General features: G+C 71.2%; 49 protein-coding genes (1 of these 49 only partly in view). 27 read left to right on the top strand and 22 right to left on the bottom strand.

The genetic code is table 11. The annotated features are described in order from the left end of the window. Window positions 1-43 precede the first annotated feature (43 nt). The 3 genes from ASF40_RS10450 to ASF40_RS10460 all read right to left on the bottom strand — a co-directional run bounded on the left by ASF40_RS10450 (window position 44) and on the right by ASF40_RS10460 (window position 1,901). Window positions 44-775 (bottom strand): alpha/beta fold hydrolase, encoded by a 732-nt coding sequence (locus ASF40_RS10450; protein WP_056368779.1) that lies wholly within the window; start codon window positions 773-775, stop codon window positions 44-46. Window positions 776-778: 3 nt separating this feature from the next. Continuing rightward, window positions 779-1,339 carry a hypothetical protein gene (locus ASF40_RS10455; RefSeq protein ID WP_056368780.1) on the bottom strand — a complete coding sequence of 187 codons (561 nt, stop codon included), beginning with the start codon at window positions 1,337-1,339 and terminating at the stop codon, window positions 779-781. 88 nt (window positions 1,340-1,427) lie between these two features. Then, window positions 1,428-1,901, bottom strand: coding sequence for an 8-oxo-dGTP diphosphatase (locus ASF40_RS10460; protein WP_082496996.1), 474 nt, complete (start codon window positions 1,899-1,901; stop codon window positions 1,428-1,430). 111 nt (window positions 1,902-2,012) lie between these two features. Between ASF40_RS10460 and ASF40_RS10465 the strand changes: the two genes are divergently transcribed. The 3 genes from ASF40_RS10465 to ASF40_RS10475 all read left to right on the top strand — a co-directional run bounded on the left by ASF40_RS10465 (window position 2,013) and on the right by ASF40_RS10475 (window position 7,207). Then, entirely contained in the window at window positions 2,013-3,161 is a 1,149-nt protein-coding gene (locus ASF40_RS10465; protein ID WP_056368783.1) for a metallophosphoesterase family protein, read from the top strand. Next, window positions 3,158-6,166: an AAA family ATPase gene (locus ASF40_RS10470; RefSeq protein ID WP_056368784.1), complete on the top strand. Its 3,009-nt coding sequence runs from the start codon at window positions 3,158-3,160 to the stop codon at window positions 6,164-6,166. Before ASF40_RS10465 ends, ASF40_RS10470 begins: the two co-directional genes overlap by 4 nt. Before the next feature lie 189 nt (window positions 6,167-6,355). Beyond that, window positions 6,356-7,207, top strand: a complete 852-nt coding sequence (locus tag ASF40_RS10475) for an SGNH/GDSL hydrolase family protein (protein ID WP_082496997.1) — start codon at window positions 6,356-6,358, stop codon at window positions 7,205-7,207. Window positions 7,208-7,214: 7 nt separating this feature from the next. Here the strand turns inward: ASF40_RS10475 and ASF40_RS10480 are convergent, their stop codons facing one another. Next, window positions 7,215-7,772 carry a phosphorylase family protein gene (locus ASF40_RS10480; RefSeq protein ID WP_056368785.1) on the bottom strand — a complete coding sequence of 186 codons (558 nt, stop codon included), beginning with the start codon at window positions 7,770-7,772 and terminating at the stop codon, window positions 7,215-7,217. 69 nt (window positions 7,773-7,841) lie between these two features. On the opposite strand from ASF40_RS10480, the gene ASF40_RS10485 reads away from it, so the two are divergent. Beyond that, on the top strand, window positions 7,842-9,389 hold the full coding sequence (locus tag ASF40_RS10485; protein WP_082496998.1) for an MFS transporter: 1,548 nt from the start codon (window positions 7,842-7,844) through the stop codon (window positions 9,387-9,389). Here the strand turns inward: ASF40_RS10485 and ASF40_RS10490 are convergent. Both ASF40_RS10490 and ASF40_RS10495 read right to left on the bottom strand, forming a co-directional pair. After that, on the bottom strand, window positions 9,361-10,845 hold the full coding sequence (locus ASF40_RS10490; RefSeq protein ID WP_056368802.1) for a lipase maturation factor family protein: 1,485 nt from the start codon (window positions 10,843-10,845) through the stop codon (window positions 9,361-9,363). The two genes, ASF40_RS10485 and ASF40_RS10490, sit on opposite strands and share 29 nt — an antisense overlap. Window positions 10,846-10,849: 4 nt before the next feature. Continuing rightward, complete coding sequence (locus ASF40_RS10495) at window positions 10,850-12,310, bottom strand: phytoene desaturase family protein (protein WP_157549614.1); 1,461 nt, start codon at window positions 12,308-12,310, stop codon at window positions 10,850-10,852. 261 nt (window positions 12,311-12,571) lie between these two features. Here ASF40_RS10495 and ASF40_RS10500 point away from each other — a divergent pair, with 261 nt between their 5' ends. After that, window positions 12,572-13,150 carry a hypothetical protein gene (locus ASF40_RS10500; RefSeq protein ID WP_056369862.1) on the top strand — a complete coding sequence of 193 codons (579 nt, stop codon included), beginning with the start codon at window positions 12,572-12,574 and terminating at the stop codon, window positions 13,148-13,150. Between the two features lie 49 nt (window positions 13,151-13,199). Here the strand turns inward: ASF40_RS10500 and ASF40_RS10505 are convergent, their stop codons facing one another. Continuing rightward, window positions 13,200-15,260 carry an NAD(+) synthase gene (locus tag ASF40_RS10505; RefSeq protein ID WP_056368811.1) on the bottom strand — a complete coding sequence of 687 codons (2,061 nt, stop codon included), beginning with the start codon at window positions 15,258-15,260 and terminating at the stop codon, window positions 13,200-13,202. A gap of 96 nt (window positions 15,261-15,356) precedes the next feature. Here ASF40_RS10505 and ASF40_RS10510 point away from each other — a divergent pair, with 96 nt between their 5' ends. The 4 genes from ASF40_RS10510 (at window position 15,357) to ASF40_RS10525 (ending at window position 21,440) form a co-directional block, all read left to right on the top strand. Continuing rightward, window positions 15,357-18,986, top strand: coding sequence for a TM0106 family RecB-like putative nuclease (locus ASF40_RS10510; protein ID WP_056368813.1), 3,630 nt, complete (start codon window positions 15,357-15,359; stop codon window positions 18,984-18,986). A 92-nt stretch (window positions 18,987-19,078) separates the two neighbouring features. Then, complete coding sequence (locus ASF40_RS10515; protein ID WP_045296530.1) at window positions 19,079-19,399, top strand: DUF3467 domain-containing protein; 321 nt, start codon at window positions 19,079-19,081, stop codon at window positions 19,397-19,399. Window positions 19,400-19,617: 218 nt separating this feature from the next. Next, window positions 19,618-20,178, top strand: a complete 561-nt coding sequence (locus ASF40_RS10520; protein ID WP_056368814.1) for a hypothetical protein — start codon at window positions 19,618-19,620, stop codon at window positions 20,176-20,178. Beyond that, complete coding sequence (locus ASF40_RS10525) at window positions 20,175-21,440, top strand: type III PLP-dependent enzyme (protein WP_056368816.1); 1,266 nt, start codon at window positions 20,175-20,177, stop codon at window positions 21,438-21,440. Before ASF40_RS10520 ends, ASF40_RS10525 begins: the two co-directional genes overlap by 4 nt. A gap of 18 nt (window positions 21,441-21,458) precedes the next feature. On the opposite strand, the gene upp is transcribed toward ASF40_RS10525, so the two are convergent. Further along, on the bottom strand, window positions 21,459-22,091 hold the full coding sequence (gene upp / locus ASF40_RS10530) for a uracil phosphoribosyltransferase (RefSeq protein ID WP_056368818.1): 633 nt from the start codon (window positions 22,089-22,091) through the stop codon (window positions 21,459-21,461). Window positions 22,092-22,190: 99 nt separating this feature from the next. Here upp and ASF40_RS10535 point away from each other — a divergent pair, with 99 nt between their 5' ends. Further along, entirely contained in the window at window positions 22,191-22,622 is a 432-nt protein-coding gene (locus ASF40_RS10535) for a nucleoside deaminase (RefSeq protein ID WP_056369864.1), read from the top strand. A 101-nt stretch (window positions 22,623-22,723) separates the two neighbouring features. Here the strand turns inward: ASF40_RS10535 and ASF40_RS10540 are convergent, their stop codons facing one another. Further along, window positions 22,724-24,058 carry an HNH endonuclease signature motif containing protein gene (locus tag ASF40_RS10540; protein WP_235560208.1) on the bottom strand — a complete coding sequence of 445 codons (1,335 nt, stop codon included), beginning with the start codon at window positions 24,056-24,058 and terminating at the stop codon, window positions 22,724-22,726. A gap of 206 nt (window positions 24,059-24,264) precedes the next feature. Between ASF40_RS10540 and ASF40_RS10545 the strand changes: the two genes are divergently transcribed. Continuing rightward, window positions 24,265-24,990 carry a DUF2306 domain-containing protein gene (locus ASF40_RS10545; protein ID WP_056368819.1) on the top strand — a complete coding sequence of 242 codons (726 nt, stop codon included), beginning with the start codon at window positions 24,265-24,267 and terminating at the stop codon, window positions 24,988-24,990. Window positions 24,991-25,079: 89 nt separating this feature from the next. Here ASF40_RS10545 and ASF40_RS10550 read toward each other — a convergent pair whose 3' ends face one another. Next, window positions 25,080-26,327, bottom strand: a complete 1,248-nt coding sequence (locus tag ASF40_RS10550) for a hypothetical protein (protein ID WP_056368821.1) — start codon at window positions 26,325-26,327, stop codon at window positions 25,080-25,082. Window positions 26,328-26,469: 142 nt separating this feature from the next. Here ASF40_RS10550 and ASF40_RS10555 point away from each other — a divergent pair, with 142 nt between their 5' ends. Further along, window positions 26,470-26,820 (top strand): hypothetical protein, encoded by a 351-nt coding sequence (locus ASF40_RS10555; protein WP_056368823.1) that lies wholly within the window; start codon window positions 26,470-26,472, stop codon window positions 26,818-26,820. A gap of 66 nt (window positions 26,821-26,886) precedes the next feature. Here the strand turns inward: ASF40_RS10555 and ASF40_RS10560 are convergent, their stop codons facing one another. The 5 genes from ASF40_RS10560 to ASF40_RS10580 form a co-directional block, all read right to left on the bottom strand. Beyond that, a complete protein-coding gene (locus ASF40_RS10560; protein ID WP_056368825.1) occupies window positions 26,887-27,813 on the bottom strand; it encodes an LLM class F420-dependent oxidoreductase in 927 nt (308 codons plus the stop codon). Window positions 27,814-27,838: 25 nt separating this feature from the next. Beyond that, the gene (locus ASF40_RS10565; RefSeq protein ID WP_056368827.1) at window positions 27,839-28,804 is read right to left on the bottom strand and encodes a cation diffusion facilitator family transporter; all 966 of its coding nucleotides are present in this window, start codon (window positions 28,802-28,804) and stop codon (window positions 27,839-27,841) included. Between the two features lie 66 nt (window positions 28,805-28,870). Beyond that, complete coding sequence (locus tag ASF40_RS10570) at window positions 28,871-29,983, bottom strand: alpha/beta hydrolase (RefSeq protein ID WP_056368829.1); 1,113 nt, start codon at window positions 29,981-29,983, stop codon at window positions 28,871-28,873. Window positions 29,984-30,105: 122 nt separating this feature from the next. Beyond that, window positions 30,106-30,777: an SRPBCC domain-containing protein gene (locus tag ASF40_RS10575; protein WP_056368830.1), complete on the bottom strand. Its 672-nt coding sequence runs from the start codon at window positions 30,775-30,777 to the stop codon at window positions 30,106-30,108. A gap of 1 nt (window position 30,778) precedes the next feature. Next, window positions 30,779-31,183, bottom strand: a complete 405-nt coding sequence (locus tag ASF40_RS10580; RefSeq protein ID WP_056368833.1) for an ArsR/SmtB family transcription factor — start codon at window positions 31,181-31,183, stop codon at window positions 30,779-30,781. Between the two features lie 178 nt (window positions 31,184-31,361). On the opposite strand from ASF40_RS10580, the gene proC reads away from it, so the two are divergent. Next, a complete protein-coding gene (proC, locus tag ASF40_RS10585) occupies window positions 31,362-32,207 on the top strand; it encodes a pyrroline-5-carboxylate reductase (protein ID WP_056368834.1) in 846 nt (281 codons plus the stop codon). A 22-nt stretch (window positions 32,208-32,229) separates the two neighbouring features. Here the strand turns inward: proC and ASF40_RS10590 are convergent, their stop codons facing one another. Beyond that, window positions 32,230-32,889, bottom strand: coding sequence for a potassium channel family protein (locus tag ASF40_RS10590; RefSeq protein WP_374226639.1), 660 nt, complete (start codon window positions 32,887-32,889; stop codon window positions 32,230-32,232). Between the two features lie 4 nt (window positions 32,890-32,893). Next, on the bottom strand, window positions 32,894-34,306 hold the full coding sequence (locus ASF40_RS10595; protein ID WP_056368838.1) for a TrkH family potassium uptake protein: 1,413 nt from the start codon (window positions 34,304-34,306) through the stop codon (window positions 32,894-32,896). Window positions 34,307-34,434: 128 nt separating this feature from the next. On the opposite strand from ASF40_RS10595, the gene ASF40_RS10600 reads away from it, so the two are divergent. Then, on the top strand, window positions 34,435-34,845 hold the full coding sequence (locus tag ASF40_RS10600) for an ArsR/SmtB family transcription factor (RefSeq protein ID WP_056368840.1): 411 nt from the start codon (window positions 34,435-34,437) through the stop codon (window positions 34,843-34,845). Window positions 34,846-34,967: 122 nt separating this feature from the next. On the opposite strand, the gene ASF40_RS10605 is transcribed toward ASF40_RS10600, so the two are convergent. Together ASF40_RS10605 and ASF40_RS10610 are read right to left on the bottom strand one after the other, a co-directional pair. Next, a complete protein-coding gene (locus ASF40_RS10605) occupies window positions 34,968-35,759 on the bottom strand; it encodes an ABC transporter permease (protein ID WP_056368842.1) in 792 nt (263 codons plus the stop codon). Further along, the gene (locus ASF40_RS10610) at window positions 35,756-36,676 is read right to left on the bottom strand and encodes an ATP-binding cassette domain-containing protein (RefSeq protein ID WP_056368844.1); all 921 of its coding nucleotides are present in this window, start codon (window positions 36,674-36,676) and stop codon (window positions 35,756-35,758) included. Before ASF40_RS10610 ends, ASF40_RS10605 begins: the two co-directional genes overlap by 4 nt. Before the next feature lie 105 nt (window positions 36,677-36,781). Between ASF40_RS10610 and ASF40_RS10615 the strand changes: the two genes are divergently transcribed. The 5 genes from ASF40_RS10615 to ASF40_RS10630 all read left to right on the top strand — a co-directional run bounded on the left by ASF40_RS10615 (window position 36,782) and on the right by ASF40_RS10630 (window position 38,828). Further along, the gene (locus ASF40_RS10615) at window positions 36,782-37,699 is read left to right on the top strand and encodes a TetR/AcrR family transcriptional regulator (protein WP_056368846.1); all 918 of its coding nucleotides are present in this window, start codon (window positions 36,782-36,784) and stop codon (window positions 37,697-37,699) included. A 120-nt stretch (window positions 37,700-37,819) separates the two neighbouring features. Then, window positions 37,820-38,011, top strand: coding sequence for a helix-turn-helix domain-containing protein (locus ASF40_RS10620; protein ID WP_019182077.1), 192 nt, complete (start codon window positions 37,820-37,822; stop codon window positions 38,009-38,011). 82 nt (window positions 38,012-38,093) lie between these two features. Then, the gene (locus tag ASF40_RS20860) at window positions 38,094-38,192 is read left to right on the top strand and encodes a 30S ribosomal protein bS22 (protein WP_003792170.1); all 99 of its coding nucleotides are present in this window, start codon (window positions 38,094-38,096) and stop codon (window positions 38,190-38,192) included. Window positions 38,193-38,274: 82 nt separating this feature from the next. Then, window positions 38,275-38,568 carry a rhodanese-like domain-containing protein gene (locus tag ASF40_RS10625; RefSeq protein ID WP_056368848.1) on the top strand — a complete coding sequence of 98 codons (294 nt, stop codon included), beginning with the start codon at window positions 38,275-38,277 and terminating at the stop codon, window positions 38,566-38,568. Window positions 38,569-38,576: 8 nt separating this feature from the next. Beyond that, window positions 38,577-38,828, top strand: a complete 252-nt coding sequence (locus tag ASF40_RS10630) for a glutaredoxin family protein (protein WP_056368850.1) — start codon at window positions 38,577-38,579, stop codon at window positions 38,826-38,828. 10 nt (window positions 38,829-38,838) lie between these two features. On the opposite strand, the gene ASF40_RS10635 is transcribed toward ASF40_RS10630, so the two are convergent. The 3 genes from ASF40_RS10635 to aspS all read right to left on the bottom strand — a co-directional run bounded on the left by ASF40_RS10635 (window position 38,839) and on the right by aspS (window position 41,314). Continuing rightward, complete coding sequence (locus ASF40_RS10635) at window positions 38,839-39,021, bottom strand: YegP family protein (RefSeq protein ID WP_056369868.1); 183 nt, start codon at window positions 39,019-39,021, stop codon at window positions 38,839-38,841. 138 nt (window positions 39,022-39,159) lie between these two features. Then, window positions 39,160-39,933, bottom strand: coding sequence for a tyrosine-protein phosphatase (locus ASF40_RS10640; RefSeq protein ID WP_056368852.1), 774 nt, complete (start codon window positions 39,931-39,933; stop codon window positions 39,160-39,162). Window positions 39,934-39,973: 40 nt separating this feature from the next. After that, a complete protein-coding gene (gene aspS / locus ASF40_RS10645) occupies window positions 39,974-41,314 on the bottom strand; it encodes an aspartate--tRNA(Asn) ligase (RefSeq protein ID WP_056369870.1) in 1,341 nt (446 codons plus the stop codon). 72 nt (window positions 41,315-41,386) lie between these two features. Between aspS and ASF40_RS10650 the strand changes: the two genes are divergently transcribed. The 8 genes from ASF40_RS10650 to ASF40_RS10685 all read left to right on the top strand — a co-directional run. After that, window positions 41,387-41,839, top strand: coding sequence for a DUF6264 family protein (locus tag ASF40_RS10650; RefSeq protein ID WP_157549616.1), 453 nt, complete (start codon window positions 41,387-41,389; stop codon window positions 41,837-41,839). Between the two features lie 145 nt (window positions 41,840-41,984). Further along, window positions 41,985-42,662 (top strand): DedA family protein, encoded by a 678-nt coding sequence (locus ASF40_RS10655; protein ID WP_056368855.1) that lies wholly within the window; start codon window positions 41,985-41,987, stop codon window positions 42,660-42,662. A 67-nt stretch (window positions 42,663-42,729) separates the two neighbouring features. Further along, window positions 42,730-43,359, top strand: a complete 630-nt coding sequence (locus ASF40_RS10660) for a histidine phosphatase family protein (RefSeq protein WP_056368858.1) — start codon at window positions 42,730-42,732, stop codon at window positions 43,357-43,359. Further along, window positions 43,356-43,967, top strand: a complete 612-nt coding sequence (locus tag ASF40_RS10665; protein WP_056368860.1) for a TlpA family protein disulfide reductase — start codon at window positions 43,356-43,358, stop codon at window positions 43,965-43,967. The genes ASF40_RS10660 and ASF40_RS10665 overlap by 4 nt, the downstream gene beginning before the upstream one ends. Continuing rightward, complete coding sequence (locus tag ASF40_RS10670; protein ID WP_056368861.1) at window positions 43,964-44,806, top strand: cytochrome c biogenesis CcdA family protein; 843 nt, start codon at window positions 43,964-43,966, stop codon at window positions 44,804-44,806. Before ASF40_RS10665 ends, ASF40_RS10670 begins: the two co-directional genes overlap by 4 nt. A 16-nt stretch (window positions 44,807-44,822) precedes the next feature. After that, complete coding sequence (resB, locus tag ASF40_RS10675) at window positions 44,823-46,535, top strand: cytochrome c biogenesis protein ResB (RefSeq protein WP_157549618.1); 1,713 nt, start codon at window positions 44,823-44,825, stop codon at window positions 46,533-46,535. Window positions 46,536-46,540: 5 nt separating this feature from the next. Further along, window positions 46,541-47,617, top strand: coding sequence for a c-type cytochrome biogenesis protein CcsB (ccsB, locus tag ASF40_RS10680; RefSeq protein ID WP_056368865.1), 1,077 nt, complete (start codon window positions 46,541-46,543; stop codon window positions 47,615-47,617). A 260-nt stretch (window positions 47,618-47,877) separates the two neighbouring features. Next, window positions 47,878-57,454, top strand: the 5' portion of a protein-coding gene (locus ASF40_RS10685) for a hypothetical protein (RefSeq protein WP_157549620.1). 19,343 nt of this gene lie beyond the right edge of the window; 9,577 of the gene's 28,920 nt are visible here — the first part of the coding sequence; it begins with the start codon at window positions 47,878-47,880; the stop codon falls past the right edge of the window.

Below are 57,454 nucleotides of genomic sequence, written 5' to 3' on the forward strand. Positions count from 1 at the left end.
GGATGGCAGGATTCCGGCGAGACCAGGCAGTCGTGCGCCGTCGTCACACCGATCCGGCGAACTCGCGGATGACCCGCGCGGCGGGTGCGGCATCCCGGATCATCGTCTCGTGGCCATGCCCCGCCACCTCGGCCAGCCGGCCGTCCGGCAGGGTGTCGGCGATCCGTCGGCACCACTGCTGCGGCGCCACGATGTCGTCCTCGCCGCGGAGCACCAGCGCGGGCATCCGCACGCGCGGCAGCACGTCCTCGGGACGGTGCCGGAGCACCGCGCGGAACTTGGCGCGCAGCCGCGGTCCGGCGCGCAGGTACTCCCGGGCGCCCCGCGCGATCACCACCGGGCTCTCGACGGCGATGTCGCGCAGGAGACGCCACAGCTGCCGCGGCGCCGTCCGCGCCGTGGGGTCGACGGTCGGTCCGATGAGCACGATGCGCTCGGCGAGTGCGGGGTGGCGCACGGCGACCTCCAGCGCGACCTGCGCTCCCATCGAGTGCCCGATGACGACGGCGGGTGTGCGCACCCGGGCCCGGAGGTAGGCGGCGACGAGGTCGGCGGTGCGCTCGATCGTGAGCACCCGGCGCGGTTCGGGAGCCTCGCCGTAGCCGGGGAGGTCGAACGCGACCACCTCGCCGTCGCCCAGATGGCGCTCGAGATCGGCGAAGACGCTGCGGCCCATGCCGATGCCGTGGATGAGCACGTACACGCGCTCGCCGCGGCCGCGCCGCTCGGCGACGAGCGTCGCGCCGGCGTGCGCGAACCTCTCGACCTCCGTCATGGATCAGGCGGCGCCCGGCTGATCGCGCAGGCCGACGCGATCGGGGATGTCGAACTGCACGCGCGGCAGCCACGCCTCGGGCTCGGGCCACGGCCGCGAGGCGGGCAGCGTGCGCAGCCTCGCCCGCAGAGCGGTGCCGGATGCCTCGACCGGGAGCACGCGCGACGGCGCGTGATGGGCGAGCGCCCCGAGCCACCAGTGCCGCCAGGCGCCCTCGATCGCCTCCGGTCCCGCGACGACGTAGTAGTCGGGCATGACGGCCTCACCCGACGCGAACAGCGACAGCAGCGCCCCGACCTCCGCCTCGAGGGAGCCGAGCGTGGCGCGCTCCTCGTACAGCTCGACCCAGGCCGACGCGACGTGCTCCAGCGGGTCGGCGTCGTGGACGACGTACGGCATGGAGACCGAGGCGACGAGGTGCGCGGCGACTGCGGGGTCGGCCTCGCGCAGCGACAGCGCGACGAGCGCGGGAACATCGGCGAGACCGGTCAGCAGTTCGTCGCTGTCGGACCCGACGAGCGCGACCACGGTCGATCGCGGAGCGGTGTCTGCGTTGTGCGCCATGTTCCACGATACGTCCGGCGGAGGACCGAGGGGAGGGTGCACCGCCGGAAGACGCGCGAACCCGGCCGGCGGCGACGCCGCCGCGCGGTCACTCCGCGGTGAGCACCACCGTCGCGAGATCCGCCCCGAACGTGAAGCGCGCGTCGACCGTGCCGCCGCGGAGCACGCCCGGCAGCCACCGCGAGGCGTCGTCCCACATGCGTGCGTAGGGCACGGCGTCGAGGCCGTACCACTGCGGCGTCATCCCGTCGCGCTCGACGGGATCGCCCTGCCACCGTCGGCACACGAACACCGTCGCCTGCTGGGACCACGCGCGCCGGGTGGGGAAGTGGTACTCGACCGTTCCGGCGACCTGCAGATCGGATGCCGCGACCCGCACGCCGACCGACTCCCGGGCCTCGCGGACGGCGGCTTCGTCGGCGCCCTCGCCGGGATCGACCCAGCCGCAGATGCCGACGACCTTCCCCTGGCCGAGCCCGGTGCGCTTGCGGCCCAGCAGCACCTCGGCGCCCTGCGGTCCGCGGCGCAGCAGGAACACCACGCAGACCCCGGGCAAGGACATGGCTCGAGGGTACGCGCCGGAGGCGCCGCACCGACGCGGAAACCCCGGTGGTTCGCGGGTCCGCGGCCTGCCTGGCGGGCGATGTCAGGGGCCGAACGTACCGTGTTGAGCATGCGGATCCTGCACACCTCGGACTGGCACATCGGGCGGTCGTTCCACGGCCACTCGACGCTCGATGCGCTGCGTGGTGTGCTGCAGGCGCTGGTCGCGCAGGTGGCGGAGCGCGACGTCGACCTCGTGATCGTCGCGGGCGACGTGTTCGACTCCGCGACCCCCGCGGCGGGCGCCTACACGCTCCTGACCGACGCGCTGCGGGGCCTCGCCGACGCGGGTGCGACCGTCGTCGTCACGAGCGGCAACCACGACTCGGCGGCCCGGCTCGGCTTCCAGTCGCGCCTCCTCCGCGACGGCGTCCACGTCGTCACCGATCCCGCCACCATCGGGACCCCCGTCACCGTCCACGACGAGCACGGCCCGGTGCATGTGTACGGCATCCCGTACCTCGAGCCCGTGCTCCTGCGCGGTGCCTGGCCCGGCGTGCGCACACAGGCCGACGTGCTCGCGCAGGCGATGGACCTGGTGCGGACGGATGCTGCGGCCCGGGGTGCGCGCTCGATCGCGGTCGCGCACTGCTTCGCGGCGGGGGTCGAGCCGACGCCGCACCTCGAGCGCGACATCCAGCAGGGCGGGCTCGACATCGTTCCGCTGTCCACCTTCGACGGTGTGGATTACATGGCCCTCGGCCACATCCACGGGCGTCAGCAGCTCTCGCCGCGCGTGCGATACGCCGGGGCTCCCCTGCACTACAGCTTCGACGAGGGGCACAAGCCGCGCGGGTCGTGGCTCGTCGAGCTCGGCGCCGACGGACTCGGCGACGTGGAGTGGTTGCCGCTGCCGGTGCCGCGCACCCTCACCACGCTGACCGCGACGCTGGACGAGCTGCTCGCCGACGAGCGCTTCGCGACCCACGCCGACGACTGGGTGCGCGCCGAATACACCGATCCGCTGCCGCAGCGCGACCCGATGCGGCGACTGCTCGCCCGATTCCCCTTCTGCGCCGAGGTGCGTCACGCTCCGGTCGCGACGCGCACCGACGACGCCCGCACCTACGCCGAGCGGGTGCGCTCCGCGCGCAACGACGCCGAGCTCGTCGACGCCTTCCTCTCCCATGTGCGCGAGGGCGAGGGCGCGTCGATCCGCGAGGCGGAGCTCGTCGGCGAGCTGCTGGAGCAGCGCGCGCGGGTGGAGGCGACGGCGTGAGGCTGCACCGCCTCGAGCTCACCGGCTTCGGGCCGTTCCGCGAGAAGCAGAGCGTCGACTTCGAGTCGTTCGAGCACGACGGCATCTTCCTCATCGCCGGTCGCACCGGCGCGGGTAAATCGAGCATCCTCGACGGCGTCTGCTTCGCGCTGTACGGCAGCGTGCCCCGTTACGAGACGGGCGACAAGCGCCTGCGCAGCGACCACTGCGCACCCGAGGATCCCACCGAGGTCCGCCTCGAGTTCACCGTCGGCGACCGTCGCTGGCGCGTCACCCGTGCCCCGGAGTACCAGCGGCCGGCACGCCGCGGCGGCGGGCTCACCACCGAGCCCACGCGCGCGGAGCTCGAAGAGCTCGTCGATGGCGCGTGGACCGGCCGCGCGGCGAAACCCCGCGACGTCGGGCTGTTCCTCGACGAGGTGCTCGGGCTCAACGCCCAGCAGTTCCAGCAGGTGATCCTGCTCGCGCAGAACCGGTTCTCGAGGTTTCTCCTCGCCTCCGGCACGGAGCGGCAGTCTCTGCTGCGCGCCCTCTTCGGCACGCGTCGCTACGAGGAGTACGCGCGCGAGCTGGGTGAGCGCAGCAAGGCGGCGCAGCACGAGCTCGACGCGCTCGGCGAACGGGCCCGCACCCTGCTCGATCAGGCGGAGCGCCTGATCGCGGCGCACGAGCTGGTGCCCGCCGAGGAGGCCGCGGGCGAGGCTCCGCTCGACCTGCCGGCGCGGCGCGCGGCGGTCGACCTCGGTCAGCAGCGTGCGTCGTACCGCCTCGACACGCTGACGCGCGAGCGCGTGACCGCGGACGACGCCCGCACCGTCGCGGAGGCGGCACACGCCGAGCGGGTCGCGCTGGCGAAGGCGCAGGCCGAGCTCGGCCGCGCGCGGGAACGACTCGCCACGCTCGAAGAGGCCGGCCCGCAGATCGCCGACGACCGTCGGCGACTGACCCGGGCGCGCTTCGCTGAGGCGCTGCGGGCGCCACTCGAGACGGCACGCCGAGCCGAGCGCAGCGCGGCGACGACGGCCGAGCTGGCCGCGTCGGCCGACGCGGCATGGGGCCGTGCCGTCGCCGGCACCGACGACGCGGGCGCCCCCGATCTCTCTGCGGTGGTCGAGCGTCTCACCGGCGAGCTGGCCGTGTGGACCGCCGCCCTCGCGCAGGAGGCGGCCCTGGCCGACGGCGAATCGCGGAAGACGGCTGCCGCAGCGGAGGTGGCGCGGCTCGAGGCGGATGTCGTCGCCCTCGATGCGCAACGGGCGCAGGTGCCGGCCGAGCTCGAGCGCATCGACACGGAACTCGAGGCCGAGCGCGCGGCGGCCTCCCGCCGCGATCCCGCGCGCGAGCGCCACGAAGAGCTCACCGGGCGCCTTGCGGCCGCCGTCGAGGCCGAAGGGCTCGCCGCCACCCAGCGCGCCGCCGAGATCGACCACCGCGACGCGGCCGCAGCTGCCGCTGCCGCCGCGGCAAGGGTGGCCGCGCTGCTCCAACTCCGTCTCGACGGCTACGCGGGCGAGCTCGCGACGACGCTCGTCGAGGGCGAGCCCTGCGCCGTGTGTGGGGCCACGGCGCATCCGTCGCCTGCCGCGCCGGCCGACGAGCCGGTGACCGATGAGCTCCTCGCTGCTGCCGAATCCGAGCGTGATGCGGCGGCCGCGCACGAGCGCACCGCGGCGGACGCGGCGAAGACCGCCCGGGAACGCCAGGGTGCGGCGGCCGCTCGCGCCGGCGGCGAAGGCATCGAGGCGCTCCGCGGGCAGCTGGCCGCCGCCACCGCCGAGCTGGCCGCCGCCGAGCGCGCCGTCGAACGCCGCGATGCACTCGCGGCCCGGCGCACCGAGCTGGCGGCGCTCGACCACGAGGCCGAGGCATCCCGCGCGTCTCTGACGGAGCGGCTCGCGGAGGCACGCACCCGCATCGCGGCGCTGGAGGAGCGGGTCGCGGCGGCCCGCGAGGCGGTCGACGCGGCCCGCGGCGGGCATGTCAGCGTCGCGGACCGCGTCGTGCACGCCACCTCGATCCGCGACGCGGGCCGGGCGGCGGTCGATGCCCGCGCCGAGGCGCACCGCGCGGCGATCCTGGCCGCGCAGGCGCGCACCGACGTCGAAGAGCGAGTCGCAGCATCCGTGTTCGCCGATGCCGCCGAGGCGAACGCCGCCCTTGCCGCACCTCGCGACGTGGAAGCTCTCGCCGAGCGGATCTCGGCGCACGACACGCAGCTCGGCGCGGCGCGGGCACGGATGCTCGAGCTCGAGCTCGAACTCGCGGGCGCGCCGACCGAGCCTGTCGATACCGAGGCGTCGCGGGCCGCGCTCGCGGCCGCCGACGAAGGACGCACCGAGGCGCTCCGGGCAGAGAGCGACGCCCGCACGCTGGTGGCCGGACTCCGCGATCTCGCGATGCAGATCGATCAGGCGTACGCCGGCGTCGCGGCACGGGCCGCAGATGCCGCGGCCATCGCCCGGCTCGCCGACACCGTCGCCGGGCGCGCCCCCAACACGATGAAGATGGACCTCGAGACGTTCGTGCTGGCCGCCGATCTTGAAGAGATCGTGGCCGCCGCGAACCTGCGGCTCAGCGACATGTCGTCGGGGCGCTACCGGCTGCAGCACACCGATGCGCGGGCCGCGCGCGGCGCCGCCTCGGGCCTCGGCCTCGAGATCATGGACGCCTTCACCGGCCAGTCACGTCCAGCCCAGTCGCTCTCGGGCGGCGAGACGTTCCTCGCGTCGCTCGCGCTCGCCCTCGGGCTCGCCGAGGTGGTCACCGCCCGGGCGGGAGGTGTGCGGCTCGACACCCTGTTCGTCGACGAAGGCTTCGGCTCGCTCGACGAGGAGACCCTCGACCTCGCGATGCGCACCCTCGACGAGCTGAGGCAGGGCGGGCGCACCGTGGGCGTCATCAGCCATGTGGCCGCGATGAAGGAGCAGCTGCCCGCGCAGCTCGCGGTCGAGGCGACACCTGCCGGGCCGAGCGTCATCCGGCAGGACGCAGCCGCCCGCGTCTGAGCCACGGCTCGGTCCGCCCATCCCGCGCGGCAATGTGGGTCTTCTCCCTCTGTCGCCCGGGCGATGCACGGGTGTATCGTTCGCGGCAGATCGCTTCCTGGGGGAATCGCGATCCCGCCCGACCGCCGGCGCCCGTCCGGCCGCGGCTGTTCGCCGCGCCCTCTCGTTACGACGACGTACGGAGTCGACATGCGTTCCACCACCCGGGCGCGCCGCGCCCTCGCCGCGTTCGCGGCATCCGCCCTCCTTCTCACCGGCACTCTCAGCGCCGCCTCTGCCGCGCATGCCGCACCCGCGCCGGCGACGATCACTCGCATGGCCGCGCTGGGGGACTCGATCACCCAGGCGGCGATGACGTGTTCGAGCCTCACGTCGTGTCCGACCAACAGCTGGTCCACGGGATCCACGACGTCGGTCAACTCGCACCTGCAGCGGCTGCGGGCGGCCGGGGCTACGGGCCTCGTCAACGTCTTCAACGACGCCAAGTCGGGTGCGGGATCGTCGGCGCTCCCCGCCCAGGCGCAGATGGCCGCCGGACAGGGGGCCCAGTACGTCACGATCGAGATCGGCGCGATCGACGCCTGCACCCGGACCGTGGCGCAGATGACGACGGTCGATGCGTTCCGGACCAACGTGCAGTCGGCGCTCTCCACCCTTGCGGCGAGTGCCGCGGCGCCGGAGATCTTCGTCGCGAGCATCCCGAGCCTGCAGCGCCTCTACGACATCAACAGATCGAGTCTGTCCGCCCGTCTCGCGTGGTCGCTGCTCGGCACCTGCCAGTCGATGCTCGCCAACCCGAGCAGCAGCGCGACCGCCGACGTGCAGCGCCGCACGCTGGTTCAGCAGCGGGTGACCGATTTCAACAAGGTGCTGGAGGCCGCCTGCGCAGCCACTGCGAAGTGCCGGTTCGACGGATACGCGGTCGCGAACTATGCGTTCGTGAAGTCCGACATCTCGACGCGCGACTACTTCCACCCGTCGCTGTCGGGCCAGGCGACGCTGGCGAACATCACGTGGGCGAAGACGCAGTGGGTGTCGTAAGTCGGGGTCAGACGCCGTAGTCGGCGCGGATGCGGTCGCGCAGCTGGTGGCTGCAGGCGGTCACGGCGGTGCGCCAGTCGGTGATCGCGCCGTCCTGGGCGCGATCTGAGACGGCCTTGAGCACGCGGATCGGCACGCCGAAGCGCTCTGCGACCCAGATGTAGGCGTACGTCTCCATGTCGACGAGGACGGCGCCGAGCGGACGGATGACCTCCACGGCCTCGGAGTCGTCGACGAAGTGGTCGCCCGTGGCGATCGTCACGCCGTCGGCGTCGAGCTCGACGCGCGCCGGCAGCGACACGTGCTGGCCGACGATGCCGTCAATGTCGGTGACGTCGTGCTGCAGGGCGGCCGAGATCTCGTAGACGGATGCGTCGAGCCGCGCGTCGATCGCCCCCGCGGTGCCGACCACCACGATCTCGTCGTAGGCGGTCGCGTCGAGTGCGCGGGTGAGCGCGTAGGTCGCCTGCAGCTTGCCGGGGCCGGTGACGAGACGGTCGAATCCGTCGAGGTCTTCCGGGAAGGCGACGAGTTCGGAGGCGAGGGCGGCGACGAGGAGTCTCACCCTCCCATCATCTCCCGCGCACCGGGGTTCGCGCCCGCCGCTGTGCGGAACGGGGTTAGCCTGGGCGAGATGTCCCCGCCACAGCCGACGCCGCAGAGCTCCTCCAGCAAGGCGCGCGCCGTGCCGGCCACGACCGCCGTCATCCCCCTCTCGCACGGCGCCCGCTGGCGTGCGTTCTGGGTCTGCGTCTCGGTCGCCGCGATCACCATCCTCGACATGACGAAGGTCAACGTCGCGCTGCCGTCGATCGGCGAGGTGCTCGGTGCGAGCTCGACGCAGCTGCAGCTGATCGTGTCGGGGTTCGTCCTCACGTTCGGGCTCGTGCTCGTGCCGATGGGGCGCCTGGGCGACCAGCGCTCGCGGCGGACGCTTTTCGTCGTGGGCCTCTCGCTCTACACGGTCACAAGTGTGCTGTGCGCGCTCGCGCCGACCGCCGAGGTGCTGCTGATCGGGCGACTCCTGCAGGGCGTGGCCGCGGGCATCCAGATGCCCCAGGTGCTCGGCATGGCCCAGGAGCTGTTCCAGGGCAAGGAGCGCGCCCGCGCCTTCGGACTCTTCGGCGCGACGATCGGCATCGCGACGGCCTTCGGCCCGACGCTCGGCGGTCTGCTCATCGCCCTCGGCGGGCCGACGAACGGCTGGCGGCTCATCTTCTGGATGAACGTGCCGCTGTGCCTCATCGCGATCGCCCTCGCGCTGTGGCTGCTGCCCGACACCCGCACGAACTCCCAGCGCAAAGTGCAGCTCGACCCCGTCGGTGTGCTGCTGTTCGGCGCGAGCGTGATCTCGCTGATGTGGCCCTTCCTCTTCACCACCGGTGCGCCCAGCGACAACCCGGCGCGGTGGTGGCTGCTCGTCGCCTTCGCCCTGTTCGCCTCCGCCTTCATCGCGTGGGAGCGCCGCTACGCGAAGCGCGGCCGCAACCCGCTCATCCCGCTCGGCCTCTTCCGCATCACGTCGTATCGCAACGGCACGCTGCTGCAGACGGCGTACTTCACCGCGGCCCCGGCGATGTTCCTCGTCACGACGCTGTTCCTGCAGCTCGGCCTCGGGCTCGCGCCGGTGTACGCGGGCATGGTGTCGATCGGGTTCGCACTCGCCTCTGCTGTCACCTCGTGGATCGGCGGCAACCTCGTCAGCACGCACGGCCGCGTGGTCGTGGTGTGGGGTCTCGCCGGCATGCTGCTGTGCGTCGGCGGGCTGGTGCTCGCGGCGCTCTACAGCGACCCCGCGTGGACCCCCTACATCGCCGCCGCGGTCATGACCGTCGGAGGCGCCGGAGGCGGTCTCGTGATCGCCCCGAACCAGGCGCTCACGCTCGGCGACATCCCGGTCAAACAGGGCGGCCTCGCCGGCTCCGTCGGCCAGCTCGGCCAGCGCATCGGCGCGGCGGTCGGCACGGCGGTCGCGCTGTCGCTGTTCTATGCCGCGATCTACCGTGAGTCCGGCTCCCACGACAGCCTCGTCGTCTACCACGACGCGTACGCCTTCGGGATGCTGTCGGTCGCCGTCTTCCTCGCCCTCGCGTTCCTGGTGGCCATCGTCGACCTCACCGCGCGCCGCACCGCACGCGAGCGCAAGGCCGGTCTCAGCGGCGCAGGGACGCCGGTCCCATGACCGGTCGCCGCCGGTCGCGCGTGAACCGGGCGTGCGACTCGCGGAACTCCGCGCGCGTCGTGAAGCGGTAGCGATACGACACCGCACGCACCCATCGCGGCTTTTGACCCGCGAACGGATCGTGGGCGAGCAGGCGCAGGGTCGCAGCATCCGCTTCCAGAAGCCGCACCAGGAACACCGTGAACCAGTCGTCGAGCGACCGGCCGAGTGGGAGGAACCACATCAGCCAGTCCAGGCGCAGATGGTACGGCGCGAACTGCCGCGGGATGCGGTGCACCTCGCCGGGCTTGCCCTTGAAGGCGTACTCGTGCCAGGTGGCCGTGTCGGGGTCGTCGTCCATCGTGCCCTCGACGACGATCTCGATGCGCTCCTTCGTGACCGTGCCGAATGCGCCGTAGGCGTTGGCGAGCTGCCACCGGTTGAACGAGGCGTTCATGAGCTGCCGCCGCGCGAACAGGTTCCGCAGCGGCCACCAGCTGATCACGAGGTACAGCGCGCCGATCGCGCACGTGATGACGAGCCAGTACACGGGGATCCCGGTGAACACGCCCGGAGCCTGCGATGCTGCGCCCTCGGGCGCGGCGCCGATGCCCGGCAGTCCGATGGCCGAGAAGGCGAGCACGATCGTCATCCAGTTGAGCCATGCGAAGTTGCCGGTGACGACGAGCCAGGCCTGCGTGGCGATGACGATCGCGGCCGCGACCGCCCCGACGACGGCGGGCACCGGCCCGGGCGCGAACAGTCCGACGAGTGGTGCGAACAGGAACCACGGCACCACCAGCTGCGCGAAGTGGTTGCCGAGCACCTCGCCCTTGTGGAACCAGCGGGGGAGGAGGTGCGCCTGGCGGCTGAGCGGCCCGGGCATCGGCTGGGTCTCGTGGTGGTACGTGAGCGCGGTGAGGTCGCGCCACTCGCGGCCGCCGCGGATCTTGATCATGCCCGCGCCGAACTCGAGCCGGAACACCAGCCACCAGAACAGCACGATCACGACGACCGGCGGCGGCTGGTCATCCGAGCCCAGGAACGCCGCGAGGAAGCCGGCCTCGAGCAGCAGCATCTCCCAGCCGAATCCGTAGAAGGTCTGCCCGATGCTCGTGATCGACATGTAGCCGAGCCACAGCGCGAGGAAGCACAGCATCGGCACCCACGGCGGACCGAGCTGGGGGAGGCCGATGACCAGCGTCGCCGCGATCACGATGCCCGCCCAGCACAGGGCGGCGAGCCTGCGGTCGGTGTACCGCAGGCGGCGGAAGACGGTGGGGCGCAGCATCCGCTGTCCTCTCTTCGAGGTGCGCACCCACTCGAGGAGGTCCGGCGCGGGCAGAAGCCCGTGCTCGCCGAGAAGCGGACGGAACTGGTTCAGCGACGAGATGAACGCGACGACGAACAGGGCCGCGACGCCCCGCTGCAGCACCTGTCGAGCGAACTCGAAGTCGACCGCGGCGAAGGCGTCCACCCGGTCACGCTCCGAAGAGGTCCCCGAGCTCGAGCCGCCGGCCGCTGTCGCGCAGCGCCTGGCGCGCGGCGTACCAGCCCGGCATGCCGGTGACGCCGGGTCCGGGCGGGGTCGACGCCGACGCGAGGTACACGCCCCGCAGCGGCGTGCGCCACGGCGTCGTCGAGACGATGGGGCGCCGGATCGCCTGCGCGAACGTGAAGGCGCCGCCGAGGATGTCGCCGTCGATGTCGGCGGGGTTGTATGCGGCGCGCTGGGCGGCCGTCATCGCGTGGCTCGCGAGGATGCGGTGCCGGAATCCCGGCGCGAAGCGCTCGACCTGCCGCACGACGGCTTCGGTGGGGTCGAACGTCGACCCCGCCGGGACGTGGATGTACGCCCACAGCACGTGCTTGCCGGCAGGGGCGCGCGTGCCGTCGAGCACGCTCGGCTGCACCGTCAAGACGTACGGCCGATCGGTCAGTCCGCCCCGCGCCACCGCGTTCTCGCTCGCCTCGACCTCCTCCCGTGTGCCGCCGAGGTGCACGGTGGGGGCCAGAGCGACGTCGGGGTGCGCCCACGGCACCGGTCCGTCGAGGGCGAAGTCGACCTTCGCGGCGGCCGGGCCGTACCGGTAGTGACGGACCGCCCGCGCGTAGCTGTCGGGCAGGTCCGGATGCGTGAGCAGGAGGCGCGGTGTGGTGTCGAGCAGCAGCAGGTCGCCGGCATCCGGATCGCCCCAGTCCAGGTCAGCGAGGGTCTGCACATGGTTGCCCGTCTCGACGACGGCGCCGTGCGCCTTCAGGTCGGCCACGAGCGCGTCCGCGATCGCCTGCGAGCCGCCGCGGGGGAACGCCCAGCCGTCGGCCGAGTGCCCGTGCGCCGCGAGGAAGAGCCCGGACGCCGCCCCTCCGAGCGACGGCAGCGGGGTGTTCGCGTGCGCGAGCACACCCGTGAGCAGCGCGCTCGCCTCCTCCGTGCGGAAGGTCTCGCGGCCCAGGCGCGTGCCGAGCTGCAGGGCGCGCAGCCCGAACCGGACGGTGGTGACCGGATGCCGCGGCCACCGCAGCAGCTGGGACCCGGTGAAGTCCACCAATCCGCCGAGGTGACGGCTGAGGGGGCGAAGGACGCCTCGCCACGCGCGGCCGTCGGGCCCGAGGGCATCGGCCGTGCGCTCGATGTCGCGCCACGCGATCGCCGCGCGCCCGCCGTCGAGCGGCTGCGCGTACGAGGCGAGCGGGTGGATCCAGCCGACCCGCTCGTGGATGCCGAACGCCCGGAAGAAGGGCGACGACAGCGCCGCGGGATGCACCGCCGAGCACACGTCGTGGCGGAAGCCGGGGAGCGTGAGCGCCGCCGTGCGGACGCCGCCCCCGATGGTCGCGGCGGCCTCGAGCACGCGCACCTCGTACCCGGCGCGCGCCAGCGCGACCGCGGCCGACAGCCCGTTGGGCCCGCTGCCGATCACCGTCGCGCGCCTCGTCATAGGCCCCATCCTTCCATCGCCCCGCGGTCCTCGGAGGGGGGTTGACGGCCCGCCTCGTGCGAAAAGACGGGCGCGTGACGCGACACGCCGGGCGGCAGCATCCGTCATCGGCGTGTCGTCGTCACCGACCCGTGTTTCCGCGCAGGCGACCGGATCGTCGGGACGCGATCGGGTGGGACGAAGGGGCGTGGCGATCTTCCTCACCGCTCGCCGCCGCGACAGGATGGAGGTGCGGACGGGCCGCGGAGAATGAGGTGGATCATGCAATCGGTGCTTCTCGAGACTCCGGCGGGGATCACGGCGCGGCTCGGCTGGGATCCCAAGCTCCCCGAGCACGACCGCAAGCGCGCGCTCGCCAAGGAGATCGTCGCGACGAAGCTCGGCGTCGACGCGAAGGATGTGCGCGTCGAGCGGGAGGCCCCTCGCACGTTCGGGTTCCACACCCAGCTGATCGCCGAGGTGGGCGGTGCGGAGGTGCCGCTCAAGATCCGCAACGTCAACTTCCGCGCTGCCACGGTCGTCGCCGTGAGCGACCCGGACGTGTCGCTGGGCCTCGACCTGCGCGACGCCCATCCCGACGACGCCGAGCTGCACCTCATGCAGCGCCACTCGCATCTGCTCGACGAATCGAACCTCGACAAGCTTCTCGCCCACTGGACGCGGGTGCAGGCGGTGCGCGACGCCGACGGGCGCGGTGCGCTCGTGGCGCCCGACCACGTGCGCCTCGACAGCCCGCTCACGCGAGGATGGATCCCGGACCGCAAGACGTGGTACCAGCTGGCGGACCTGTCGCGCGACAGCTGGATCATCACGCTCGCCTACACCCAGCAGCCCGCCTGAGAACGGACACCGGAGAGAGCGGATGCCGCGGGCCGCGGCATCCGCTCCGTCAGTCCTTCACGAGATCGGGGAGGGCGGCCTTCAGCTCCGCGAGCCACACGCGGGCGTTGCCGTCGGAGGGGGCGCGCCAGTCGCCGCGCGGTGACAGCGACCCCGCGGGCGAGACCTTCGGACCGTTCGGGATCGCGGAGCGCTTGAACTGCGCGAACGCGAAGTAGCGCTTCAGGAACACCTGCAGCCACTTCGCGACCGTGGGCAGGTCGTAGGCGTAGCGGTCCTCATCGGGGAAGCCGGGCGGCCACGCGCCCGCCTGGGCATCGCCCCACGCGTGGGCGGCGAGGTAGGCGATCTTCGACGGGCGGAACCCGTACCGCAGGATGTGGAACAGCGCGAAGTCGTGCAGCGCGTAGGGGCCGATGCGGTCCTCGGTCGACTGCATCTTGCCGTCCTGGCCCATGGGCACGAGCTCGGGCGAGATCTCGGTGTCGAGCACGGACTGCAGCACCTCGGCCTCGCGGTCGTCGACGCCCTCGCGCTCGGAGATCACCCAGCGGATCACGTGCTGGATGAGGGTCTTCGGCACCCCGGCGTTCACGGCGTAGTGGCTCATGTGGTCGCCGACGCCGTAGGTGGCCCAGCCGAGGGCGAGCTCGGACAGGTCGGACGTGCCGATGACCATGCCGCCGTGGTGGTTGGCGAGGCGGAAGAGGTAGTCGGTGCGCAGACCCGCCTGCACGTTCTCGAACGTGATGTCGTGCACGGGCTCGCCGTCGGCGAACGGGTGCCCGAGGCGTTCGAGCATCTCGATCGCGAGCGGGCGGATGTCGATCGTCTCGATCGACGCGCCGACCGATTCGGCGAGGGCGATCGCGTTGGACTTCGTGTGCTCACTCGTTGCGAAGCCGGGCATCGTGTACGCGAGGATGTCGCTGCGCGGGCGCCCCATCAGGTCCATGGCGCGCGCGACCACGAGCAGCGCGTGGGTCGAGTCGAGTCCGCCGCTCACGCCGATCACCGGCTTCGGGCCGCCGATCGCGCGCATGCGCTGCACGAGACCTGAGACCTGGATGTTGAACGCCTCGTAGCAGTCCTGCGCGAGGCGCGCGGGGTCGTCGGGCACGAACGGGAACCGGTCGAGCGTGCGGCGCAGCCCCACGTCGGTGCGGGGCGGGTCGAGCCGGAAGTGGACGGTGCGGAACGAGGCATCCGCCCCCGTCGCGCGGCGGTTGTCGTCGAAGGTGCCCTGGCGCAGGCGATCCTGGCGCAGGCGGTCGAGGTCGACGTCGGCGATCGAGCGGCGCGGCCCGTCGGGGAACCGCTCGGTCTCGACGAGCAGGTTGCCGGCCTCGTAGATCATGGTCTGGCCGTCCCACGAGAGGTCGTTCGTGGATTCCCCGGCGCCCGCCGCGGCGTACGCGTAGGCGGCGAGGCAGCGGAGGGACTGCGACTGGCAGAGGTCCTTGCGGTCCTCCGCGCGCGCGATCGTGATCGGGCTGCCGCTGAGGTTGAGGAGCACCGTGGCCCCCGCGAGCGCCGCGCGCGACGACGGGGGTATCGGGACCCACACGTCCTCGCACACCTCGGCGTGCACCACGAGACCGGGGACGTCGAGCGCCTCGAACAGCAGGTCGGGTCCGAACGGCGCCTCGAGCTCGCCCACGCGGATGTCCTGGCCCGCCTGGTCGTCGCCCGGCGCATACCAGCGGCGCTCGTAGAACTCGCGGTAGGTCGGCAGGTAGGACTTGGGTGCGACGCCCAGCAGTTCTCCGCGATGGATCACGACGGCGCAGTTGTAGAGGCGGTTGCGGTGGCGCAGCGGCGCGCCGACGACGAGCACCGGGAGCAGCTCGACGGATGCCTCGACCAGCCCCTCGATCGCGGTGACGACCGCGTCGAGAACGGGGTCCTGCATGACGAGGTCGTCGATCGCGTAGCCGGTCAGGCACAGCTCGGGGAAGACCGCGACGGCGACCGCGTCGGCATCGCACACGCGCGCGGCCTCGAGCACGGCGTCGGCGTTGGCGGCGGGGTCGGCGATCTCCACCGGGATCGTGCACGCGGCGACGCGGGCGAACCCGTGCCGGTACGCGCTGTCGAAGGGCAGGCTCATGGGGTCAAGTCTGGCAGGTGGGGCATGGGGGCGGAGATGGGGCATGGGGCAGAGGTGTCGGGGGGCGCGGCTATCGTCGTGGAAGAAGGGCGGGGTATGCGATACATCGAGGACGAAGGCCGGATCGTCTGGAGCGCGAGCGATCTCAAGACCGCTGCGGAGTGCGAGTTCGCGTGGCTGCGCGCGATCGACGCGCGACTCGGTCGCGTGGCCGCGGTCGAAGATCCGGAAGACCTCACCCTCGAGCGCGCGGGGCGCCTCGGCACGGTGCACGAGCGCCGGGTGCTCGCCGACTACATCGAGCGCTACGGGGATCGCGTGGTCGAGATCCCCGAGACGCGGTCGTCGGATGCTGCGGCCCTCGCCGACGCGGTCGCCCAGACGAACGCAGCCCTCGCCTCGGATGCCGAAGTCGTCTACCAGGCCGCGTTCTCGACGGAGTCGTTCGTCGGTTTCGCGGACTTCCTCGTCCGCGACGAGTCCGGGCGCTGGCTCGTGCAGGACACCAAGCTCGCGCGCCACGCCCGCGTGACCGCGCTCATGCAGCTGGCCGCATACGTCGACCAGCTCGACCGCCTCGGGGTCGCGCGCTCCGGCCGGGTGCAGCTGCTGCTCGGCGACGGCAGCGTCAGCGAGCACGAGGTCGACGACCTGCTGCCCGTGTTCGCGCTGCGGCGCGAACGGCTCGCCGCGCTCATCGCGGACCGCCGCCTCGACCTCCGAGCGGCGGGGGAGCCGATCGCGTGGGGCGACCCGCGGGGCGAGCTCGGCGTCGTCGCGTGCGGGCGCTGCGCGACGTGCGACGCAGAGGTCGTGGCATCGCGCGATCTGCTGCTCGTGGCGGGGATGCGCCCCGTGCAGCGCGAGCGGCTGCGCGCCGCCGGGATCGAGACGATCGAACAGCTCGCCGGGGCGCCGAGCGGGCCGGCGGGCATGAACCCCGACGTGTTCGCGTCGCTGCGCACGCAGGCGCGCCTGCAGCTCGAGAGCCCGGCGGGCACGCCGCCGCTCATCGCGCCGAAGACCGTGCCGCACGAGGTCGTCGTGGCGGAGAGCGTGCTCGCAACGGACGGCGCGTCGGTCGCCCAGGCGACGGTGGCGGCCGTGCTGGAGGCCCCTGCGGCCGTTCCTGCTCCGCCGATCCCGGTGTTCGAGGTCGTCGCCCCCCAGGCGCTCGGCGCGCTTCCGCGGCCCGACCACGGCGACCTGTTCTTCGATTTCGAGGGCGACCCGCTGCACACCGAGCCGCCGACGCCGGGGGAACCCACGCAGTGGGGCATCGACTACCTGTTCGGGTGGGTCGACACCCGCGAGCAGTACACCGCGCTGTGGGCGCACTCGTTCGCCGACGAGAAGCGGGCGCTCGAGACGTTCCTCGACCTCGTGAACCTCCGCCGACAGCAGTTCCCCGGCATGCACATCTACCACTACGCGCCGTACGAGCCGACGCATCTGCTCGCGATGGCGGCGCGCCACGGCGTGCGCGAGGCCGACGTCGATCGTCTCCTGCGCGACGGCGTGTTCGTCGACCTGTACCCGATCGTGCGCCGGGCACTGCGCGTCGGCTCCCGCTCTTACTCGATCAAGAAGCTCGAGCCGCTCTACATGGGCGATGAGGTGCGCACGAGCGACGTGCAGAAGGGCGACGACTCGATCGTCCGCTACGTCGAGGCGCGTGCGCTGCAGGCCGACGGCGCCGAGGCCGAGGCAGGCCTCGTGTTCGATGACCTCGCGGACTACAACCGCTACGACTGCGTCTCGACCCGGCGCCTGCGCGACTGGCTCGTCGACCGTGCGCGCGAGGCGAAGCTCGTGCCGTCGCCGAATCCCGAGCCCGACGAGCGGGCGTACGAGCCGTCGCCGCGCGCGACGCTGCTCGATGCGCTCGCCCTCGGTCACCCTGACGACTCGATGGCCGCGCGATCGCTACGGCTCGGCGCTGCGGCGATCGACTACTACCCGCGCGAGGCGAAATCGTTCTGGGCCACGCACTTCCTGCGGCTGCGCGAGCCCGTCTCGCTGTGGGAGGAGACCCGCGACGTCGTCGCGATCGACCCCGCGCGCAGCGTCGTGCGCGAGGACTGGCACTTCCTCGAGAGCGGCAAGGGCGGCGAGCGGCGCATCGTCGAGCTGCGGGGCGACCTCGCCCCCGGCACACGGCTCAGCGAGGGCACGAACCCGTTCGCGCTGTACGAGCTGCCCGCACCGTTCCCGTTCGAGGCATCGCCGCGTTGGATCCATGCGTACCGGTCGGTGACCGTCGTCGAGGTGCTCGACGACGGCGCGGTGATCGAAGAGACCGCGGTCGACGGAGTGACCTGGAGCGAACTGCCCCTCGCGCTCACCCCGCAGGCGCCGCCCGCCGCCGGCAACCAGCAGAAGGCGATCGACGCGTGGGCCGACGCCGTCATCGCGGCTGCGCCGGAGCTTCCGGCCGACCCGGCCACCGACATCCTGTGCCGTCGTCCGCCGCGCACCCTCACGGGAACCCTTCCCGCGGTGGGGGACGACGCGGTCGACGCCATCGCACGCGCTGTGCGCGACCTCGACCGCAGCTACCTCGCCGTGCAGGGCCCGCCAGGAACCGGCAAGACGTACGTCGGCTCCCACGTGATCGCCCGCCTCGTGCGGGACCACGGGTACAAGGTCGGCGTGGTCGCCCAGGGGCACGCGACCATCGAGCACCTCCTGGACCGCGTCATCGCGGCGGGGGTGCCTGCGGTCCAGGTGGGCAAGGCGCCGAAGGACGCGACGGCCGGGCACGCGTTCACCGTGCTCCCCAAGAACGGCGTGGCTGCCTTCACGGCCGAGCACGAGGCATCCGGTTACGTCATCGGCGGCACCGCGTGGGACTTCAGCCACGAGGGTCGTGTGCCGCGCGGGAGCCTCGACCTCCTCGTCGTCGACGAGGCCGGTCAGTTCTCACTCGCGTCGACGATCGCGGTGTCGCTCGCCGCGCCCCGGCTGCTGCTGCTCGGCGATCCGCAGCAGCTGCCGCAGGTGAGCCAGGGCACGCACCCCGCCCCCGTCGACACGTCGGCGCTCGGCTGGGTGATGGACGGTGCCGACGTCATCCCGCCCGAGTACGGGTACTTCCTCGCCGAGACCCGGCGCATGCGTCCCGAGGTCGCGGCGCCCGTGTCGACGCTGTCGTATCGCGGCGAGCTCGAGGCGCACCCCTCGACGGCGCTGCGGCGCCTCGGCGGCGTCGCCGCGGGCCTCGTGCCGATCGCGTTGCGCCATCACGGCAACGCCACGCAGTCGCTCGAAGAGGCTGCGGAGGTCGCCCGCCTGGTCACCGATCTGATCGGACGGGAGTGGACGGATGCCGCCACCTCCGACACGGACGGCTCCTCGGTCGCGCTGCCGCCGCGGCCGCTCGAGCAGCAGGACCTCATCGTCGTCACGCCGTACAACGCGCAGCAGGTCGCGGTCGAGGAGGCTCTCGCCGCCGCAGGATTCCCCGATGTGCCCGTCGGCACGGTCGACAAGTTCCAGGGCAAGGAGGCTGCCGTCGCGATCGTGTCGCTGGCGGCCTCGAGCGGGCGCGACGCCCCGCGCGGGCTCGAGTTCCTGCTGCTGCGCAACCGCCTGAACGTCGCGATCTCGCGCGCGATGCACACGGCGTACGTCGTGTACTCGCCGGGGCTCCTCGACGACCTGCCCTACACCCCTGAGGGCGTGGCTCGGCTGAGCGGTTTCGCGCGACTGGTCGGCCGGGGCTGAGGCCCGCGTAGACTCGCGCACACGTCGCACACGACAGCCCCCGAGCGTCTCGCACCGGTCTGGGACGAGACACCCGCCGAACAGGAGCACGCATGGCCGACGACGCCTCGCAGCAGTTCGAGATCGACCTCCCGCCCGAGCTCATCGGCGGCAACTACGCCGACTTCGCGAACGTCTGGCACACGCCGACGGTGTTCGTGATGGACTTCCTCACCCTCGCACAGCCGCCGCGCGAGCAGGTCGACGCCGAGACCGGCCAGCGCCACACGGTCGTCCCGGCGCGCGTGGTCAGCCGCATCCGCATCCCACCCGACCAGGTGTTCGAACTCGCGAAGGCGCTGACCCAGCAGCTGGAGTTCTGGGAGCGGGAAACCGGTCGCCGCAACCCGCAGGAGCCCCCGCTCGGCGACTGAGGCGGTACCCGGACGACGCGTCCGAGTGGTGGATCGTTACACTGCCGACGCGTCCGAAGTCAACCCCTTTGGGTGGAAAATTCCGGCCACGTAGCCTTGCCACGCGTCGTAAAAAGCGCACTGGCGCGGTATCCGTTCGGCGAGGGGCGGATGCCGCGCCGTCGCGTGTCCGGTATCACTGCCTGTGCTTCCTCCTCTGACACACGGAGGAGGACGACATGACCACGATCGACCAGCCGCTCGCGACGATCGCGACCACGCATGAGGCGGCAGCTCAGACCCCGACGACGACGGATGCTGCGCCCCGGCGCCGCGGGATCGTCTTCTGGATCGTCCGCTATCTGCCCGCCGAGGTCGCCGGAACGGCCGCGATGGTGGTCGGGGGACTTCTCGCCACCCTTTGGACCGACGCGGCACCGCTCATCGCCGTGGCGGCCCTCCTCGGCGAGATCATCGGCTTCTATGCCGTGCTCGCGGTCACGATCTACATCGAGCAGGCGCCCGTCTCGGCGACACGACGGCGGGCTGCCGGCCGCACGGCGGTACTGCTGGTGGCGGAGTTCGGCGCGGCCGAGCTGCTCGACACCTTCCTGGTGCGCCCGGCGGCACTGATGCTCGGCGTGTGGCTCATCCCCGATCCGCTCTGGGGCATGCTCGCCGGCAAGATCGCCGCCGACATCGTGTTCTACGCGGTCGCCGCCGGCGCCTTCACCGTCACCGCCAGGACCGGCCTGCGCGACGCACGCAGCCCTTTGAGCGCGAAGGAGGTGTCGACGTGAACCTCGCGGCCCTCCGACGTGAGCCCCGCACGACCCGGGCACTCGAGAGCAGGCGCCGGGCCGAGGCATCCGCTCTGCTGTCGTCCGTCGCGGCTCGCGCGGCCATCGCGCTGCACGGCACACCGCTGCTGCTGCTCGATCCGGAGCGCGTGCGCCGCCAGCACCGGCACCTCCGCAACGCGCTGCCGTTCGTCGGGTTCCACTACGCGGTCAAGGCGCTCGCCCACGACGCCGTGCTCGACGTCCTCGACGATGCCGGCTGCGGGTTCGACGTGGCGACCGGCGAGGAGCTGGCGATGCTGACGCGACGCGGTGTCGCGGCATCCCGCATCATCCACACCCACCCGATCAAGAAGCCCGCCGAGATCGCCGAGGCGCTGGCCGCGGGGGTGCGCACCTTCGTCGTCGACAACGACGTCGAGATCGAGAAGTTCCGCGGCGCGCCGAGCGACACGCGACTGCTCGTGCGTCTCGCCTACCGCAGCCCGCACGCGAAGAGCGACCTGTCGAGCAAGTTCGGCGTCGGGCCGTTCGAGGCGGCGCATCTCGTCGAGCGTGCGCATGCCGCGGGCATCACGGTCGCCGGCTTCAGCTATCACGTGGGCAGCCAGCTTGACGATCCGGCCCGCTTCGCCACGGCCGCCGCCGACACGCTCGAGCTCATGGGCATCCTCGAGCGGCGCCTCAACGTGCAGTTCGACACCCTCGACATCGGCGGTGGCTTTCCGGCGTCGTACGACTCCGAGTCGGCGGCCATCGAAGACGTCGCCGCAGTGCTCCGTCCGGTGCTCGAGCCGCATGCGCGGCGGCTCGACATCATCGCCGAGCCCGGACGGGTGATGGTGGCCGACGCGATGACCCTGGTCACGAGCGTCGTGGGCATCGCCGAGCGCGGCGACGGTCGCTGGTACTACCTGGACGACGGGCTCTACGGCTCGTACTCGAACGTGCTCACCGAGGACGTGCACCCGCTCGTGTTCGCCGAGCGGGATCTCAGAGGCACGACGGACGCGGCGAACCACCGCTGGGCGACCCTCGGAGGCCCGACCTGCGACTCGTCGGACGTGATCGCGCGCGAGGTGCTGCTGCCCGACCTGGCGGTCGGTGACCTGCTGGTGAGTCCGACGATGGGTGCGTACACGACGGTCACCGCGACGCGGTTCAACGGTCGCCCGTTCACACCGGTCGCCGTGGTCGGTCGCGGTGCGACGACCGCCGAGGTCGCCGTGGCATCGGATGTGCGCCGCGTGCCGATCGTATGATCGCGCGGATGTCGCGGGTCAGACCGTCCCGTACAGCCGGTCGCCGGCGTCGCCGAGCCCGGGCACGATGTAGCCCTTCTCGTTGAGGCGCTCGTCGAGCGCACCCAGCACGAGGGTGACGTCGCGGCCGGCGACCTGCTTCTCGATCGCCGCGACGCCCTCGGGGGCGCCGAGGATGCAGATCGCGGTGACGTCCTGCGCCCCGCGGTTGAACAGGAAGTCGATGGCCGCGCCCAGCGAGCCGCCGGTCGCGAGCATGGGGTCGAGGACGAAGCACTGGCGGTCGCTCAGGTCGTCGGGCAGACGCTCGGCGTACGTCGTGGGCTCGAGGGTCTCTTCGTTGCGCGCCATGCCAAGGAAACCGACCTCCGCAGTGGGCAGGAGCTTGACCATGCCCTCGAGCATGCCGAGGCCGGCGCGAAGGATCGGCACGACGAGCGGCCGCGGGTCGTCGATGCGCACACCGGTCGTCGTCGTGACGGGCGTCTGGATCTCGATCGGCGCCACTCGGACGTTGCGCGTCGCCTCGTAGGCGAGCAGCGTCACGAGTTCCTCGGTGAGCTGGCGGAACACCGGCGACGGGGTGCGCTGGTCGCGCAGCACCGTGAGCTTGTGGGTGATGAGGGGGTGGTCGGCGACGTGCAGGCGCATAGAGACAGGTTAGTGCGTCGGCACCCCCGAACCCGGGGCGACTTCTTCGCGGGCGGCTACGCTCGTGCTGTGCTTCCCGCCCCCGCCGACCTCACAGCGATGGACCGCGCGCTCGCGCTCGCCGCGGCCGCGGGTGACGCGGGCGACGTTCCCGTGGGGGCGGTGGTGACGGATGCCGCCGGCACGGTGATCGGCGAAGGCCGCAACCTTCGCGAGGCCCTGCACGATCCGACCGCGCACGCAGAGGTCGTGGCTCTTCGCGCAGCGGCAGCGGCGCGCGGCAACTGGAACCTCGAGGGGTGCACGCTCGTCGTGACCCTCGAGCCCTGCGTGATGTGCGCGGGCGCGGTGCTCCAATCGCGCGTCTCGCGGCTCGTCTTCGGCGCTTGGGACGAGAAGGCCGGCGCCGCGGGCTCGGTGTACGACGTCGTGCGCGACCGGCGCCTGCCCTATCGGGCAGAGGTCGTCGCGGGCGTGCGCGAGGCCGAGGCATCCGCTCTCCTGCGCAGCTTCTTCGACGCGCGCCGTTGATTCGACTGGTCCTGCGGCGCACTGAGCTCGTGCTGCGCGGGCGTGCTCGAACCCGGTGATGATCGTGGCGCGCCAGTTCTCAGTCGGCCGTCTGCCGTCGGTCAGAAGGGCGCCCGTGCGTCTCGCGGATCGTCGCCTACTGGACGCCCGGAGGGTCGTACGGTGAATGTGGGGACTTTGCGTTCGGGGTGGACGACGTAGCGTCGCCCGGTGGGGGATGTCCAGGCCACCGCGCCGCCGGAGCCTTCGATCTGGCGGACCTGCCAGCCGGTGTTGTCTTTGACGAGGTGGTGCCCTTTGCAGAAGGGCAGGGTGTTGTCGAGGGCGGTTTCGCCGCCGTCGGCCCATCGGATCTGGTGGTCGATCTCGCACCGGGAGGCCGGCATCGAGCAGCCCGGGCCCATGCATCGGTCGGCGCGCCATCTGACGAGCCTCTTCAGCGGGGCGGGTGGCGGATAGGCGTCGCGGCCGACGGAGAGCACGAGACCGGTCTCGGGGTGGGTGAGCACCCGCATCCACCGGCTGTCGCCGCCGCACAGTTCGCGGGCCTTGGACAGCGGGATGGGGCCGATACCCTCCACCACCGGCGGGTCGCCCGCATCGGCGTACTGCTCGTCGAGGAGGGCGAGCACCGGTACGGTCACGACCACCTGGGCACGGATGCCCGACGCCGCCGCCGGAAGGTGGTCAGTGGTGCCGTCGATCAGGAGGTCGGCGGCGACATCAGCACGGAGCTGGTCGAGGGTGCGGGTCCCGCCCGCGACGGGTGCGATCGCTTTCGCCATCTGGGTGAGACGGCCATGGATCGCGTGGATCTCGACCGCGGGCGCGAAGATCCACAGCCCGGCCATGCCGTCCTGCCCGCGCTCGACGACGACGCGCCGCGCTCGGAGCGCGCGCTGGTGCCGTTCCTCCAGGGTCGTCGCCTGCGCGGTCTCGATCAGAGTGCGCAGCGCCCGCCGGAAGGTGCCCACCGGTTCCGATTCGGCCAGCGGCACCGCGCGTTCGAGCAGCCGCTCCCGCAGCTCCGGCGGCGCCTCGTCGAGGAGGTCGGCGATGATCTCGGCGTGCTTGTCGGTGATCCGACCGGAACCCAGGGCCTCGAGCGCCGGCCGATAGCGCCGCACCAAGGCCTCGGCCTGCGCGATCAGACGCCCGGCGGCGTACTCGGTGACGCGCATCGCCGCCGCGAGCTCGAGCCGGATCGATCGTTCGACGATGTCGCGCACTCCGTCGCCGCGGCCGGTGGCCTCGCGCAGCAGCTCGCGCCGCATCGCGTCGATCCGCATCAGACGCTCCGCCGCGAACACCGACATCATCGTCGCGGTCTCCACGACCAGATCCACCGCATCCGGCACTGGCGGCGCGAACTCTCCGTCAGCCTCGAACGCCCACGCGTCGTCCTCGCGATCAGGCGGAGGAGACATCTTGGACATGACTCCACACTAGAACAAATATTCGAATCTCGCAATCATCAGAATCAAGAATCGCAGGGCCCGAGGGCCGGGTTTCGCAGAAGCCGCCGACCGCACCCGACTGCTGCGCGCGGCCGCGGCGCACCGCTGATACGGGGGACAGCCCCGCGTGTTCGGGGGGACAGCACCCTGCTGGGGCGCTCGGCCGCGGGCCTAGCGTGACGGCCATGACCCGCCTCATCGAACCCGTCCGGACCGCCCCCGCCGTCGCACGGCCGGGCGGTATCCGTTCCCGCGTCGGCTGGACGTTCGTCCTGCTGACGGCGCTCGCGATCGTCGCATACTCCGCCGTGCCGTACTTCACCGCGTCGCTGGCCGACCTCGCCGGGCAGGACGTCGGCCTCGCGCCGACGTACGCCGCCGTGCACCCGTTCGTGCAGGGCGCGCTGTACGTCCACATCGTCGGCGGGGCGACGGCGCTCGTCACCGGACCGCTGCAGTTCTGGCGCGGTTTGCGCGCCCGCGCCCCGCGCGTGCACCGCTGGATCGGTCGCGTGTACCTGGTCGCGGTGGCGATCGGCGCGATCGGCGGCCTCGTCATCGCGCCCTCGAGTCCCGCCGGCTATGTCGGCTTCTTCGGATTCGGCGCGCTCGCGGTGCTGTGGCTCATCACCGGCTGGCGCGCGTACCGTGCGATCCGCCGCCGCGACGTGCCCAGCCACCATGCCTGGATGATCCGCAACTACGCGTTGACCTACTCCGGCGTCATGCTGCGCGTCTGGCTCCCGCTGCTGCTGATGGCGCCGCTCGTGCTCGGGCAGCCGTGGGAACTCGACTCCGCCTTCGCGAACGCCTACGCCGCGGTGCCGTTCCTGTGCTGGCTCCCGAACCTCGTCTTCGCCGAGTGGCTGATCCGCCGTCGGGGCCTGCCCTCGTACCGCCTGCCGGTCTGACTCCCGACGGGGCCGACCCCTGAACCAGCGACGGATCACAACGGCCGCCGTCGTGCACCGCGCGGAGACCCGTCGGGATCGATGCGCGCTCAGCCCTCACGACGTCGCGTCACAGCCCACATGATGAGCCCGGCGGCGGCACCGACGGCGATGCCGGCGAGCATCCCGAAGGTCCACCCCTGATCTACGGGTCGGTCCTCCACCACCCACTCGCGGATCAGGTCCCGTGCGAGGTCGGCGGAGCCGATCGATGCCGCGGTGAACCCGGATTCGTAGGTCGCGAAGGTGTGCGCCGCGCCCGTGTCGGCGTCGACCCACTGGAACTCGGAGCTGTTGTCTTCGGCGTAGGTCTGAAGCACGACGGTGTCGTCGTCGCGCCAGCCCAGGGCCGCCGCATACTCGACGCCCGCCAGTGCGAACGTCTGCGTCGTGCCGGCCGAGAGTGCGGAGATCTGCAGCGTCGCGGAGCTGGTCAGCGTCCTGCCCGTGGGCTTGTCCACCCACACGGGGTCGTGGACGAGCGTCACCAGGCGGGTGCCGTCCGGTGACCACGCGTCGTCGCCGAACGCCTGCCCCGTCAGCTCCGCGGGGAGTTCATGGATGCTGTGCCCCGCGGCATCCATCATCACGGCGCCCTGCGACGTCTGCGCGACGACGCGAGATGCATCGGGGGCCAATGCCGCGGATGTCACTGCGTCCAGCGAGTACTCGAGCAGGTCGCCGCTCGACAGGTCGAGCAAGGCGAGTGCGCCGCTGAACGGCGGGTCGGTGTACCGGCTCATCTCACCGTCGCCGAGCAGCACCAGGACGTGGTCGCCGTCGGAGGCGATGCTCAATGGCACGGCGCTGCGCCCGACACCGATCGACACCTCTCGGTCGGTGCCGTCGACGAGGGAACGGACGAGGACGCTGCCGTGGCCGTTCGCGCCGGCGATCACCGCGAACGTTCCGTCGGCTGAGAGCACCATGGCGGCGGGGTCGCCCTGGTCGGTCGGCACCGAGCGCTGCTCGGCGGCACCGAGGCGCCGGTATGTGCTGCCGTCGACGCCGAGTGCGACCGCCTGCGGGGAGTCCATGAATTCGACCCCGATGCCGTTCTGGTAGATCATCGTCGCCGGCATGTCGAGGTCGCCGTGCGAGACGAACCACGAGTAGGTGGCGACCGCCGTGGGAAACGCGGGGGAGCTCGAAGGCGGCGGGGTCCAGGAGGCGATCAGCGCGGGAACCGCGACCGCGGAGAACCCGACCGCACCCGCGATCAGCGCAGGCAGGAGCGGCTTCCGCTTCTTCGGCCGCGGTACGGCCGGTGCGTCGTCAGCAACCGTCACGGTGGTCATCGCAGCCCCTGCCTGCACGCTAGCGGTGAAGAGCCGTCGGCGGAACGACCGGGAAGTGAACAGCGGGTTCCCTGTGGGCGGCCGACGGGCGGGGCACGCAGTCGTGGTCGACACCTCCCAGGCGTGCCACTAGTGTTCCGGTGTGTACTGGGCGACGTCGCGCGATCGGCTGACGACAGCCGGAGCCGTCGCGCTCGCAGCGGCAGCCGGCGCCGTGCTCGCTCTCTGGGCCTACCGCGTGCTCTGGGTGCAGAACTCCGGGACCCCGGCCGCACTGGACGCGAATGAGAACGCGGCCGTGTTCGCCTGGCTCGTCGGCTGGCTGCTGCTGATCTGTGCAGCGGGTGCGGCTGTCGTGCTGCTCGCGAGCGTGATCGGGCGGATCAGCGCCCGAAGGCCGCCCCTCATCGATCTCGTCGCGCTCGGAGCCACGGCGGCCCTGATCATGGCGGCGATCGCACTGGCTCCGCTGTGGGCCACGACGTCGGTCTGAGCCTGGCCGCCGGGCGAGGGTTTCGTGATGCTCTTCAGCCCCGAGGAATGGGCCGTGCCCTGAACGTCAGCGGGGCAGGTGGGGGAGCACCTCGCCGAGGTACTCGACGTGTGAGACGTCCTGCAGGTCCATGAGCTGGAAGTACACGCGCTGCGCGCCGATCCCCACCAGCCGCTCGACCTTCGCGACGATCTCGTCGCGGGTGCCGACGATGTTGACGTCGCCGCGCAGCTCGTCGACGGTGCGGCCGAGGTTCTCGGCACGCCGGTCGAGTTCGGAAGCGGATGCCCCGGCCAGCGTCGGCAGCGCCACCGAGAGTTTGAGTGATTCGGGGTCGCGACCGATGCGCTCGCACGCGGCGCGCACGCCGGCGAACTTCTCCGCCGACTCCGCCTCCGACCGGAAGCCGATGTTGAACTCCGTCGCGAACCGCGCCGCGAGCTCGGGGGTGCGCTTCGGCCCGCCGCCGCCCACGATGACGGGGACCCGGGACTGCACCGGCTTCGGCAGCGCCGGGGCATCCGTCAGCCGGTAGTGCTCACCCGCGAAGCTGTAGGTCTCGTTGACCGGGGTCGACCACAGGCCGGTCACGACCGCGAGCTGCTCCTCGAGGATCCCGAACCGCTTGGCCGGGAACGGGATGCCGTAGGCCTCGTGCTCGCGGCCGAACCACCCGGTGCCGAGGCCGAGCTCGACACGGCCGCCCGACATCGCGTCGACCTGAGCCACCTGGATCGCCAGCAGCCCCGGAACCCGGTACGTCACCGACGACACGAGTGTGCCGAGGCGGATGCGCGAGGTCTCGCGTGCGAGCCCTGCCAGCGTGGTCCACGCGTCGGTGGGACCGGGAAGTCCGTCGCCGTCGCCCATGTGCAGGTAGTGGTCGGAGCGGAAGAAGCCGTCGAAGCCGAGACGCTCGGCCGCCTGCGCGAAGGCGAGCTGATCGTGGTAGCTCGCTCCCTGCTGGGGCTCGGTGAAGATGCAGTATTCCATGGCGGTTGCTGTGCCTGTCGAGCGGTCAGTCGGTCGACTTGATGACGAACTCCGACGTGGGCGGAGTCGCGTCGTCGCCGGGCCGGTAGACGTCGGGCTCGAAGTAGATGATGCGCGCCGCCGGCACTGCCGCACGCACGCGCGCCTCGACGCGGTCGATGTCGGACGCGATGTGGACGAGCGGCGCATCCGACGCGAAGCCGAGCTTGGCCGCCACGAGCAGTTCGTCGGGGCCGAGATAGAGCGTCTTGATGTGGATGATCTTCTCGACCTCGGGCCCGTCGTTGATGGCGTCCACGATGCGGTCGTGGTCGGCATCGGTCGCACCCTCGCCGACGAGGAGGCTCTTGGTCTCGATGCCGAGCGTGATGGCCACGAGGATCAGCAGCGTGCCGATCATGAGCGTGCCGATCGCGTCGAACACCGGGTTGTGCGTGATCACGGTCATGCCCACGCCGAACAGCGCGAACACGAGGCCGGTGAGCGCGGCGATGTCTTCGAGGAGGACGACGGGGAGTTCCGGCGCCTTCGCGTGCCGCACGAACGAGACCCACGACTGCCCCTTGGCCCGCACGTGGTTGCTCTCCTTCACGGCCGTGCGCAGCGAGAACGACTCGAGCACGATCGCGACGACGAGCACCGCGATCGGGATCCACGCGTTCTCGAGCTCGTGCGGGTGGGTGAGCTTGTCGATGCCCTCGTAGATCGAGAACAGACCGCCGACCGAGAACAGGATGATCGACACGACGAACGCATACACGTACCGCTCGCGGCCGTAGCCGAACGGGTGCTCGCGGTCGGCCTTCTTCTTCGCCTGGCGACCGCCGAGCATGAGGAGCAGCTGGTTGCCCGAATCGGCGACCGAGTGGATGGCCTCGGCGAGCATCGACGCCGAGCCGGACAGGAACCATGCGATGAACTTCGCCAGGGCGATGCCCATGTTGGCCAGGAACGCCGCGAGGATCGCCTTGCCGCCACCGGAAGCACTCATGCGGATGAGTCTACGGATGCTGCGACCCGCGCTCCGCACCTCGTGCGCGCCGGCGTCTGCCCTGCGTCAGTCGGAGGACCGCAGGATGATCGCCTCGGTCGGCGGGGCCGGATTGTGCGGGTGCCCGACGTACCCGATGACCTCGAGCAGCGCGTGGCGGAACTCGGCCGGCCGCTCCAGGTGCGGCGTGTGGGCGGTGTCGGGGAGATCGATCTCGGTCACCTCGCCGCCGGCGTCGGCGTAGCGGGCGAGGACGTCGCGCATCTGCGACACCATCTCCTGCGGCGGGGCGACATCGTCGCCGGGCCAGTCCGGCACGATGCCGAGCTTGCCGAGGTTGTTGTAGTCGTAGAGGGAGGCGTCCGACACGATGAGGTCGAGCGCCCCGTGGATCCAGAGGATCGGCGGCTTCTCGGAGAGCTCGACGATGCCCGACACGTTGTGATTGCCGGGGACGAGCGTGTTGAGCACACCGATCGTGCCGGCAGCGAAGCCCGGCCAGTTCTCGCTCGGGACCGAGTCGCCCGGATAGTTGCCGGTCGCGGTCGAGGTCGTGAGCATCGACTCGACCCAGACGTCCTCGTGATCGGTCTCGAATCCCGCGGCGACGTAGTGGGCCCGGAAGACGTTGCGAGGCGACGTCGGCGCGTCGGTCGACGTGTCGTGGTCGATGAGCCGCTGCACGAAATCGAGGTTGCCGGCGCCCCCGCCGGTGCCGGCGTCGTCAGCGGTGAGACGTGTGCCGTCGCGACGGGTGCCGCCGAAGCCGTACGGCGACACCGGCGCTTCCAGCGTGAGGCTCAGCACCGGGTGGTCGAGCGCGTACTGCATGACGACTGCGCCGCCCAGCGACCAGCCGACGAGGTGGGCGGTCGGGATGTCGAGGGCCTCGAGTGTCGCGTGCACGTCGTCGCTGAAGTCCCGCACGCCGCGCGTCGCGTCGATCGGCGCGTGCTCGGTACCGCCGTAGCCGCGCAGATCGATCGCGATCACCCGGAGGTCGTGGGGGAGGTCCTGCATCAGCTCTTGCCAGAAGAGCGAGGAGGAGGCGTTCCCGTGAATGAGCACCACCGTGCGATCGGGCGGTGTGGCCGGGTCGTCCGCAGTGCGCTCCAGCACGTTCACCGACAGGCCGGGCGTCTCGACGATGCGCGCGGCGATGCCGTCGAAGAGGGTCATATCGGGTGCCTCCCACGTCCTGCGGAAGCTCCTGCGCCCCCGCCCACTCACGAGAATAGACCGGCCGTCAGTTCTTGCGAATCAGGTTTCATGTTCCGGATGCCGTGACCCGGGGCATCCCGTCACTCCTCCGTAGCCGGCGGGGTCTGGCCGGTGTAGAAGGCATACGTGTTGTCGGCGGCTCGCGCAGCGGCGGCGGGATCGGCGCCGTCGGCGACGTGCGCGGCACTCCACGCATCGGCGGCGCCGCGGTAGAACGTGCGGCCCTCGTCCGTGAACGCCCACGCCTCGGCGTCTTCGGGCTTCGGGCCGCTGCCGCCGGTGAGGTGCAGGCCGAGTCCGAGGAGTCCGCCGTCCCAGCCGACACCCGTGGCGCCGGGGCCGTAGAGGTCCCAGAACTCGGCGGGCACGTCGTCGGTGCGGGCGATGTGCTCCAGCTCGAAGCGGGTCGCATCGTCGCCCTCCGCGGTGAGCCGCACCGTGAGCCACGTCACGCCGCCGCCGTACTCCCACGTCGCCTTGTAGTGCGCGGCGCCGTGGGTGGGAGGCGTGCACTCCTGGATCTCGCCGCCGGCGTTGCCCTCGATCTGGTAGCGGCCGCCGAGCATGAGGTCTCCGGAGATCGGCTGGAACCACCGTGCGATCCGGTCCGCGCTGGTGACGGCATCCCACACGTCGTCGATGGGGGACGGATACGTCTGCGCGAGCGTCTGCACGCGCGACGGGAAGCCGTCGACCTCTTCGCTCGCGATCTCGCGGCTCACTGCGGCGAGCTGGCTCTGTACGTCGACCATGTCAGTCCTCCTGGGGTTCGGTCGTGTCGGTTTCGTCGGTATCGAGGTGTGGGGTGTCGCCGGCGGTGTCCTGTTCGGCGAGACGCCGGGTGCGGCGACCGCGGGCGAGCTCGGTGCCGAGGGCGTCGAGGCGCGGCTGCCAGAACCGCCGGAACGGGTCGAACCAGGCCGCGGCGTTCTCGAGCGGCTCCGGCGCGATGGCGTAGAGGCGGCGGGCGCCCTCCGGCCGCACCGTCGCGAACCCCGACTCGCGCAGTACCCGCAGATGCTGCGACACCGCGGGCTGCGAGATGCCGAACTCGCGCTGCACCTGCTCGCCGATCTCGCCGGCGCTGCGCTCGCCCTCTGCGAGGAGTTCGAGGATGCGCCGGCGCACCGGGTCTCCGAGGATGTCGAGTGCGTGCACGGGACCATGTTTGCGCTCTGGCTTATATAAGTCAAGACCTATGCTGACCTATCCGTTCGCAATTCAGGATGGATGGCGTTGGGATGGGGTGCGACCCACGAGTTTCCGCGCCTCGACGTGTGTGGGTGGAGCAACCATCCTGAATTGCGAACACGGGTGGGCTCGTAGGATCGGATCCATGGCTGCAGACACCCCCGCCCTTCCGCCCATCGCGATCCTCGGCGCCGGCTCCATGGGCGGGGCGATCGCCCGCGGCCTGTCGCGCTCGGGCCTTGCGGCCGGGGGAGTGACGACGACGAACCGCTCCCTCGCCAAGGCGGCCGAGCTGGACGGTCTCGCGGGAGTGACGAGCGTGGCGCTCGAGGCGGATCCGGCAGGGAACACGGATGCTGCGGCCGCCGCGGGCGTCGTGCTCGTGGGCGTCAAGCCGGTCATGGTGCCGGACCTGCTGCGAGAGATCGCGCCGGCGCTGCGGCCCGGCACCATCGTGGTGAGCCTCGCTGCCGGCGTCACGATCGCGACGTTCGAGGAGATCCTGGGTGACGGCGTCGCCGTGCTGCGCTCGATGCCGAACACCCCCGCCCTCGTCGGTCGCGGCGTCACGGGGCTCGCCGCGGGCTCGCACGCCGACGCCGCCGCGGTCGCCACGGTCCGCCGGCTGTTCGAGACCGTCGGCACCGTCGTCGAGGTGCCCGAGTCAGAGATCGACGCGCTCTCCACGATCTCGGGCTCGGGTCCGGCCTACTTCTTCCTGCTCGTGGAGGAGTTCACGAAGGCCGCCGTCGCCAAGGGGTTCGCCCAGCCCGAGGCGCGGCTCATGGCGGAGCAGACCTTCATCGGCGCCGCGGCGCTGCTCGAGGCATCCGGTGACGATCCCGCGGAGCTGCGCCGGCGCGTGACCAGCCCGAAGGGCACCACCGAACGCGCCATCGCCGTGCTGCAGGATGCCCGTCTCGACGACGTGTTCGCCGAAGCCACCGACGCGGCACTGGCCCGTGCGAAAGAGCTCGCCGCCGGAGGCTGAGGTTCAGCTCGCCTTCGACCCGTCAGCGCTCGAGGGACGCGAAGCGCTCGATGTCGGAGTTGGTGCCCGACACGATGATGAGGTCGTGGTTGGTGACCACGGTGTTCGCCTCCGCATAGCGGAAGGGCTTGCCCGGGCTCTTCACGCCCACGACCGTCACGTTGTACTTCGTGCGCACGCCCGACTCGTTGAGGCCGACGCCCCGGATGAACTTCGGCGGGTAGAGCTTCGCGAGGGCGAAGTCGTCGTCGAACCGGATGAAGTCGAGCATGCGGCCGCTCACGAGGTGCGCGACGCGCTCGCCCGCCTCGCGCTCGGGGTAGATCACGTGGTTCGCCCCGACGCGGGCGAGGATCTTGCCGTGCGACTGCGAGACCGCCTTGGCCCAGATCTGCGGCACCTTGAGGTCGACCAGGTTGGCCGTGATGAGGACGGATGCCTCGATCGACGAGCCGACCGCGACGACGGCGACGGAGAAGTCCTGGGCGCCGATCTGCTTCAGCGCGTCGATGTTGCGGGCGTCGGCCTGCACCGTGTGGGTGACGCGCTCCGACCACTTCTGCACGAGGTCGAGGTTGTCGTCGATGGCGAGCACCTCGCGGTCGAGCCGGTCGAGCTCACCCGCGCAGGCGGCGCCGAAGCGCCCGAGTCCGATCACGAGAACGGGCGCATCGCCCCTCATCCGCTCAACCAACGATCGGCCTTTCCACGGGCAGCGAGTACAGCTGCGATCGGGATGACGCGGCCACCGCCGCGGCGAGAGTCACTGTACCAACGCGGCCCATGACGATCGTGATCGCCAGCACGTAGACCGCGGGATCCGGGAGTTCGGCGGTGAGCCCGGTCGACAAGCCGACGGTGGCGAACCCCGAGATGACGTCGAAGAGCACGTCGCCGAGATCGGCCTTGGTGATCTGGGTGATGATGATCGTCGAGATCGCGACGATCGTCGATCCCCAGGCGACGACCGAGAGGGCGACCCGCAGCACGTCGCTGGGGATGCGCCTGCCGAACACCTGGTTCGATGCTCGCCCTTTCGCCTCGGAGATGACGGCGAGGGCGATGACCGCGAGCGTCGTCACCTTGATGCCGCCGGCGGTCGACGCCGAGCCGCCGCCGACGAACATCAGCATGCACGCGACCAGAAGACTCGACTGGTTGAGCTCCCCGATGTCGAGGATGGCGAATCCGCCGGATCTCGTCATCGCCGAGAGGAAGAACGCCTGGAAGGTCGTGTCCCACGCGTCATTGGTGCCGAGGGTGAGGAGGTTGTCGTACTCGAGGACGAGGAAGACGACACCGCCGAGGAAGAACAGCCCCACCGTCGTGATGACGGTGAGCTTCGCGTGCAGCGACCAGCGCCGCACCCGCCACCGCTGCCTCAGGAGCGTGTAGATCACCGGGAATCCGATGGAGCCGAGGAACACGCCGGCCATCAGGACGGTGAGGAAGAAGTAGTCGTGGCGGAACGGCGCGAGGCCCTCCGCGTTCGGGGTGAACCCCGTGTTCGTGAACGACATCGCCGCATAGAACGGCGCCTCCCACAACGCCACGTTCCACGGAACGCCTGCGACCAGCAGTCCGGGGTAGAGGAGGATCGCGATGATCACCTCGATGACGAGCGTCGACAGCGCGACCGTCGCGAGCAGGCTGCCGATCTGGCCGAGCTGCACCGTCTGGCCTTCGTTGACCGGTCCGCCGTGCGTGCGGAGCGGATTCGAGTCGCTCGCCGCGATGAGCTTCGCGCGCAGGCCGAGCCGACGCGAGATCACCAGGCCGAGGATCGAGGCGAGCGTCAGCACGCCGAGCGCACCGATCTGAACGCCGACGAACACGAGCACGTGCCCGAACGGCGACCAGTGCGTCGCCATGTCGACCGTCGCGAGGCCCGTGACGCAGATCGTCGACACGGCGGTGAAGAAGGCGTCGGCGAACGGGGTGACCTGGCCGTTCGCGGCGGCGACCGGGAGGGAGAAGAGACCGGTGAAGACGAGGATCAGCGACAGGAAGATGAGGATCGCGAACCGGGCGGGGGAGCGCTGGGTGAGGTCGCGGAAGAACTCCATGAACCCGTGGCCGAGGGCGCGCAGCGGGCTCATGCCTGAGACGGGGGCGGCGCGCCTGCCATCCGTCATACGGGGTTCCTCCTGGTGCGAACGGTCCTCGTGCGGGCGGCCCGGCGGTCTCGCTCATGGTACTCCGCTGGGCTCCCGACTAATCTGAGCACATGGCGGACATCTTCGACGTGATCGCAGACGGAACGCGTCGCGACATCCTGCGACTGCTGCTCGATCGATCATCCGCCGGAGAGCGCGGCACCAGCGTGTCGCACATCGTGACCGAACTCGGCGCCAGCCAGCCGACCGTCTCGAAGCACCTCAAGGTGCTGCGCGACGCGCACCTGGTGTCGGTGCGCGAAGAGGGCCAGCACCGCTACTACAGCCTGTCCGCCGCACCACTGGACGAGGTCGACGACTGGCTCGTGCCCTTCCTCGACGACGACGGCGGCATCGAGGGTGACGGCATCGCCCCGGCCCTGCCGGATTCCGCCGCGCACGCGGCCGAGGTCGTGGGCCGCGCCGCCGCCTCCGCGAAGCACGCCCTCGAGAACGCCTTCAAGCGCCTCCCCGGACGCTGACATGTGAGGACGGATGCTGCGGCCCGCAGCATCCGTCTCCGTCGTCGTCTCCACGTGACGAGACCGCACGACAGCACCGAGCCGCCGGGCGGGGCGGTGCTGTCGTGAGGTCTCGCGATGCGTCAGTGGCGGCGGCTCTTGCGGCCGAAGAGCCACGCGCCCCACACCGCAGAGATCGCGACGATCCCGACGCACCAGCCGATGGCCCACCACGGCTCGGTGCCGAGGTCGGTATCCATCAAGAGGCCGCGGAGAGTCTCGATGATCGGGGTGATCGGCTGGTTGTCGGCGACCCACTGCAGCCACTCGGGCATGGTCTCGACCGGCACGAAGGCGCTCGAGAGGTACGGCACGAACAGGATGATGAACCCGTAGCCGGAGGCCGCTTCGGGGCTGCCGGCCGCCAGGCCGATCGAGGCGAACAGATACGTGATCGCGAGGATGTAGAGCGCGATGAGTCCGGCCGCGCCGATCCAGGCGACCAGGTCGGCGTGCGGGCGGAACCCGACGAGGAGCCCGACGCCGATGACGACCGCGGTCGCGACCAGGTTGCGGGCGAGGCTCGCCACGACATGTCCCGTGAGTACGGCTCCGCTGCGCAGCGGCATCGTGCGGAAGCGGTCGATGATGCCGCTGGACATGTCGCGCGCGACGTACGTCGCGGTCGTCGCGGCCCCGAAGCCCGCGCAGAGCAGGATGATGCCGGGAACGACGTAGTCGACGTAGGCGCCGCCGGGCTCGATCGCGCCGCCGAACACGAACGTGAACAGCAGCATGAGCATGACCGGCAGCAGGATCGACATGCTCAGCGATTCGCCGTCGCGCAGCGACTGCGTGAGACTGCGGCCTACGAACACCGACTCGGCGGTGAACCCGCGCAGCCGCGGGCGAGGGGCGATGGCGGTCGTGGTCACGCGAGCTCCTTGGCGGCGGGGGCGTGGGAAGCGCCGGTGAGGGACAGGAAGACGTCGTCGAGAGTGGGCCGTCGCAGCGTGACCTCGGCGCCGGGCGCCACGTCGCCGAGCTGATCCATCGCCGAGCGCAGGCCGTCGATCGACCCGTCGGTGGCGATCTCGCGCAGGACCTCGCCGTCCGCGCCGGTCAGCACGACGGTGTCGGTTCCGACGAGCGACTTGAGCTCGGCGGGGGTGCCGGTCGCGACGATGCGGCCGCCGTCGAGCACCGCGATGCGGCCGGCGAGCTGATCCGCCTCCTCGAGGTACTGGGTCGTGAGGAACACGGTGGTGCCGGCACTCGCGAGCGACCGGATGACGTCCCACAGGTCGCGGCGGCTGCGCGGGTCGACGCCGGTGGTGGGCTCGTCCAGGAACAGCACCTCGGGCACGACGACGAAGCTGAGGGCGAGGTCGAGACGTCGGCGCATGCCGCCGGAGTAGGTGCTGACGCGGCGGGTCGCAGCATCCGTCAGCGCGAAGCGCTCCAGCAGCTCGGCCGCGCGCAGCTTCGCGGCCCGCGGCGACAGGCCTGACAGGCGCCCCAGCATGACGAGGTTCTCGACGCCGGTGAGCATGTCGTCCACCGCGGCGGACTGCCCGGTGAGCGCGATGCGCCGGCGCACCGCGTCGGGATCCGTCGCGACATCGTGCCCCGCCACGCGGGCGATGCCGGCATCGGGGCGCAGCAGCGTCGTGAGGATCGAGATGGTCGTCGTCTTGCCGGCGCCGTTCGCGCCGAGGAGGGCGAAGATCTCGCCGCGCTCGACGAGGAGATCGAGGTGGTCGAGGACGAGGGAGCGCCCGAAGCTCTTGCCGAGCCCGCGGACGTCGATGGCGGGTGCTGGGCCCACGCGCGGAGTAGGTGTGAGGATCATCGCGGCATCCTTCCGTCAATCGTGTGGAGGAGAAACTGTGTATGCCAGTAACTGTTTATGACGCTAACACACTGTTTACGGAATAAACAGTCTTAGACTGACGCCATGACGGATGCAGTCGAGCCCGAGCTTCCGCGGGGGATCGCCCTCGCGTGGGGCGTGGCCGCCAACCCGCAGCGCGGCCCCAAGCGGGAGATGAGCGTCGAGCGCATCGTGGAGGCGGCGGTCGATATCGCGGATGCCGAGGGCCTCGGCGCCGTGTCGATGGCCGCCGTGGCGGCTCGACTGGGCTTCACGCCGATGTCGCTCTACCGCTACGTCACCGCGAAGGAGGACCTCATCCTGCTCATGCAGGAGGAGGCGACCGGTGCCCCGTCGGAGGCGACGCGGACGGCCGGCGGATGGCGCGAGCGGCTCGAGGCGCTGTACCGCGAGCAGCTGCAGCACTACCTCACGCACCCGTGGGTGCTCGACATCCCGATCTCTGGGGTCCCCGCGACGCCGAACAGCGCCGCGTGGATGGACGCCGGACTGAGCGCGCTGGCCGAGACCGACCTCACCTACACGGAGCGCCTGGCCGTCATGCTGCTGGTCACCGGCACCGCGCACTGGGCCGGCACGATCCTCGCGGGCTACGCGCGGGTCGAGCGCGAGCGGGGTGTCGACGGCCAGGCCATCAGCCGCAGCGAAGACGCGATGTTCCGCACCCTCATCACGGCCGACGCGTACCCCGAGCTTCGCGCCGCCATCGAGGCCGGCGCCTTCCTCGATGAGTCGGATCCCTTCTCGTTCGCCCTCGCCCGCGGCCTCGAAGGGGTCAGTGACTACATCGCGGCGACCGGAGACGGGCGCCGGGAACGCCCGCAGTCGTGGGTCGAGCGGGACGACGCCGACATCGCCGACGACAAGAAGTTCCGGGAGGCGCGCAAGGCGGTGCGCGAGGCCGAGAAGGCGTTGCGCGACGCTCACAAGCTCGAGCGTCAGGCCGCGCGCGAGGCGCGCGATCGACGCGCCCGGCAGTGACCCGGGATGTGATCACCCCACGGGCATCACTTGTCACAGGATTCACACCAGTCTCTGTGTTTACACGCGGGTCGCGCGCGTTCTAGAGTGACTGCAGCACTTCTGGGGAAGGGGATCGAGATGGCTGAACTGCCGGACGTGCGCTTCCTCACGGTGGCCGAGGTCGCCGAGCTGATGCGGGTCTCGAAGATGACGGTCTACCGCCTCGTGCACTCGGGCGAGCTGCCCGCGGTGCGCTTCGGCCGCAGCTACCGTGTGCCCGAGTCCGCGGTCACCGAGGCTCTGCAACGGCCGATCGCCGACGTCGGCTAGACTGTTCCGAGGCATTTTTTCCTTTTGCCCCGTTCCCGGGCGCGGCCAGCCGCGTCCAGACCCCGATCTAGTGAGGTTTTCCGTGGGTTCTGTCATCAAGAAGCGCCGCAAGCGCATGGCGAAGAAGAAGCACCGCAAGCTGCTTCGCAAGACTCGCCACCAGCGCCGCAACAAGAAGTAAGCGGCATCCGCACCAAGCGCCTGTCTTCGGACGGGCGCTTCGTGTATCCCTGCCCGCAGAGCCCGCGACCCGAGAGGCCGTCATGAAGTCCATCACCGTCCAGCAGCTGCGCGAGCGCGTCGAGACCCCGCTCATCGACGTCCGCGAGGTCGACGAGTACGCCGCAGGACACGTGCCCGGCGCGGTCAACATCCCGATGTCGGTCATCGGCGGTCGCCTCGACGAGCTGCCCGACGGCGCGTTCGACGTCATCTGCGCGATCGGCGGCCGTTCGGGGCGCGTGGTCGAGGCCCTCGAGGCGCGCGGCTACGACGTCACCAACGTCGACGGCGGCACCAACGAGTGGATCGCGGCCGGCTTCCCGGTCGAGGCCTGACGACGCGCGTGAGGACCGTCACCCTCATCGGCAAGCCCGACTGCCACCTGTGCGACGTCGCACGCGAGGTCGTCGAGACCGTCGTGGCGGAGCTGCCCGAGGACGCGGTAGACGTCGAGGAGCTCTCGATCGCCGACGATCCCTCCCTCTACGCGACGTGGTGGGAGAAGATCCCCGTGGTGCTCATCGACGGCGAGCTGCACGGGCACTGGCGCGTGTCGCCCGACCGCCTGCGCGCGGCGCTGACCGCCGCGCGCTGACGGGCCTGCGTCACTTCTCGATCTCTTCGACCCCCGCGCCGGGCGCGTTCGTCCTGACCGACTCGATGCCGTTCAGTGCGCTCGCCTTCGACGAGTACCCCTGACTGGTCGCGATCACCTGTCCGTTCGACGCCTTCAGGTTGAAGCGCCAGTCGCCGCCCTTGTCGGTCCACAGTTCGAACTTGCCCGCCATCGGAGCCCCCTTGATCGATGTGGGATGCGAATGGATGCTGCGCACCCCGGCGCCCGGCGCCGCGTTCACGCTATCGGCGCCCGCCTTGCACCGGAAGGGGCCTGCGTCCTCCGTGTTCCGGGTGGCGGATGCAGGGGTTCACGCCCTCAAGCGAGTCCGGAGTGCGTCGAGCTCGTCGTCGGTGAGGCCGCCCGACTGCAGATAGGCGGCGGACCCGCCCCTGCCGTCGACCCATGTCAGGGCCTGCTCGATCGCTGCGGGAGGAGTCTTCGTCACGAGGGTGCGCAGCGAGTCGGTGACCGGCACGCCCATCGAGGTGAGGGTGCCGAGCATGCCCTCGGCCCAGGGGCCGGCGAGATTGGTCTGCGAGGCCGCGTAGTCGGCGACGATCGCGTCGCGCTCCGCGCCCGCGGCGTCGAGCATCAGGGCGACCGCCACCCCCGTGCGATCCTTCCCCGCGGTGCAGTGCACGAGCACCGCCGTCGGCTCGTCGTCGGTGGATGCGCCGACGAGGCGTGCCACCCCGGCGAAGGTGCCTGCGCCGTGGGCGAGCATCGACAGGTACAGCTCGCCGAGAGTCGGCAGCTGCGCCAGCACCGTCGCGAACGACTCCGGTACCGCCGTGGCATCGGGACCGATGGCGGGCTGAGGCAAGGCGCCCTCGAGGAGGGTGAGCGACTCGACGCGGAACGGGCGTGACACCGGAACCCGATCGGGGGCCATCTGCTGTTCGACGGGCGTGCGGAAATCGGCGATCACGCCTACCGCCGTGTCGGCGAGCTGCGCAAGCCCGTCGTCGGTGAGCGCGTTGAGCGCGGCAGACCGGTAGAGCACGCCGCTGCGGATCACACCGCCCGAGGTCAGCGGCATCCCACCGGTGTCGCGGAAGTTGAACAAACCCTCGATCGCCATGCGATCCACCCTAACCACCGGCGGGCGGCACGCCCGTGCGTCAGGGGGCGAGGCGGGTTGGGCCTCGGAAGAGGTAGGTGACCTCGCGGATCGAGTCCTGCCCGAGCAGCAGCATGAGCACGCGTGCGAGCCCCATGCCGAACCCGCCGTGGGGCGGGGCGCCGTAGCGGAAGAAGTCGAAGTAGAAGTCGAGGTGCTCGGCCCCGAGACCCTTCTCCTTCGCCTGCTCGATCAGCACGTCGACGCGGTGCTCGCGCTGGGCGCCCGTGGTGATCTCGACGCCCTTGAAGAGGAGATCGTAGGACTTGGTGAGCCCGGTCTCCTCGTCGCGCATGTGGTAGAACGCGCGGATCTCGGGGTGGTAGTCGGTGATGAAGACGAACTGGTGGCCGTAGGTCTCCTCGACGTAGGCCGAGATCTGGCGCTCGCCCTCGGGGTCGAGGTCGCCGTCGGTGCGGGGGATCTCGTAACCGCGGCTCTTCACGATCTCGCGGGCCTCGGAGAGCGGGATGCGCGGGAACGGGATCGCCGGCACCTGCACCTCGAGGCCGAACAGCTCCTCGATCTCGGCGCCGTGCTTGTCCTTCACGGCCTGGAACGCGGTCTGCAGGAGCTCCTCCTGCATGCGCGCGACGTCCTCGTGGGAGTCGATCCAGCTGATCTCGGCGTCGACCGAGGTGAACTCGGTCGCGTGGCGCGACGTGAACGACGGGTCGGCGCGGAAGGCGGGAGCGATCTCGAAGATCTTGCCGAAGCCGGCGACCTGCGCCATCTGCTTGAAGAACTGCGGAGACTGCGCGAGGTACGCGGTCTTGTCCTCGAAGTACGGCACCTCGAACAGCTCGGCGTTGGACTCGGATGCCGAGGCCATGAGCTTGGGGGAGTGCACCTCGATGTAGTCGCGCTCGATCCAGTACGAGCGGAAGGCGTGCTCGAGGGTGGTCTGCACGCGGAAGACCAGGTTGTTGCGGCGCTGGCGCAGGTCGAGGAAGCGCCAGTCCATGCGCTTGTCCAGACCCGAGTCCGCCGCGATGGGCGTCTCGGGAAGAGCCGCCGCTGCGATGTCGAGCGCACCGATCTTGATCTCGACGCCGCCGAGCTTCACGCGCTCGTCGTGCTTGAGCTCGCCGGTCACGGTCAGGAAGGTGCCCGTGGCGAGGTTGGAGATGAGGTCCGTGAGGGCCAGGGCCGCAGCATCCTGTTCCGTGCCGTCCTCTGCCGGGCGCGTCGCCGGGTTCACCAGCTGCACGGCGCCGGACTCATCGCGGAGGATGACGAACTGCACCTTCTTCTGATCACGGACGGTCTCGACCCACCCGGACACCGACACCGGGCCGTCGGCGAGACCCTGAAGCTGCTTGACGAGGACGCGTTCACTCACGAGCGACAAGTCTAGGTGACGCGCCGCACTCGCCTTCTCGCCGAAATCCGCACCCACCGCTACCATGCGGGCATGACCACGCCGGAACCCGACCAGCCCGCGCCGGCGTGGACCGCGGCGGCTCCGCCTCCCTATCCGGGCGGCCCCGCCTACACGCCGTCCCCCGAGGGCGCAGCGCCGGCGAAGCCGCCGGTGAAGGTCCTCGACCTCGTGATCACGATCGTGCTGCTGGTCGCCGACGCGGTCCTGGCGACGCTGGCGTCGTTCATGGGGATCTTCCTCGTGATGGCGTCGGATTCGTGCGGCGCCCGCGACTGCAACGTCGATCTCATCACCCTCGGATGGCTGATGGGAATGATCCTGCCGTGGGTGATGCTCGTGGCGACGGTCGTCGTGGCGATCGTGCTGATGGTCAAGCGACGCCTCGCCTTCTGGGTGCCGCTCGTGGGAGCCGCCTTGATCGTGCTGTCGCTCGTCGCCGCGTTCATGGTCGCCTCGGCCGCTGTTCCCGGCTCGACGCTCTGATCCCGACCTGACCCCGCGAGGTTCATCGGCTTCCGGGGGTCTGCACCCGGGTTTCGTTCATCCTCGCCCCGTAGCGTGGACGTCGTCGCGCCGAACGGTCGCGGCCGCCGCCACGAAAATGCCACCGACGGACGGGATCCGACGAATGACGACTGCGACGACGACCGACGGCTCCTGGCTCACCGCCCTCGCGGACTGGGCCGTCTCCCTGATGGACGTGATCGGACCCGCCGGAGCGGGCATCGCGATCGCGATGGAGAACCTGTTCCCGCCGCTGCCGAGCGAGGTGATCCTGCCGATGGCGGGCCTCGCGGCCAGCCGCGGGTCGTTCTCGCTGGTCGAGGCTCTGGTGTGGACCACCGTCGGATCGGTCGTCGGCGCCCTCCTCCTCTATGGGCTCGGCGCGTGGCTCGGGATCGCCCGGCTGCGCGCGATCGCGACCAAGGTGCCGCTGCTGCACCCGGAGGACATCGACCGCACGGTCGCGTGGTTCGGGCGCCACGGCGGCAAGGCCGTGTTCTTCGGACGCATGATCCCGATCTTCCGGAGCCTCATCTCCATCCCCGCGGGCATCACCCGCATGCCGGTGTGGCGGTTCACGCTGCTCACCGCGGCGGGAAGCCTGGTGTGGAACTCGATCTTCGTGTTCTCGGGCTTCTTCCTCGGGGAGTCGTGGCACATCGTGGAGCGCTACGCCGACATCCTGCAGTACGTCGTCATCGCGGCCGCCGTGATCGGGGTCGCCTGGTTCCTCTCTGTGCGGGTCCGCGCGCTCCTCGAGTCCCGCGGCACCTCCCGCGGTCCCGAGCCCGAACTCGACTGAGACGAGCCCGCCGAAGCTGGGAGAACGCTCAGCCGGTCCACAGAAGACCCCCACGTAGACTGGGCCGGTGCCCGCCGCCCGCCTTCATCTCGTGCGCCACGGGGAGGTCCACAACCCTGCCCGCGTGCTCTACGGGCGACTCCCCGGATACCGGCTGAGCGCCGGCGGCCGTCACATGGCCCGGCAGGCCGCCGAGTACATCAAGTCGCTCGAGCGTCCCGTGTCGGCGCTCGTGTGCTCCCCGCTCGAGCGCACGCAGGAGTCGGCCGAGCCGTTCACCGAGATCTTCGGCCTCCAGCCCGTCCTCGACGAGCGGGTCATCGAGCCGACCAACGTCTTCGAGGGCAAGCGCATGGCGCGGGCACTCGTCAATCCCTGGAACTGGCGGCACCTCAGCAAGCCGGCACTGCCGAGCTGGGGCGAGCCGTATGCCGACGTCGTGGGTCGCATGAACTCGGCCATGACGCACGCGTGGGATGCTGCGGACTCGGGCGACGTCGTCATCGTGTCGCACCAGCTCCCGATCTGGATCACCCACCTCGCGGTCGCCGGGCTCCCGCTCCGGCACGACCCTCGCGCGCGGCGCTGCGCGCTGTCGAGCGTGACGAGTTTCGAGATGGTCGACGACACGTGGACCGAGACCGCCTACGCCGAGCCGGCGTCGACGGCCGGTGCGGTGGATGTGGGGGCGGTATGACTGAGCGGTTCCGGAAGGCGCGGGCAGCAGCATCCGCTCTCCTCGTCGTCGGGCTGATCGCCGGTCTCGCCGCGTGCACGAGCGACCCCCTTGCCGACCAGTACCGCTCGGGTGACAACAAGGGCTTCGTCGCGGCCGACGGCTTCCGCGTCGTCGAGATCCCGGCCGCCGATCGCACCGAACCCGTGGAGTTCGAGGGCGCGCTCGACACGGGCGGCACGACCTCGAGCGCGGATTATGCGGGCGACGTGCTCGTCGTGAACTTCTGGTACGCCGGCTGCGCGCCGTGCCGCGTCGAGGCTCCCGAGCTGGCCGCGGTCGACGCGGAGTTCCAGGGCCAGGGCGTCTCGTTCCTCGGGGTGAACCTGTACGACGGCGCCGCGGCATCGCAGGCGTTCGCCGAGAAGTACGGGGTGGAGTACCCCAGCGCCCTGGCGACCGAGGACGGCTCGATCAAGCTCGCCTTCGCGGGGGAGACCCCGCTCAACGCGGTGCCCGTCACGATCGTGCTCGACAAGCAGGGCCGCGTCGCCGCACGCCTGGTCGGCCAGATCGAAGAGGCGTCGATCCTCGAGACCATCGTGCGCGACGCCCTGGAGGAGTCGTGAACCTCGGCGCCCTGGTCGCCGACGGGTCGCTCCTGATCGCCATCCCCATCGCGATCCTCGCCGGCGCCATCTCGTTCCTCTCGCCGTGCGTGCTGCCGCTGGTCCCGGGGTACCTCGGGTTCATCGGCGGCGCGGTCTCGCCGCGGCCGGCGCCGGTGGCTGTCGGAACGGATGCTCCGCCCTCGCGTTCCGCGGACGCCCAGGGCGCCTCGTCTCGCTCGTCCCTCGCTCGCTCAACGAGCGGGGGTGATGACGCACCCGCGCGCGGGCGTCTGGTGCTGGGCGTGCTGCTGTTCATCGCGGGGTTCACCGTGGTCTTCGTCAGCATGGCGATGCTCGGCGGCACCCTCGGCCGCTTCCTGCTCGAGTACCAGGACCTCATCACCCGCATCCTCGGCGTCGTCATCATCGCGATGGGGCTCGTCTTCATCGGGTGGTTCGGCATGGCCCAGCGCATCGCGCGGCCGCAGGTGAGGGGCAACCTCGGTCTGATCGGGGCGCCGCTTCTGGGCATCGCGCTCGGCATCGGGTGGGCGCCGTGCATCGGCCCGACCCTCGCCGTCATCCTGACGATGGCGTTCGACTCGGGCTCTGCCGCGCGTGCCGCGCTCCTGGGCGTGGCGTACTCGCTGGGGCTCGGCATCCCGTTCCTCCTCCTCACCCTGGGATTCGGGTGGGCGACGCGTTCCGTGTCGTTCCTGCGTCGCCACATCCGCGTCGTCAACCTCATCGGCGGCGCCGTGCTCATCGTTCTCGGCCTCCTCATGGTCACGGGCGTCTGGACCGCCGTGATGGCCCAGCTCCAGGGGGTGTTCGCCAGTGTCCCGGCCCCGCTCTGACGCTCCGGAAGGTTCTGTGACCGACGACGTGACCGACCCGCTGAGGCCCTCCGACCACGCGGACTCCGCGGCGCCCGACGTCACCCAGCCCGCTCTGGGCGTGGTCGGATGGCTGCGCTGGGGCTGGCGCCAGCTCACGTCGATGCGCACCGCGCTCGTGCTGCTGCTGCTGCTCGCGATCGCCGCCGTGCCCGGCTCGCTCGTGCCGCAGCGCAGCGCCGACCCCAACGGCGTGCGCCAGTACTTCGTCGACAACCCCGACCTCGCCCCGGTGCTCGACAACCTGAGCCTGTTCGACGTGTACACGTCGCCGTGGTTCTCGGCGATCTACATCCTGCTCTTCGTCTCGCTCGTCGGCTGCGTCATCCCGCGCACCAAGCACCACTACAAGGCCATGCGCGCGCAGCCGCCGCGCACGCCCGCGCGACTGGCGCGGCTCGACGCCCACCGCTCCGAGATCCTCGAGTACCCGGACGACACGGATGCTGCCGCCGCCGCGACGACCGCCATCGAGGCCGCCGAGCAGCAGCTGAAGAAGGCGGGGTACCGCGTCGCCCGCTACGACGGCGCGAAGTCGCTGTCGGTGTCGGCGGAGCGCGGGTACCTGCGCGAGACCGGCAACCTCGTGTTCCACGCCGCTCTGGTCGGCGTCCTGCTCGCGGTCGGCATCGGCGGCGGGTTCACGTACACCGGGCAGACGGTGATCATCGAGGGCCGCACCTGGGTCAACACGATGCTCGACTACACGTCGTTCAATCCCGGCCGGTTCGTCGACGAGGACGCCCTCCAGCCCTACGCGCTCACGCTCGACGAGTTCTCGCTCTCGTACGTCACCCCGGGCGCGCAGGGCGCGGGGCAGGCCGGCGACTTCGTCGCGCACCTGACGACGCAGTTCCCGGACGCCGATGCCGAAGCGGGCGAGGTGCGCGTCAACCACCCGCTGCAGATCGCGGGCGACAAGGTGTACCTGATGGGCAACGGCTACGCGCCGACCATCACCATCCGGGACAGCGACGGCGACGTGGTCTTCTCGGAGTCTGTGCCGTTCCTGCCGCAGGACAACAACATGACCTCGCAGGGTGTCGTGAAGGTGCCGGACGGCCTCCGTGACCAGGTGGGCCTCGTGGGCTTCTTCTATCCCACCGCGCAGGAGCTCACGAACGGCGCCTACACCTCGGTGTACGGCGACCTCGAGTACCCGATGCTCACCTTCTGGGTCTACGCCGGCGACCTCGGCATCGACGGCGGCGTGCCGAAGTCGGTGTACACGCTCGACCCGAGCGAGATGACCCAGCTGGCCGGCGGCGATTCGGGCACCGATTCGCTCGAGCTCAAGCCCGGCGACACCGTCGACCTTCCGGACGGCCTCGGCACGATCACCTTCGAGAACGAGACACCGGACGCTGCCGGCTTCCAGGACTCGGTCAAGCGGTACGTGTCGCTGTCGATCCATCGCGACGCCGCGGCGACGTGGGTGCTGGTGTTCGCCGTGCTCGCGACGGCCGGCCTGCTCGCCGCGCTCTTCGTGCCGCGTCGTCGCATGTGGGTCAAAGCCACGCGGCAGGGCCACACCGTGCACCTCGAGTACGCCGGCCTCGCGCGTGGCGAGGACCCTGCGCTCGAGGGCGCGGTCGAGCAGTTCGCCCAGCGCCACCTCGCATCGCTCGCCGACCCCGCTTCGGCGGGCGAACGTCCCACGAAGCCCGAATCCACCCCCGACGTAGACTGAGAGCCATGCCCGACGCCTCCCCCCTCACCCTCGACTCGGTCTCGGTGCTGCTGGTCTGGACGGCCATCGCGATCTACGCCCTCGCGTTCATCGCGTACGCGGTCGACCTGGCCCGTCGTGGCGCGGTCGCCGTGGATGCCAAGGATGCTGCGGCCAAGACCGCGCGCGAGCGCGAACTCGTCGCCGCCGGTGGCGCCGGCGCAGGCTCGCGCGGCGGCATCGTCGAGCAGCTGCGGGCGCAGGAGACGGCGTCGGAGGCGGCGCTCAACGCCCCCGTCGGAAAGCGCGCGCGGCTCGTCTGGGCCCGCATCGGCACCTCGCTGACGGTGCTCGGCTTCCTCTTCCACCTCGGCGGCGACGTCACCCGCGGCATCGCCGCGGGGCGCGTGCCGTGGTCGAACATGTACGAGTTCGCCCTCACCGGGACGCTTCTCATCGTCGCGGTGTACCTCGGTGTGCTTTTCCGCTACGACCTGCGATTCCTCGGCACCTTCATCACGGGCCTCGTGGTGGTGCTGCTCGGCGGCACGGCCATCTGGTTCTACACCGACATCGTGCCCCTCATGGACCCGCTGAAGTCGGTGTGGCTCGTCATCCACGTCTTCGTCGCCTCGCTCGCGACGGCGCTGTTCGCCCTCGCCTTCGGCCTCTCGGTGCTGCAGCTCATGCAGGCCCGGCGCGAGACGAAGATCGCGGCACTCGCGACGGCCGAGGCCGCGGCATCCGGTACCGCCAAGACCGGCCCGGGCTTCCTCAAGACGCTCCCGAGCGCCGAGGCGCTCGAGTCGCTGGCCTACCGTTTCGCGATCCTCGGCTTCATCTTCTGGACCTTCACGCTCATCGCCGGATCCATCTGGGCCAACGACGCGTGGGGCCGCTACTGGGGCTTCGACACCAAGGAAGTCTGGACCTTCGTGATCTGGGTCCTCTACGCCGGCTACATCCACGCACGGGCCACGCGCGGCTGGCGCGGCTCGCGCTCGGCGTGGCTGTCGATCATCGGTTTCACCGCCGTGATCTTCAACTTCACGATCGTCAACATGTTCTTCAAAGGCCTCCACGCCTACTCCGGCCTGAACTGAGCTGCTGTTCCGCGATGACATTCCGTCGACGGAATGTGCCGTCTGAACAGGAATTCACGACACACCCTTGACGGAACTCGGTGGGCGGGTCTAGCTTTGCCGCTGTTCGGTCCGCCGTGCGTGTTGCCCTCGGGTGGGCGGGTGCGGAGAACCGGACAAGGGGTTCGATGCATGTGTCATCGCCGGGGTTCGGGGGAGCCGCGTAGCGGAACGAGTGCACCGGCGCGTTGTTGTCAGTTCGATCGAGCGACAGGCGCGTCATGGTTTGGGGTGAGGGAACGAAGCGCTCTCAGAGCGCAGCGTTCGGAGTGCTCGCGTATGCGACGGCGATCGCCGTCGCCGTGAGCATTGCGATCCCCTTCGGCACGCCCGCGAGCGCTGCCGCCGCGACGGTCACCGTCGCGCGCGAGTCCGCCCCGACACCGGCATCCGCACCCGCCGCACCCGAGCTCACGGTGAGCGGCGGGCAAGCGGCACCAGCGTCCGGCGAGATGGTCGGGCAACCGGCCGCGCTCGACGTGCGGCCCTTCGAGGCGACGGACGTCGCGCCGACCGAGCCCGCGCCGGCCGAGACGACGACGCCCGCCGAGCCCGCGCCCGCGCCGGAGCCGGCTGCTCCCGCGCCGGATCCTGAGCCCGCGCCTGCGCCCGATCCCGCCCCGGCGGTCGATCCCGCGCCGGCCCCGGTCGAGCCCACGGTCGTCGACCCGGCACCGTCTGCTCCCGCCCCCGCTGACCCCGCGCCCGCGGCCCCGGCCGAGCCTGCTCCGGCGGCCCCCGCGGCGCCCGCCCCGTGGGTGGTCACGATGTCGGGCACCTCGTCGTTCCTGGTCTTCCACGGCGACGGCACCGTGACGTTCGAGGGCGTGACACGGGCGCTCTCCGAGATCTCCGTGATCCGCGTCACCGGCACGTCCGGTGACGACACCTTCACGATCGACTTCGGCGGGACCGATCCCGCAATCACGATCGGGTTCGACGGAGCTGCCGGATTCGACACGCTCGCCACCCGTGGCGCGGGCGGCTTCACCTCGCAGCCGACGGACGGCTCGAGCGGCGTGATGCTGTTCGGTTCGACCCGCGTCGAGTACGCCGGCATCGAGCCCATCGTCGCCGACAACGACCCCGGCGCCGGTGTCGGCTTCGCCCTCGCCGACGACAAGGACGACGAGGCGATCCTCGAGGCGGGCCCGTCGGCAGGCCAGCTGCAGCTGCGCAGCGCCAACGGCACCTTCGAGACCACGACGTTCACCGCGCCGGTCGGCACGGGCACCGTGCTGAAGATCACCGGCGGCGGAGGACGTGACTCGCTCACCATCGCCGACGTGCTGAACCTCGGGTTCGCCGCGTTCCTCGCGGAGTTCGAGACGATCACCGTCACCGGCTCGCTGAGCGCGGGTGACATCACGCTGACCGCGGCCGAGAGCAACACCGACGGCATCCCGGTGAACGTCCCCGACTGCACGGACTTCGACGACTTCAGCCTCACGGAGTGCCTCGACCACGACGCCGATGCATCGGTGATCGTGGACGGCGGGTCGCTCACCGCGACCGGTGATGGCGGGGCGGCCACCGGCGGCATCACCCTGACAGCCACGGCCACCGTCGTGCCCGACGCGACCGCCGGCAGCGCCTACCTCGTGCTCGCCGATGCCGACGCCGTCGTGGACGTGCGCGGCGGCGCGACGATCACGGCGACCGGCGACTTCACGGCGACGGCCACGTCGACCGTCGGCCCCGTCACCCTCATCAAGGACTACGGCGACGCCGCGTTCGTCACCTCGAACGCGTCCGCCACCGTCGGCGGCGACGCGGTCGTCGACGTCGACGGCGCGGCGACGATCTCGGCCACCTCGACGGTGGACGTCGGAGCGACGCCCCAGACCGATCCGTCGAAGGACGAGGACCCGCTGTCGAGCGACTTCGATGCGGCGGTCGCGATCCTGAGCGTCACGGCGATCGCCCTCGGGAAGGTCACGGGGAACGCGCGCATGATCGTCGGGGGAGCGCTCGGGATCGCGGCCGCGAACAGCGCCACGCTCAACGCCGTCGGCGACGCGCACGAGGCATCGAGCGGCGCAGGTGTCGCGATCGCGCACCTGTCGCAGACCACCGACGCCGCCATCGACTCGACCAACACGACCGGCTCGACGGCGGGCTCCCTGGCGATCCTCGCGTCGCAGACGGCCGACGTGACCGCCACCGCGAAGGCGAGCCCCGGCGGCGCGTCGCAGAACAACAAGAACTCGAACGGCGCCGGACGCGGCAACGGCCAGGCGAGCACCAGCGACGGGGGCATCGGCATCTCCGGCGCGTTCGGCATGGCGCTCACCGACTCGCACACCACCGGCCGGATCGTCGGCGCCAAGGTCGTGACGACCGGCACGCAGAAGGTCACGGCGCGAGGGAAGAACACCATCGCCGTCACCGGCGACGGCGGCACCACCACGGGCAGCGGCGGCGCGAGCGGCAACGGCGTCGGGATCGGCATCGCCCTCCTGATCACCGACCTCTCGACCCGGGCCTTCGTCCAGGGCGGCGCGATCGATGCCGCCGGCGGCCTCACGATCGCCGCCGAGGGCCCCGACGTCGGGCACTCGTCGTTCACCGCCACCGCAGTCTCGGGCAAGAAGACCTCGGGCGGCTCGATCGCCGTGGCAGGATCCTTCGCCCTGGCCAAGATCGACGCGCTGACCTCGGCCACGATCGACGGCGCCGGCTCCTTCGCGAACCGGGCCGTGGCCATCACCGCTCGCGGCGCGCACAAGAGCACCGCGAAGGCGACGGCCAAGCAGGAGCTCGGCGGCGACAACGGCAGCGCCGTCGGAGCCGGGGCCTCCGTCGCGCTGAGCCTCGTCCGCGACGACATCGTGGCGGCGATCGGCGCAGGCGCCGCGCCTTCCGGCATCGGCGTCCTGACGATGACCGCGACCGGCGCCGACGACGCCACCACGACGACCGTCGGAGGATCCGACGGCGGCACCAGCGCGACCCTGACCGGCGTCGCGAGCATCGCGATCCACAACGTCCGCACGTTCGCCGGAGTCCTCGCGGGGCCGGCTCTCACGCTCGGATCGCTGGCCGCCACCGCCACCCAGACCGCCAAGGCGACGACGAGCGCCACCGGCGCGACGAACGCGGGCGCAGGATCGTCGCTGGCCATGACCATCTCGTTCGCTCTGACGTCCGCAGATCACGAGGTCGAGGCATCCGTCGCCCGTGCCGTCACCGCGACCGGCGACGTCGGGCTCACCGCCGACGGCACGTCCACGACGGCCACGGCCGCCGAGGCGAGCGCCACCGGCGCGCCCGCCGAGAACCAGGGTGGCGGCAACGCCGGCAGCGACAACGTCAACACGAAGTCCGACGCGAAGCTCGGCAACGCCGCGGGCCGCACCAGCGGTGGCGCGGGCGGCGGCTCGACCACGCCGCAGGCGAAGAACGAGGACGGCACCAGCGTGAGCGTCGCCGCCGCGATCGCGTTCAACCTCGTCTCCTCGGTGGCGCGCGCCATGCTGCTGCCGGGCGCGTCTCTCGCCACCGGCGGGACGGTCAGCTTCGTGGCTCGGGCCGACACCGATGCCTCGGCCTCGGCCAAGGGCACGGCGACGAACTCGTCGACCGTCGGCATCGGCGCCGCGGTCGCGGTCAACAAGGTCACGATCACCACCGAAGCCGGCGTGGGCGTCGGCGCGGGCGTGCAGGCGTCGGGTCTCACGATCACGGCTCAGATGAAGGACGCGGGAACCCACACCACGCTGGCGGTCGCCGAAGCGGGTGCCTCGCACACCGACGGCACGCTCGGCGTGGCCGCGGCCTTCGCGCTCAACATCGTCAACGAGAGCACGCGCGCTGTCCTCGACGCCGACGGCTCGAACTCGCCCTTCCCGGGGCCCGGGCCGATCCCGGGCGTCGTCATCACGGGCGGCGGCGCGGTGTCGATCAGCGCCGGGTCGAAGTCGAACGACAAGGCCTCCGCGAAGGCCACGCAGTCCGGGGACGGCACCGTCGGCATCGGCGCCGCCGTCGCCCTGAACCTGCCGACCCACCTGGTGTACGCGGGCATCAGCCAGGCCGCCGACCCGACCCGCGGCCCCCCGCTCACCGGAGCAGGCGCCGTCAGCATCACCGCCACGCACGATGTCGTGCTCACCACCGAAGCCGAGGCCGGCGCAGCCTCCGCCACGGTCAGCGTGACCCCCTCGGTCGCCATCCTCCTCGCGGTCATCCGCACCAGCGCCTCGGTCGGCAAAGGCTCCGCTCCGCTCAGCGCGTCGAGCATCACCGCCTCCGCCACCCAGACCGTCACCGCCGACACCACGGCGAAGGGTTCGACGGTCGCAGGCAGCACCGCCGGCATCGGCATCTCGCTCGCCCTCGCCATCCTCGACGACGTCTCGTCCACCTCGGGCAGCGACCGCAGCCTCACCACCACCGGCGCGGTCTCGTTCACCGCGACCCAGCGCATCGACGCCAAGACCACCGCGAAGGCCGCAGCCCAGGGTGCCAAGCCCTCGGAGGGCAAGGACTCCGGCGGCAAGGACGTCAACGAGAAGGCCGACGACAACCTCGGCAACGCGAAGTCCACGAAGTCCGCCAACGGCGGCGGCAGCACCTCCACGACGCAGACGCCGAAGGCGGCGACCGGTCAGAACTCCAGCGGCTCCTCGAGCGGCAACTCGGTGTCGATCGCCGGCGCGATCGCCATCGCCGTCGTCTCGGGATCGGTGACGGCGCGGTTCGCCGACGGCATCGCCGTCGCGGCAGGCGGAGCGGTGTCGCTCATCGCCCGCGGCGACACCGACTCGCTCGCCGATGCACGCGGCGACACCGCGACGAAGGGCTCCGTGGGTGTCGGGGCCGGCGTCGCCGTGCAGGCCGTCGACATCACGGTCCGTGCCACGACGGGGGCATCGGCGATCACGGCGACCGGGCTCACCGTGATCGCCGAGATGCTCGACGGCGACACCGACGACGTCGTGCGCCGCTGGAACGACGTCGCGAAGCGCTGGGAGACCGTCGAATCCGGCGAGCAGCTGCCGGGCCCGAGCGAGGGCGATCTGATCTTCGTCAAGACGAACGCCGACGGTGACGACGCGTCGGGCGGCGACGACGGGCTGTACAAGTACTCCGGCGGCAGCTGGAGCATGGAGACCGACGTCAGCCTCACCGGCACCGTCGACGCGCTGCCCGCCTCGGTCGTCAACGGCAACTGGTATGTCCTCGACGCCGAGAAGGACGGCCACCCGGCCGGCAGCGTCTGGAAGGGCGAGGGCGGCGCATGGGTGTTCGTCACGAAGAACACCGTGGTCGAGAAGTCGCAGCTGCCGACCGACCAGATCGCCGAAGACACCTGGTTCGAGCTCACGAAGGCCGACGGCGCGAACACGGTGGGCTTCTACAAGCGCAACGGCAGCCACGCCTGGGTGAAGCAGAACGGCGTCACCGTCGGCGACGGCGACACGCTGCCGACGAGCCCCGCCGCCGACCAGCTGTTCCGGCTGTTCGAGCACGAGATCGTGTCGACCGCGCGCGCCGGAGCGAGCAAGTCCACGAGCGTGGGCGTCGCCGGCGCCCTCGCGATCAACGTCCTGAGCAGCACCATCGAAGCGCTGGTGCCGGCCGGAGCCGTCGTCACGCTCTCGTCCGGAGCATCCGTCATCCGCGCCCAGAGCAACGAGCGCGACGCGGCCACCGCCACCAGCAAGGCGAAGGTGGGTTCGGCGACGGGCGTCGGCGCCTCGTTCGCGCTGCAGGTCATCGACGGCAGCGACGTGACCGCCCGCATCTCGGGCGGCTTCAGCGGGGGCGGTGCACTCACCGTCTCGGCCGCCGGGTTCCGCGACCTCGCGACCAAGGCCGAGGGCGGCACCGCGGGCGATACGGCGGTCACGCCCGTGGTCGCCCTCGTGATCAGCGTGGACGACCACGTGACCGCGCGCATCGCCGGCGGCGCCGCGACGGTGCAGACCGGCGCGGTCGTCGTGCGGGCAACGCACGTGACGTGGATCGCGACGGAGGGCAACGCGGATGCGGCGGGCAAGAGCACCGCGGTCGGCGCCACCGTCGTCGTCAACGCGGTCGTCGGATGGGACACGCTCGCCGAGATCGCCCGGAACGTGCAGGGGACCGCGGTCACCGTCGAAGCGCTGTCGGAGGTGCGGTCCGAGGCGAAGGCCGTCGCGAGCGCGAAGGGCGCCGAAAGCGGGGGCAAGTCGGGCGACGACGAGTCGAAGGACGCCGTCGGCGGCTCGAACCCGAACACGCAGGGCACCAAGAGCGACACGAACTCGATGCCGACCTCCAACGGGGGCACGAACGGCTCGAACGGCGCGTCCGGTGCGAACGGCCAGTCCTCGAGTCAGTCCGGCACCGGCAGCGGGTCGACGCAGGTCGGCGCGGCCGTCGCGGTGAACTGGGTCGTGGCGACGAGCACGGCGCGCATCGCCGCGAACGTGACCGTGACGGCGCTGAGCGGCGCGGTCACGGTGCAGAGTCTCCTCGCCGCGAACGCGCGGGCTCTCGCGATGGGATCGGCCATCGACCTGCAGTCCAGCGGCACGCGGGTGGGCGCCGCCATCAGCCTGAACGTGCAGGACATCACGACGCGCGCCGAGATCGGCACCGATGCCACGGTCAGCGGCAACGGCGGCGTGATCGTCCGCGCCTCGACCCCGCTCGTGTCGAACGCGCCGTCGCGCGACGATTTCGTCGCCTGGGCCTTCGCAGCCGGAGGCGGCCAGAGCACGTCGTTCGCCGGCAGCGCGGCGGTGCAGATCCTCCTGCTCACGACCGAGGCGAAGGTGGGCGCGGGCGCGACCCTCCAGGCGGCGAACGGGGCGATCACCGTCTTCGCCGGCCAGCGCTTCGGGTTCCAGAACCTCGCGATCGCGGGTGCGCTCTCCACCGACAGCGGTGCCGCCATCGGCGGGGCGTTCTCGGTCAACTACTTCGAGATCACCACGACCGCGGCGATCGAGTCGGGCACCGCGGCCGGCTCCGTCACGACGACGAACGCCGCGGGCGCGACATCCGTGTCGGCCACCTCCACGATCGAGCCGCTGGTCCCTGAGGTGCCGAAGCCGCTCGCCGGCAAGATCGACTGGCTGAAACTGTCGTCGGTCGCGATCGCCGGCGGTGCGAGCAACGACGGAGCGGCCGTCACCGGCGCGTTCATCGTCGACATCTTCGACATCGACACCCGCGCCTGGATCGGCGACGGCGCGCAGGTGAACCAGACGATCGCGGGCGGCGCCGGTCAGTCGGTGACGGTGCGCGCCGAGGACTCGCTCGACGTCGTCGACGTCGGCGGCACGCTGGCGCTCAGCCAGAGCTCGGCGAGCGTCGGCATCACCGTCGTCGTCGTGGTCGCCAACTCCAACGTGCGGGCGTGGATCGGGTCCTCCGCCGATGTCGACGCCGGCGGCTCGGTCACCGTCGAGGCGAAGGGCACGGAGGACTGGTTCCTCCTCGCGATCGCCGGCGGCGTGAGCCTCAATTCCGTCGCCGTGACCGGCGCGGTCATCGTCTTCGTCTTCGACCAGGGCGGCTCCGACCCGAAGGTACGTGCCCACATCGGCGCGAACAGCACCGTCCACGCGACGGGCGCTGTGACCGTGGCCGCGAGCCGCCAGATGGAGGCCGACGTCGCGGCGGGCAACCTCGCGATCGGCGGCGGCTCCGCGGGCGTCGGAGCATCGGCCGTCGTCGTGGTGCGCGGCAGCACCGTGGAGGCGGAAGTGGGCGCGGGCGCCGACGTCCAGGCGGGCGGCGCGGGACTCACGGTCTCGGCCACCCAGTCCGCGGATCTGCTGCTGCTCGCAGTCGGCGGCTCGGGCGGCGGCACGGCGGGCGTCGCGGGCTCCGTCGTCGTCAACACGACGACGGACGTGACGAAGGCGAGCCTCCTCGGCAGCGTGAGCCAGCCCACGACGAACGTGGCAGTGAAGGCGCAGGACGACACGACGATCCTGTCGCTCGCGGGGCAGCTCACCTACGGCGGCACCGCCGGCGTGGGCGCGGGCGTCGACGTCGAGGTGCTGAACAAGACGACCGAGGCCTGGATCGGGAAGGATGCCGTGGTCCGGGGCTCCGGCAACCTCACGGTCGACGCCACCTCGACCGAGGGGATCGACTCGATCTCGGTCGGCGGCGGCTTCGGCGGCACCGCGGCGGTCAACGTCAACGCCGGTGTCTCCGTCATCAACATCACGACACGCGCGTACGTGCAGGACGGCACGTCGGCCTCCGACCGCGCAGACCTCGAGGTGTCGGGGAGCGTCCGGCTCGCAGCATCCGATCGCCTCCGTCTCAACGTCATCGCGGGCAACATCTCGGGCGGCGGCACCGCGGCGGTCGGCGCCGCGGTCGCCGTTCCCGTGGTCACGAAGAGCACGCGGTCGTTCATCGGGGCGTTCTCCCGCGTGATCGGCCTCGGCAACGGCTCAGCGCTCGACGTCGTCACGGGCGGGTACACCGTCACGACGCAGGACACGCGTTTCGACCCGTCGGTCGCCCTCGAAGGCGGCGGGGTCATCAACCTCGGCTTCGCGCACGGCTTCCACAACGGCGACGAGGTCATCTACGACTCGGGCTACGGTGCGAACATCGCGGGGCTCGACGACACCCCGGGCGACGAGGTCACGCCGCAGCAGGTGTACTACGTCGAGGTCGTCGACGCGTTCCGCGTCAAGCTGCACCAGCAGCAGAACCTGCAGGACGCGGCGATCGGCGTCTCGGGCGGCACGGGCGAGAGCCACCGCCTCATCCCGACCGACCAGGCCGGCGTCCGCAAGGACGACTCGCTCCGCTTCAACCCGCTGAAGCCCGGCGCGATCGGCGCGGGCGGGCTCATCACGCTCCCGTACGATCACGGCTTCAGCGACGGCGACACCGTCGTCTACAGCTCCGGCGGCGGCCTGCCGATCTCGGGCCTCATCGACGGCGGAACGTACTACGCCGAGACGAGCGGTCTCGCCGCGAACCAGCTGAAGCTGCGGAACAAGCCCGAAGACAAGGGCGGCGTGATCCTCACCGGACTCGGCACCGTGAACACGACGGGTCGCGGGCACAGCATCGTGAAGAGCGGCGTCACCCCCGGCGGCGACGCGAGCGCCTACGGGCCGCGGGTCGTCGAGCTGTCAACCGACACCTTCCGCGGCGTCGCGGTCACCGCGAGCAGCAGCGACGACATCGCCGTCGTCGGCATCTCGGCCGGAGTCGCCGGCACCGCGGCGGTCAACCTCGCCGGTGCGGTGAACGTCGACAACGTCCACACCTACGCATGGATCGGCGACAGCGCGCGCGTCAACTGCAACGCGGACTGCAGTGCGGCGACGGCCGGATCGAGCACCGCACAGAGCGTGCTCGTCGCGGCGGCGAGCCAGTTCTACCACCTGGGCATCGCCGGGGCGCTGTCGATCGCGGGCAGCGCCGCGGTGGCCATCCCCGTCGGCGTCCGCGTCGTCAACCTCAACACCCGGGCCCACGTCGGCAGCGGTGCGATCGTCCGGGCGCGCGGCGACATCGCCGTGACCGCGCGGGCGAAGGACGCCGTCGTCTCGGTCGTGGTCGGCGCCGGCGGCGGCACGGTGGGCGTCGCGGCCACGGTCGCCGTCTCGATCCTCAACACCAAGACGTACGCCTGCACGGGCACGCCCGCGGGCGACGCCGCGACCTGCACCTCCGGCGGAGCGACGCTGCGCGCCGGCAACAACGTGCTCGTCCTCGCGAGCGACGACACGAAGGCGATCCTCATCACCGCCGCCATCGCGGGCGGAGTGGTCGGTGTCGGAGCAGCCGTCGGCATCGCGCTGCTCACGAAGGACACGCAGGCCT

It is taken from the genome of Microbacterium sp. Leaf288, from assembly GCF_001422925.1.
Lineage (GTDB): Bacteria > Actinomycetota > Actinomycetes > Actinomycetales > Microbacteriaceae > Microbacterium.

What these genes read in the sequence shown, in the direction of transcription:
- upp (WP_056368818.1), bottom strand. Translation starts at nt 22,091, where the DNA reads ATGCGCCTGCACGTCGCCGACCACCCCCTCATCACCCACAAGCTCACG.
- ASF40_RS10515 (WP_045296530.1), top strand. Translation starts at nt 19,079, where the DNA reads ATGGCCGACGACGCCTCGCAGCAGTTCGAGATCGACCTCCCGCCCGAG.
- ASF40_RS10520 (WP_056368814.1), top strand. Translation starts at nt 19,618, where the DNA reads ATGACCACGATCGACCAGCCGCTCGCGACGATCGCGACCACGCATGAG.
- ASF40_RS10565 (WP_056368827.1), bottom strand. Translation starts at nt 28,804, where the DNA reads ATGAGTGCTTCCGGTGGCGGCAAGGCGATCCTCGCGGCGTTCCTGGCC.
- ASF40_RS10570 (WP_056368829.1), bottom strand. Translation starts at nt 29,983, where the DNA reads ATGACCCTCTTCGACGGCATCGCCGCGCGCATCGTCGAGACGCCCGGC.
- ASF40_RS10590 (WP_374226639.1), bottom strand. Translation starts at nt 32,889, where the DNA reads ATGAGGGGCGATGCGCCCGTTCTCGTGATCGGACTCGGGCGCTTCGGC.
- ASF40_RS10505 (WP_056368811.1), bottom strand. Translation starts at nt 15,260, where the DNA reads ATGAGCCTGCCCTTCGACAGCGCGTACCGGCACGGGTTCGCCCGCGTC.
- ASF40_RS10635 (WP_056369868.1), bottom strand. Translation starts at nt 39,021, where the DNA reads ATGGCGGGCAAGTTCGAACTGTGGACCGACAAGGGCGGCGACTGGCGC.
- ASF40_RS10575 (WP_056368830.1), bottom strand. Translation starts at nt 30,777, where the DNA reads ATGGTCGACGTACAGAGCCAGCTCGCCGCAGTGAGCCGCGAGATCGCG.
- ASF40_RS10545 (WP_056368819.1), top strand. Translation starts at nt 24,265, where the DNA reads ATGACCCGCCTCATCGAACCCGTCCGGACCGCCCCCGCCGTCGCACGG.
- ASF40_RS10625 (WP_056368848.1), top strand. Translation starts at nt 38,275, where the DNA reads ATGAAGTCCATCACCGTCCAGCAGCTGCGCGAGCGCGTCGAGACCCCG.
- ASF40_RS10610 (WP_056368844.1), bottom strand. Translation starts at nt 36,676, where the DNA reads ATGATCCTCACACCTACTCCGCGCGTGGGCCCAGCACCCGCCATCGAC.
- ASF40_RS10475 (WP_082496997.1), top strand. Translation starts at nt 6,356, where the DNA reads ATGCGTTCCACCACCCGGGCGCGCCGCGCCCTCGCCGCGTTCGCGGCA.
- ASF40_RS10455 (WP_056368780.1), bottom strand. Translation starts at nt 1,339, where the DNA reads ATGGCGCACAACGCAGACACCGCTCCGCGATCGACCGTGGTCGCGCTC.
- ASF40_RS10540 (WP_235560208.1), bottom strand. Translation starts at nt 24,058, where the DNA reads ATGTCCAAGATGTCTCCTCCGCCTGATCGCGAGGACGACGCGTGGGCG.
- ASF40_RS10640 (WP_056368852.1), bottom strand. Translation starts at nt 39,933, where the DNA reads ATGGCGATCGAGGGTTTGTTCAACTTCCGCGACACCGGTGGGATGCCG.
- ASF40_RS10510 (WP_056368813.1), top strand. Translation starts at nt 15,357, where the DNA reads ATGCGATACATCGAGGACGAAGGCCGGATCGTCTGGAGCGCGAGCGAT.
- ASF40_RS10460 (WP_082496996.1), bottom strand. Translation starts at nt 1,901, where the DNA reads ATGTCCTTGCCCGGGGTCTGCGTGGTGTTCCTGCTGCGCCGCGGACCG.
- ASF40_RS10560 (WP_056368825.1), bottom strand. Translation starts at nt 27,813, where the DNA reads ATGGAATACTGCATCTTCACCGAGCCCCAGCAGGGAGCGAGCTACCAC.
- ccsB (WP_056368865.1), top strand. Translation starts at nt 46,541, where the DNA reads ATGCCCGACGCCTCCCCCCTCACCCTCGACTCGGTCTCGGTGCTGCTG.
- ASF40_RS10665 (WP_056368860.1), top strand. Translation starts at nt 43,356, where the DNA reads ATGACTGAGCGGTTCCGGAAGGCGCGGGCAGCAGCATCCGCTCTCCTC.
- ASF40_RS10485 (WP_082496998.1), top strand. Translation starts at nt 7,842, where the DNA reads ATGTCCCCGCCACAGCCGACGCCGCAGAGCTCCTCCAGCAAGGCGCGC.
- ASF40_RS10600 (WP_056368840.1), top strand. Translation starts at nt 34,435, where the DNA reads ATGGCGGACATCTTCGACGTGATCGCAGACGGAACGCGTCGCGACATC.
- ASF40_RS10650 (WP_157549616.1), top strand. Translation starts at nt 41,387, where the DNA reads ATGACCACGCCGGAACCCGACCAGCCCGCGCCGGCGTGGACCGCGGCG.
- ASF40_RS10500 (WP_056369862.1), top strand. Translation starts at nt 12,572, where the DNA reads ATGCAATCGGTGCTTCTCGAGACTCCGGCGGGGATCACGGCGCGGCTC.
- ASF40_RS10495 (WP_157549614.1), bottom strand. Translation starts at nt 12,310, where the DNA reads ATGACGAGGCGCGCGACGGTGATCGGCAGCGGGCCCAACGGGCTGTCG.
- proC (WP_056368834.1), top strand. Translation starts at nt 31,362, where the DNA reads ATGGCTGCAGACACCCCCGCCCTTCCGCCCATCGCGATCCTCGGCGCC.
- ASF40_RS10465 (WP_056368783.1), top strand. Translation starts at nt 2,013, where the DNA reads ATGCGGATCCTGCACACCTCGGACTGGCACATCGGGCGGTCGTTCCAC.
- ASF40_RS10620 (WP_019182077.1), top strand. Translation starts at nt 37,820, where the DNA reads ATGGCTGAACTGCCGGACGTGCGCTTCCTCACGGTGGCCGAGGTCGCC.
- ASF40_RS10450 (WP_056368779.1), bottom strand. Translation starts at nt 775, where the DNA reads ATGACGGAGGTCGAGAGGTTCGCGCACGCCGGCGCGACGCTCGTCGCC.
- ASF40_RS10595 (WP_056368838.1), bottom strand. Translation starts at nt 34,306, where the DNA reads ATGAGCCCGCTGCGCGCCCTCGGCCACGGGTTCATGGAGTTCTTCCGC.
- ASF40_RS10535 (WP_056369864.1), top strand. Translation starts at nt 22,191, where the DNA reads ATGGACCGCGCGCTCGCGCTCGCCGCGGCCGCGGGTGACGCGGGCGAC.
- ASF40_RS10550 (WP_056368821.1), bottom strand. Translation starts at nt 26,327, where the DNA reads ATGACCACCGTGACGGTTGCTGACGACGCACCGGCCGTACCGCGGCCG.
- ASF40_RS10655 (WP_056368855.1), top strand. Translation starts at nt 41,985, where the DNA reads ATGACGACTGCGACGACGACCGACGGCTCCTGGCTCACCGCCCTCGCG.
- ASF40_RS10615 (WP_056368846.1), top strand. Translation starts at nt 36,782, where the DNA reads ATGACGGATGCAGTCGAGCCCGAGCTTCCGCGGGGGATCGCCCTCGCG.